This is a genomic window from Streptomyces sp. NPDC059009 (assembly GCF_042740175.1).
Classification (GTDB): domain Bacteria; phylum Actinomycetota; class Actinomycetes; order Streptomycetales; family Streptomycetaceae; genus Streptomyces.
This window is the reverse complement of the sequence record NZ_JBHYJB010000014.1, coordinates 111,718-166,926: the sequence shown is the minus strand read 5'-3', so window position 1 is coordinate 166,926 and position 55,209 is coordinate 111,718. Positions and strand designations below refer to the sequence as shown.

Genomic DNA, 55,209 nt, shown 5'->3' with positions numbered 1-55,209 from the left:
GCGCCGGGCGCCGGTCTTGGTGAGGAGCGGGAGCACGGCTTCGCGCAGGGCCTTCTCGGTGATCTCGCGGCCCGCCTTGCCGTCCTTCTGCACGACCACGCGGTTGCCCTCGACGCCGAGCGTGGCCTCCGTGGCCTTCGTCGTGACGGAGGAGAGCTGGGAGGAGAGGGCGGGGTCCGCCAGGAGGCCCTTCGCGTTCAGCTGGGGCTTGAGGTCGCCGTCGGCGTTCGGCTTCATCTTCAGGTACGTGCCGAGCAGCGCCTGGCTGATCGTGACCTTCTTGCCCTCGACGGTGAGGGTGACCGGGGCGGACACCGCGGGCCGCGCGACGTTCTTGAGCGCGTGCTCGGTGCGGTCCTTGCCGACCTTGGGCTCGGTCTCCTTCACGGGCAGCTGGGCGGGGCGACCGTCGGTCCTCAGGTGGGCCGCGCGCAGCGCGCCCACGGCGGCGTCGACGTCGAGGCGGCGCCCGTTCTGCGGTGCCGTCGCCGTCGCCTTGCCCTGCTTGAAGGAGACGGCGCCGTCCTGCGGCTTCCGTTCGTGCTTCTTGGCCGCGGCGGCCAGCGCCGTCCGGGCCTTCTTCTCGTCGACGCGGACGACCGGGTCCATCTCGTCGCCGTCGGAGAAGAGGCGGTTGAAGACCGCCACCGGGCTGATGCCGGGGCGCGCGGCGCGCTCCGCGGTCGCGGCGCTGTCGAGGGAGAGTCCTGCGGTCCGCGGGTCGACGGTGGCGTCGCCGTCGCCCACCTTGACCTTCAGCGGGTCGTTCGCGCGAGGGCCGAGCTGGGTGTCGAGCCGGTCCGCGGCCGCGCTCTGGCTCAGGCCGCCTATGTTCACGCCCCGTACGGTCGTGCCGTCGGGTATCTCGTTCCCGGCCGACGCGAGGGCCAGGACGTAGGCGCCGCCGACCCCGAGGCCCGCGGCGATGCCGACGCGGGCGGCCATGGGTATTCGGCGGGCGGTGCTGCTGGCGGGGTTGCGACGCATACGGCGAGGACGCCTCCGGCTCGGGAATCAGGCTATTCGCACCATATTGGGCAGTGGGGGATCTTCGATCCAGGGACCAAAGTCCCGGGCTTTCCGCCCGCGGGGCGTCACCGTACGTCCGTCAGCAGCCCGTACAGCACCACGTTGCCCGCGTAGCCGGACCGCTTCGAGAAGGTGCCGCCGCACGTGATCACGCGGAGCTCCGGCAGGCCGGTGTCGCCGTAGACGCGGCGGGCGGGGAAGTTCTGCTTCGGGGCGACCTCGATGCCGTGGATCTCGAAGACGGCGGTACGGCCGTCGGCCCGGTCGACCTCGATGTGCTGGCCCTTCTTCAGGGCGCCCAGGCCGTAGAAGACGGCGCGGCCCGCGGCGTTGTCCACATGGCCGTCGATCACGGCGGTGCCGCGTTCACCGGGCGTGACGGCGCCGCCGAACCAGCCCGCGAGGTTCCGCTCGGTGGGCGGCGGCGCGTCCAGCCAGCCCTCGGCGTCCAGGCCGACGCGGGTCAGCGGGGCGTCGACGCGCAGCTCGGGGATGCGGACCCGGCGTGGCACGGAGCGCGCCAGCGGGTCGGCGGGCGGGGTCGTGGTGCCGAGCCGCGCGGCGCCCGGCTCGGGCTGCGGGGGCCCCTCACCCGCGTGCGAGGCGGCATTGCGTACGAGCAGGATCCCGGCCAGCAGGGCCAGGGCGACCAGCAGCCAGGAGCCGCGCCGCTGGGGTGGGCCGGAGGCGCGGGGCGCCCCGGATATCCCGGGTGTCCCGGATTTCCTGGCCATCTCAGTAGCCGCTGCTGCCGCTGCTGCCGCCGCTGCCCCTGCCCCCACCGCTGCCACCCCGCCGCCGTACCGCGAAGTAGACGCCCGCGCCGAGCGTGCCCACGACGAGCGCGGCGCCCGCGGCCAGCTGTGTCACGTCGCCCGCGCCGAGCCCGGCGCCCGAGCCCGCCTTGACGCCCTTGTGGTCGGCGAGGCCGGGGTGGTGGGAGCTGCCGCCGTCCGCGATGGTGAGCTTCGCGACCCCCTTCTCGCCCTTGCAGTCGAAGGTCACGTCGTACTGCGCGCCGGGCTTGGCGTCGGGGTAGACCGTGGCGGTCGCCGAGTGTCCCTCGTTGAGGGTGACGTTGTCGAAGACCGGGGCCTCGACGCTCACGCTCGGCACCTCGCAGCCGGTGGTGTTGAGGGTGACGGTGCCGCCGGGCCCCACCTTGTCGGGCGTGACGGTGTAGCCGAAGGAGGTGACGCCCGGCACCGAGCCGCCGTCGTTCCCGCCGTCGGCGAAGCCGAAGCCGACCCCGCCGCTGTCGTTGCTCACCGTGCCCTCCTTGCCGTTGTCGGCGAGGGCGGCCGGGGCGGACAGGGCGAGGGCGGCGGTGGCGAGCAGGGCGGCAGAGGCGGTGGAGGCGGTACGGGAGGACAGGGACTGCAGGGAGCGCACAGCGGCTCACCCCTCCGTTCGTTGCTGACGGCGTCGTGCCTTTCATCGACGCTAGGAGCGCGGCCGCGGGGCGGCGACTCGGGGCAGGCCGAACGGGCCGAACGGGACGAACGGGCTGACTGGGACGAACGGGGAACGGGAGAAGGGGAGAACGGCAGCCTCAACCCTGGCTCAGCAGCCGCTTCCTGCACTCCGCCACGTCGAAGTCCGCCTTCGGGTACGCGGGGTCGAGCGCCTCCAGGTGCTCCAACAGGAGCTTGCTGACCGCCCAGTTGCGGTACCACTTGCGGTCGGCCGGGATCAGATACCAGGGGGCCGCCTCCGTGGAGCAGCGCTCCAGGGCGATCTCGTACGCCTCCTGGTAGTCGGGCCACAGCGCGCGCTCGTCGATGTCGCCGGGGTTGAACTTCCAGTGCTTGTCGGGGTTGTCGAGGCGTTCGAGGAGGCGGCGCCGCTGCTGCTCGTACGAGATGTGGAGGAAGCACTTCACGACGGTGACGCCGTCGTCGGCGAGGGACTTCTCGAAGCGGTTGATCTGGCCGTAGCGGCGGCCCAGTTGGCTGCGCGGGGCCAGTTCGCGGACGCGGGCGATGAGGACGTCCTCGTAGTGCGAGCGGTCGAAGATGCCGATCTCGCCGGTCTGCGGGAGGGCCTTCATGATGCGCCACAGGAAGGGGTGGTTCTGCTCCTCCGGCGTGGGCGCCTTGAAGGCGCGGATGCGGCAGCCGCTGGGGTTGAACAGGCCGATGACGTGCTTGACCGTGCCGCCCTTGCCGCTGGTGTCCATGCCCTGGAGGACCAGCAGGAGCCGCCGCCGGTCGCCCGCCGTGCTCGCCGCCCACAGCCGTTCCTGGAGGTCGGCGAGGGATTCACCCATCTGGGCGGTCGCCGCGAGCCCCGCGGCCTTGTCCCGGGGGCCGGCGGGGGTCGCGGCGGCGTCGAACGACGAAAGGTCCACGCGCTCGCCTTCGGGGATGCGCAGCAGGTCACGGAGGGGAGCCGGGCCCTTCCTGGAGCGCTTGGCGGAGTGCTTCCCACCGCTCTCCTCGGCGCGCCGCTCGGTGCTCCGCTTGGCGCTCTTGCCCGGCTTCTTCGTGTCCTTCTTGGCCTTCGCCACCGCGCACCCCTTCCGATCGTGTCCCTCGATCGTGCGACGGGGGACCGGGGGCCGCTACTCGTGCGCGCGCGGCGCTAGCGGTGCCACGGCCCCGTCACCGCGAACGTCGTCCCCGGCGTGTAGCAGTTCACGTACATCGTGTCCTTGCCGGGCGAGAAGGTGACGCCCGCGAACTCGCCCCACTCGGGCTTGTCGGGGGTGCCGATGTTCTGCGCGCCGCGGGCCATCGCGTACACCTCGCCGCGCCGGGTCACGCCGTAGACGTGCTGGGCGCCCTCGCCGTCCTCGCACACCATCAGGCCGCCGCTGGGCGCGAGGGTGATGTTGTCGGGGGATTCGCCGGGCAGCTGCACGTCGGTGTCAGGACCGAAGACGATCACCAGGGTGAGGCGGCGCCGGGCGTGGTCGTACTTCCAGATCTGGCCGAAGTGGTCGGCGGCCGAGCCCTCGGCGCTGTGCGCGAAGGAGGAGACGAAGTAGACCGAGCTGCCGCCCCAGTAGCAGCCCTCCAGCTTCTGGGCATGGGTGATGCCCTTGGGCCCGAAGTCCTGGAGGCGGATGGGGGTCTGGGTGGCGAGCGGGTCGGGGACGTCGACCCATTCGATGCGGTCGAAGGTCGCGCCCGGCTCCTGGATCGAGGAGAGGTCGGGCACGCCCGGCACGCGCATCGCCTGGAGCCTGCCGCCCGCGCGCAGCGAACCGTGGCCGCCCTCCGGCTTCTTGGGCAGGAAGCGGTAGAAGAGGCCGAAGGGCTTGAGGAAGGCGTCCTCGGTCTCGTAGACGATGCCGCGGTGCGGGTCGACGGCGATCGCCTCGTGCTGGAAGCGGCCCATCGCGGTGAGCGGCACGGCGCCGGTGCGGCGCGGGTCCACGGGGTCGACCTCGAAGATGAAGCCGTGGTCCTTGGTGTAGCCGTTCGTGCCGGCCTTGTCCTCGGTCTCCTCGCAGGTGAGCCAGGTGCCCCAAGGCGTGGGCCCGCCCGCGCAGTTGACGGCGGTCCCGGCGATCGCGACGCGCTCGGACAGGACATCGTTGTGGCGGTCGAGTGCGAGCGCCGTACAGCCGCCCTTGCCCATCGGGTCGTAGGTGAGGCCCTCGACGGTCGGCACCGGGACCTTGCCGGTGACGCGGTTCTCGTGGTTGCGCACGAGGTGGACGCGGCCGTGTCTGCCGGCGAAGGCGGCCATCCCGTCGTGGTTGCTGGGCACCTTGCCCTCGCCGGACCTGAGGTCGTCCCCCTCCCGGGAGAGGACCTTGTAGCGGAAGCCCTTGGGGAGGTCGAGCAGGCCGTCCGGGTCGGGCACGAGCGGGCCGTATCCGGCCTTGCCCTGCGCGGCGGCGGTCGCGGTGCCCGCGAAGAGCTCCGAGAGGGCTCCCGTGAAGGCTATTCCGGCCCCCAACGCACCGGTGCGGGCGAGAACTTGACGTCGTGTAGCAGACATACGGCAACTACCTCCTGCTGGCGGACAGGAAATGACCGGATGTGTGTACCACGCGATCGGGGGCGCGGGAACTACGCGCGCAGAGCTTCGTTACCGCGCACCGTCATTTGCGGTGCACAGAATGGTTACACGCGTAACTTCGGGCGCTATGCGCCGACGAGTGACTTGCCGTCGCGTGCGAGCGCCGTGAGCCGGGAGATGGCCCGGAAGTACTTCTTCCGGTAGCCCCCGTTCAGCATCTCCTCGCTGAACAGCTTGTCGAAGGGCACCCCGGACGCGAGCACGGGCACCTCGCGGTCGTAGAGGCGGTCGGCGAGGACCACCAGGCGCAGTGCCGTCGACTGGTCGGGGACCGGGGTGACGTCGGTGAGGCAGACCGCCCGGACGCCGTCGGTGAGTGCTCCGTACCGGCTCGGGTGGACGCGGGCGAGGTGCGCCAGCAGGTGCGGGAAGTCGTCGAGCGAGGCGCCGTCGGTCGCGTACGCGGCGCGGGTGACCTGCTCGTCGGTGTACGGCGCCGGGGCCTCGGGCAGGCCGCGGTGGCGGTAGTCCTCGCCGTCGATGCGCAGCGCGCGGAAGTGGGCGGACAGGCCCTGGATCTCGCGCAGGAAGTCGGCGGCCGCGAACCGGCCCTCGCCGAGCTTGCCCGGCAGCGTGTTGGAGGTCGCCGCGAGCGCCACACCCTGCTCGACCAGCTTGGCGAGCAGCGACGACACCAGGACGGTGTCGCCGGGGTCGTCGAGCTCGAACTCGTCGATGCAGAGCAGCCGGTGGCCGCTGAGGGTGCGCACCGTCTGCTGGAAGCCGAGCGCGCCCACGAGGTTGGTGAGCTCGACGAAGGTGCCGAACGCCTTCTGCTCGGGGGCCGCGGGCGTGGCGTGCCAGAGCGAGGCGAGCAGGTGGGTCTTGCCGACGCCGTAGCCGCCGTCGAGGTAGACGCCGCGCGGGCCCTTCGGGGCGGTCTCCTTCTTCGCGAACCAGCGCCTCTTGCCCGCCTTGCCCGCGCCGCTCGCGTGCGCCCCGCCGAGCCCGGCCGCGAAGCCGGAGAGGACCTGGACGGCCTCGGTCTGGCTCGGCTGGTTCGGGTCCGGGATGTAGGTGTCGAAGCGGACCGAGTCGAAGCGCGGCGGCGGCACCATCTCGGCGACGAGCCGGTCCGCGGGGACGTGGGGTTCGCGGGCGCACAGGGACAGCGGGGCCGCTTCGGCTATGGAACTCGGCCCGGAGGCGGCGGTGGAGGACGACACGGTTCCTAACTCTAAGCGCCGTGCCAGACTGCTGGACATGCGACGCCTGTTCCCTGTGACCGATCAGACAGCCGCCGAGACGGACCGCGAGTGGGAGCTGGAGGAGCTGGCCGACGCGTACGCGTATCCGCAGGACGTCTCCGCGTATCCGCAGGACACGGGCCATGTGAGCACGGGCGACGTGAGTGCGGGGTCGGCCGCGCGCGCGTGGCTGCGGGCCAACATGGTCTCCACGCTCGACGGCGCCGCCCAGCACGACGGCCGCTCGCAGCCCATCTCCACCGCCACGGACATGCGGATCTTCGGGACCCTGCGGGGGCTCGCGGACGTCGTGGTCGTCGGCGCCGAAACGGTACGCCAGGAGGGGTACCGCCCGGCCCGCGCGCGGGACGCGTTCGCGCAGCGCAGGGCGGCGGCCGGGCAGTCGGCGGTGCCCGCGATCGCCGTCGTCAGCGCGAGCCTCGAACTGGACTTCTCCCTTCCGCTCTTCGTCTCGCCCCTGGTGCCCACTCTCGTGGTGACCGGCGCCGCGGCCCCCGCCGACCGGGTCGCCGCCGCGGAGAAGGCGGGCGCCGTCGTGGTCTTCGCCGGGGAGGGCGCGGGCGCGGACCCGGCGCGGGTGGTGGCCGCCCTGGCCGGGCGCGGGCTGACGCGGCTGCTCACCGAGGGCGGGCCCCGGATGCTCGGCCAGTTCGTGGCGGCGGGGGTCCTGGACGAGCTGTGCCTGACCGTCTCGCCGATGCTCGTCGCCGGGGACGCCCAGCGGATCGCGGGCGGGCCGGCGATGGCGGTGCCGGAAAGGTTCGGGCTCGCGGGGGTACTGGAGGAGGCCGGGTTCCTCTACACCCGTTACCGTCGAACCTGACAATCAGCGGAATGTGCCGTTCCGTTTGCCGTCGGTTGGGCACACTAAAACTCGCAGACCCCGTGCGGGCACGGGGCAGGATGGTTTCCGCAGGGGCCAGGGAACGGCCCCCGGACGAGAGGGCGCCTGGCGTGTTCACGAGCGTATTGATGATCGAGAAGGCCCTGACGTCCGCCGACGTGGAGTTCGTCACGACCCTGCACGGCGAGGAGACGGTCGTCTTCCACGTCCTGCTGCAGCCCCGCGGCGACCAGGCGGACCGCCTGCTGCGGGCGATCGACGACGTGGCGCTCGGCGAGCTCGACGAGGCGGTCCGCGAGGGCGAGACCCCCGAGGGGCAGGACGCGACCGGACCCGGCGAGAAGGCCCTCCAGGTCTCCCTCACGGCGCTGCGCGCGGCGGGCTGCGAGGCCCAGGGGCGGCTCATCGAGGACCACCCGCTGGACGCCCTCAAGGAACTGGTCGACGAGGTCAGGGCCGACGAGGTCATCGTGCTCACCGACCCCCACTACGTGGAGGAGTTCTTCCACCGCGACTGGGCCTCGCGCGCCCGGCACAAGGTCGGAGTCCCCGTCCTCAAGCTGTTCTCGCACAGCGAGGCGTAAGGCCGCCCGGGTCCGACCGACTAGGCTGGGCGGCGCTCGTTCGCCGTTACACCAGGGGAGACACACGCATGGCACCCGGCCTGCCCCAGTCCATGGCCTCCATGGACCGACCGCACTTCATCGGCATCGGCGGCGCCGGAATGTCGGGCATCGCGAAGATCCTCGCCCAGCGCGGCGCCAAGGTCGCGGGCAGCGACGCCCGCGACTCCGCCACCGCCGAGGCCCTGCGCGCGCTCGGCGTGACGGTCCACATCGGCCACGACGCGGCGCACCTGGCCGCCGACGCCTCCAGCGTCGTCGTCTCCTCCGCGATCCGCGCCGACAACCCCGAGCTGGCCCGCGCCACCGAGCTCGGCATCCCCGTCGTGCACCGCTCGGACGCCCTCGCCTCCCTGATGGACGGCCTGCGCCCGATCGCCGTGGCGGGCACGCACGGCAAGACGACCACGACCTCGATGCTCGCGGTCGCCCTCTCCACCCTGGGCCTCGACCCGTCGTACGCGATCGGCGGCGACCTGGACGCGCCGGGCTCCAACGCCCTGCACGGCGACGGCGAGATCTTCGTCGCCGAGGCGGACGAGTCGGACCGCAGCTTCCACAAGTACGCGCCCGAGGTCGCGATCATCCTCAACGTGGAGCTCGACCACCACGCCAACTACGCGTCCATGGACGAGATCTACGAGTCCTTCGAGACGTTCGTCGGCAAGGTGAAGCCGGGCGGCACGCTGGTCATCTCGGCGGACCAGCCCGGCGCGATCGAGCTGACCAAGCGCGTGCGGGACCTCGGCCGGCTCAAGGTCGTCACCTACGGCGAGTCCGACACTGCCGACCTGCGCATCCACAAGATCACTGCGCGCGGTCTGACCAGCGAGGTCACCGTCCTGCTCGACGGCAAGCTGCTCACCTTCACTGTCTCGGTGCCCGGCCGTCACTACGCCGGCAACGCGGTCGCGGCTCTCGCGGCGGGCATCGCGCTCGGCATCCCGTCCCGGAACCTGGCCGCCGTCCTGAAGTCGTACACCGGCGTCAAGCGCCGCCTCCAGCTCAAGGGCGAGGCCGCGGGCGTCCAGGTCATCGACTCCTACGCCCACCACCCGACCGAGATGACGGCCGACCTGGAGGCGATGCGCGCCGCGACCGCCCCCGACGCGCGCCTGCTGGTCCTCTTCCAGCCCCACCTCTTCTCGCGCACCCAGGAGCTGGGCAAGGAGATGGGCGACGCCCTCGCCCTGGCCGACTCCTCGGTGGTCCTCGACATCTACCCGGCACGCGAGGACCCGATCCCCGGCATCACCAGCGCCGTGATCATCGACGCCGCGCGCGCCGCGGGCGCCGAGGTGGCCGCCTCGCACGACAAGGCGGAGGCCGTGCGGACGATCGCGGGAATGGCGAAGCCCGGCGATCTCGTTCTCACCATGGGAGCGGGCGACGTCACGGACCTGGGCCCGCAGATCCTGGATCACCTGTCGAACCAGTCGAAGTGAGGGATGGCGCGTCATGTCGTACGAGGTCGAGAAGCCGGACGAGGAATGGCGCGCTCAGCTGACCCCCGCTGAGTACGCGGTGCTGCGCGAGTCCGGCACGGAGCCCGCGTTCCGCGGCGAGTACACCGACACCAAGACCAAGGGCGTCTACGCCTGCCGCGCCTGCGGCGCCGAACTCTTCACGTCCCACGAGAAGTTCGCGTCCCACTGCGGCTGGCCGAGCTTCTGGGATGCACGCAACTCAGATGCCGTGGAACTTGTGTCCGACACGTCGCATGGGATGGTGCGGACCGAGGTGCGGTGTGCGAAATGTGGGTCGCACCTTGGGCACGTCTTCGAGGGCGAGGGCTACGCGACGCCTACTGACCAGCGGTATTGCATCAACTCGATCTCTATGCGGCTGGTGCCGGACGAGGAGTGAGGGGCGGGCGTGGGGTTCGGGCGTCCATGAGGGGCGACACCTGCGATATCGGCTCCAGGTGGTCAGACGCCCACCGCAACTCGTCAGTTAGAAGAGCCTGTTGTGGCTCTGGGACGTTGTCCCGGTTGCCTCGCTCTCAGCGTGCGTCGTGTCCGGACCGACGCCTTCGTGCTGAGCGCGCACGTATCGTCGGGCGCAACGTCCGACTACGGGGGCTTGTCCTGGCTGAGGGCGAGTTCACCAGTTCGGGCCCCGCGGTTTCGTCGCCGGTGGTGGCACTCGTTGGCCAGGTTGGGAACGGTATCCCGAAGCGTTCGGCGGCCTGGTGGGCGTGGGGGTACAGGAGAAGCAGGATTACTGGTGCGAACTCACCGAGTGCTCCGAGCCGGCCGAGGAGGATGGCAAGCCCGGATAACGCGGCTGCTACGAGCAGCGATACGGCGATGTGGGTCGCGCGCTTGTCAGTGGGCTCGGCATCGGCTTCTGGGCCCCCGAACGATCCCAGGAGCTGGGGGTCTACGAAGTTCAGGTTGGCCAGCTCCGCGCGCGGACGGCAGCTGTACTGGAGTGCGCTGGAGGTCAGTCGGGCGAGTTCCCGAATGGTGTCCTGCCTGTCAGTCGCGAAGGCCAGCGCGTGGTTGTGGTGGCGAATGTTGCGCAGCAGGAGCTCTGTGAGCTGCGCCGCGTCGCGCTGCGAGCGGAGTGTGGTCTTCCTGGATTCGTGCCGTGCCTGACCCTTCAATGCGTGGCAGAGGTGGTCGAAGCGTATGCCGGTACTCTCAAGCGCCGATTGCTGAGACGGACGGCCGCGGCCGAGGAGGAGACCTTCGAGGGCCTCGACGGCACGATATGCGGCCGCTCCGGCAGCATCGGAGCGGCGCACTGAGCGCTCGTCGATAGCAAGGATGCACGCAGAGAACACTGTCAGCCCCAGGAAGAGCCCGGCTACGGGAAGGGGAGTCCTGCGGTCGTCGACCACAGACGCACAGAAGAGCGCGGCGACTGGCAGTACGACAGGTGCGCCGAAGAATGCCCGGGACGCGCGTATGCCGAGGGTGAAGCGATGAAGCCGCTCTACCAGCCGGGTTTCGTCGGGGCGGTCGTTCGCGGGTACTCCGGCCTCCTTCAGCGCCTTCAGTAGGGCTCGCCCTCGCTCGGTAGCGGACCGCCGGCCGAGGCGGCGCACGCCGGGAATCCTGCCAAGGAAGGACCCCGGTATCCGTGATCGCGCGACCCAGCCTCCGTACACCGTCATGATCGTTAACGGGCTCCAGAGGAACCAGAGTTCGTAGGCTGTCGAGAGTGTCGTTGTCATGCGGCAGAGCATGACAGGCAGCTATGACAATCGGCCTGATCTGCATCTTTCTCGCGACATCGGCGTCCTCGTCAGCGAGGACGCCGTCGGCTTGGAGACCCACTCGCATCAGGAGTTCGGGGGGCTGGCGCGTCAACCTGTGCCGCGAGCTCTTCAGCACTACCGACCAAGGTCCGGGACACCATTATCTGGCAGACCGCACAGCACTAACTGGAGTTTCAGGATACCCGCGAGGCCCCGGAGTGGAGGGCCAGCAGAGCGGCCGCAGGCTGCTGATCGCGGTAACTGACACTAGGGCATGAGGTGTTGCTGATGTGGCATTAGTGACCAGAGGTGTGAATGGGGTATCGCTGGCCGAGCTTCTGGGATGCACGCAATTCAGACGCGGTGGAACTTGTGCCCGATGGTTCGCACGGGATGGTGCGGACCGAGGTACGGCTCGCATCTTGGGCATGTGTTTGAGGGCGAGGGGTATCCGACGCCGACCGATCAGCGGTACTGCATTAACTCGATCTCCATGCGGCTGGTGCCCGACGAGGGCTGACAAGGCTCAGGGCGCAGATGTGCGCCCACCCGCAGTTGCACAGCGGGTTGGCCTCCACACCGAAGGCGCTGGTGTGGAGGCCAACCCATGCGCGTATACCCGGACTGCCCGTCCCGGGAGTGGCGCTCAGGCCGCAGGCAGCTGTGTGAGCATGGTGTGCTCGTTCGGCGGCGCACCGGCCTGGCAGATCTCCGTGCCGTCGTGGGCAGTGAGTTCCTGCTGCGTCTCATGGATCTCGGAGAGCAGATCTGTCACCAGATCGTCTCGCTGCGGACCGGAGAGGCCCTTGGGCACGGTCACCCATACCGGCCCGGGTTCGCGGGTGTCTCCGACGGCGTGCCCGAGGAAGTGTTGGTCGCTGCCGTCGTGCTCGATGAGCCGGACATCGCAGTACTCCATGAGTTCACGGGCTGTGGGTACGGCGTTCGGCTGCAGGTACTCACGGCCCTGCGCCGTGAGTTCGGCGAGCCGGGAGCGCAGACGTTCTGCCTCCGTGAGGGTCAGGGCGACATACTTGTATGCGCCGCCGCCGCTGAGTGTGAGGTCGAGCTGAGGCTCCTGCGCGTAGGGCGTGTGCACCATGGCGAGTTCGACCGCGTCCGGTTCGGGATCCCGTTTCGTCCTTGCGCTGGGCTGGAGTTGAACCTCCATGGGGTCCTCGCCGGTGCCGTGGAAGTGATCGATCAGCAGGGTGTCCGGTGCATGCTCATCCGTGTTGTCCCGGTACTGGCACCAGGGCGGGCAGGGGGTGACGAGTTCCAGCGGGTGGGTCGGTGACTGATACGCGTCTACGCACTCCGCTGCCCCACCGGCGATGACGGTGCGGTACCGATGGAGCAGACCTCGTAGGCGCAGCGCGAACTCGTCGATGCCGGCGACGAGTTCGGCCAGTGATGAGTCCGTCAGCTCTGCTGTGCTGTCTGTGGTCGACAGCCAGATCCTGGGCTGCTGTTGTCCGGCTTCCTCGTCATGGTCAAGGGCGAGTTGAACGGACAAGAGGGGTACCTCGGTTGTGGGAGTCATGCGGCCGGGTGCGTGCAGGGCGATGGGGGTGCCGATGTGGCTGCCGGTCGCTTCGGCGTGCGTATTGCGGGCGCACCAGGAAGGGCACTCGGGGTGATCCGGGTGCAGCGTCAGGACGGTGGCTGTGCTGGACATGATGCCTCCTAGGTGTTGGAGCGGTTTCCTGTCCAGCAGTCTTCGGCCCTCCGCATGCCTCCCGGTCGTAAACTCGTATTCCGGGCATGAGGCCCTGGTGGTGAGGTCAGGCTGTGAGCCGTCCCTGCCGTGGGGTTCGGCTCGAGCCGATCGGGTGCTTCTGCCGCTTGGACGTCCGTAATACGCGTCATGCACTGACGGGTATGGCGAAGACCCGGATCAGTATCAGTCTCGATGCGGCGCAGGCCGAGCGGATCAAGGAGCATGCCGAGCGGGCGGGCTTGGACGTGTCGGCGTACCTGGTGCATGCGGCCACGCGGCAGATGGCGGAGACGGATGCCATAGAGGAGCAGTTCGCCGGAGTGGACGCGCTGATCGCCCGGGCCGAGGCGGAGGCCGGTGTGCTGCCGGAGGAGCCGGGTGCCTCCGATGGGGAGCTGACGGAGCAGGAGCGGCGTGAGATCGAGGAGGCTCTCGGGCTCGTGCACGGCGAGGACCGGAAGGCGGATCTTCCGGGGCACTCCGCGTGAGCGCACGGGTTCCGGTCTACGACTCCGGCATGCTGATCGCACTCGCCGATCGCAAGGCCAAGGCGGTCGCCCTGCACGAAGGGCTGCGGTCCGCGCCGCATCGAGCGCTGGTGCTCGGCCCGGTCCTGGCCCAGGTCTGGCGCCCCCACCCGGCACTGGTGCACGCGCTGTCCGGCGTACTCAAGGAGTGCACCGTGCCACAGGCCCGCTCCGCCGAGCCCCCGATGCGGGAGACCAAGGCCGGACGACCGGAGTGCCTGGGCTGTGCGATGGGCCCGGACCTGGCCGACTGGCGTCGCATCGCCACCGCGCTCGGACAGGCGGCCCTGCCGGCGAAGAAGCGGCCGGACGCGGTGGGCGCATGGGTGGCACTGGCCGCCGCCCGGCACGGCAGCGCGGTCATCTTCACCAGCGATCCGGACGACATCCGCGCCTACCTGGCGGTGCTGACCCCGTCAGACGTGCATGTGGTCGCGATCTGACGGCGCAACTCGCGGGGCTGAGGATGCTGTTGGGGCAGGTGGTGTGACAGAGGCACGGCTGGCCGAGCTTCTACGACCCCAAGGACACCGACGCGGTCGAGCTGATCCCCGACACGTCGCACGGGATGGTGCGCACGGAGGTGCGGTGTGCCCGGTGCGGGTCGCATCTGGGGCATGTGTTTGAGGGTGAGGGGTATGCGACTCCCACGGATCAGCGGTACTGCATCAACTCGATCTCGCTGACGCTGGTTCCGGACGAGGGCTGACGCCCCGCTCGCTGCCTCGCCCTTCTCGCTCTCCTCACCTCCCTCAAGTCCCTTGGCCGGCCTGCCGATGCAGGCAGTTACCGACGTTCGGTGACTTGAGGGAGTGTGCGTCCATGCGTGGTTCTCGTGTTCTCGGTGTCTGTGCGGGGCTGGTTCTCGCAGTGCTGCCCGTGCACGCCGCACCGGCGGCGGCCGACCCCGATCCGGCCGTCCGGGCCAGGGAGATCATGGGGCTCACCTATCAGCAGTTCGCCACCACCCCGCACGAGCCGCCCTTCGAGTGGAGCGCGGACGGCTGCAGTGCGCCCATCTACGACCCGGACATGATTCCGGCGTGCAACCTGCACGACTTCGGCTACCGAAACTTCGGCAACCACTACGCCCTCAAGCTCAGCCCGACCCGCGAGACCAAGAACTGGATCGACGCGCGCTTCGGCGAGGAGATGGACCGGATCTGCAAGGACAAGTACGAGGGGCTGCCCGATGTGTGGGAGGAGTGCCACAACCACTCCACGATCATGCTGACGGCGGTGCAGCAGTTCGGGGACAGTTCTTTCTTCTGATCCCCCTGGGCCCCTACACCCCCAGCGCCGCCCTGATCCCGCGCTGGATCGCCCCCTGGTGGTCGTTGAGGAAGAAGTGGCCGCCGGTGAAGACCTTGAAGTTGAAGGCGCCCGACGTGTGGTCCGACCAGGCACGGACCGCGTCCAGGGTCATGCCAGAGTCGTTGTCGCCGGTCAGGGCGGTGATGGGGGAGGTCAGCCTCGCGCCGGGGCGGTACTCGTAGGTCTCCGCCGCCTTGTAGTCCGAGCGGATCGCGGGCAGGACCAGGGAGCGCAGGTCGGGGTCGTCCAGGACGTCGTCGTCCGAGCCGTTCAGCTGGCGGATCTCGGCCACGAACTGGAGGTCGTCCAGGAGGTGCGCGTAGGTGACCTCGTGCCGGTGCGGGGCCTGGCGGCCCGAGACGAAGAGATGGGCCGCCGGGGTCCCGGCCTGCTGGAGCAGCCGGGCCACCTCGAAGCCCACGCCCGCGCCCATGCTGTGGCCGAACAGGGCGAGCGGCTTCTGTGCCGCCAGCGGCTGCACGAACTGGGCTATGAGCGCCGCGAGATCGTGGATGTTGTCGACGCAGTCCTCCAGGAGGCGGTCCTGCCTGCCCGGGTACTGGATCGCGAGCACCTCGATGTGCGGGGCGAGGGCCTTCGCGGTCGGCAGGTAGTAGCTGGCGGAGCCGCCCGCGTGCGGCAGACACACCAGCCGGGGCGCGTTGACGGAAGCGACGGCGTAGTGGCGGATCCACTGGGACTTGTCCGTGACTGCGGCGATGCTCATGTGACTGCGTCCTCCAGTTACGTGCTGGTCAAACGACGCTACGGCAACTCCGTAGAATTAGGGGAGGCGTTCAACTGCTTTGTGGGTTCGAGGGTGAGGGTGCTGTGAGGGTTCAGGGCAAGATCATCAGGTTCGACACCGTGCGCGGCTTCGGGTTCGTCGCCGCGGAGACCGGCGGCGAGGACGTCTTCGTGCACGCGAACGACCTCGAGGTGGACAAGAGTCTGCTCACCCCGGGGGCCATCGTGGAGTTCCGGGTGGAGGAGGGCGACCGCGGTCTGAAGGCGTCCGAGGTGCGGTTGGTGAGTGACCCCGGTATCCCGGTGCGGTCCGGCGGCGGCCATTCCGCGCGCGTCGACTACGACGACAACGTCCTGTGTGACTCGCTCTCCGCCAAGGAGTACCGCGACGAGGTCACCGAAGTGCTCCTCGCCGCGGTCCCCACCATGACCTCCGCCCAGATCCTCCAGGCCCGCGACCGCCTCCTCCGGCACGCCGAGAACCATGGCTGGATCGAGGACTAGGGTCTGGTCCGCACGCCCTGGACGCCCTGGATGACTTGGCGCCCTGGATGACCCGTCGCTTACGACGTGCCGTCCGGTGACGGCTCCTCGCTCTCCTCCTCGGTCCGCGCCCCGCGCAGCAGCACGATCAGCGCGGGGATCGCCACCGCCCCCGCCAGGACGAGCAGCGCCACCTTGTCCGGGACCGCCGCGCCGATCTCGCGGAACCGCTCCTCCAGGGTGTACTCGGTGTCCACGCTCAGCAGCGACGGCAGCGCGGACGTCCCGTCGAAGAGCAGGAACGCGGCGCCGAGCGCGATGAACAGGACGCCGCCGACGAGCGACGTCGTGTGCAGCCGCAGCCGGCCGAGGTTCAGCGTCCGGCCGCGCAGCCAGCGCTTGTGGCCGAGGTCGAAGCGGTCCCAGAGCAGCGCGAGCACGAACATCGGCAGTGCCATGCCGAGCGCGTACACTGCGAGCAGCAGGCCGCCGTGCACCGGCTCGCCGTCGAGCGCGGCCACCATCAGGATGCTGCCGAGGATCGGGCCCGCGCAGAACCCGGCCAGGCCGTAGACCGCGCCGAGCGCCACCACCGAGACGGCAGAGCCCGATCGGCGCGCGCCCGCCGCCTGTTGGAGCCGCCGTGAGCCGAAGCCGAGGCCGAGGATCTGCGCGACGCCGAGCGCGATCACCGTCCAGCCGCCGATGGTGATGAGCAGGTCCCGGTTGCCGTAGAAGAGCTTGCTCGCGAACGAACCGGCCGCGCCGAGCGGTACGAGGGTCGTGCACAGGCCGGCGTAGAAGAGGGCGGTGCGGCCGAGGAGCCGGCCGCCGTTGAACGAGTAGGCGAAGAACGCGGGCAGGAGCAGTGCGCTGCACGGGCTGAGCAGGGCGAGCAGCCCGCCGAGGAACGCCATGAGCAGGCTTGCGTCGCTCATCGGCCGTCGCCCGCCTTGTTGTCGTCCGTCTTCTTGTCGGTCTTTTCGTCGTCCGTCTTCTTCTTGTGGTCCTTCTCGGCCGCCGCGCGCTCCGCCGCCTCGATGGTCCGCGTGAACATGTCCGTGGGCTGCGCCCCGAGCACCGGCCTGCCGTTGATCAGGAACGCCGGGGTGCTGGAGACGCCGAGGCCGTAGCCCTCCTTGCGGTCCTTGTCCACCGCCGCGTCGGCCTTGTCGGACGCGAGGTCGTCACGGAACCGGTCGAGGTCGGGGACGCCCGCCTTCTTCGCCATCGCCACCAGGTTGTCCTTGCTGAACTCGCCGGAGTTGCGCTTGCGCTGCTTCTCGTACGCGACGTCGTGGAACTCCCAGAACTTCTTCTGCTGCCCCGCCGCCCAGGACGCCTTCGCCGCCTGCTCCGACTCGTCGCCGAAGATCGGGAAGTTGCGCCACTCGATGCGCAGGACGCCCTTGTCGACGTACTTGCGGATCAGCTCCTTCTCGGTCTCGCGCGCGAAGCGGCCGCAGTAGGGGCACTGGAAGTCGGAGTACTCGATCATCACGACCGGGGCGTCGGCGGGGCCGGTGGCGAGCGCGTCGCCCTTGTCGCGGCGGGCCAGGCCCACCAGCTCCGGGACGGCCTCGGGCACCCCCGGGCCCTCCTCGGTGACGGCCGGGTCCTCGCTCTTCGCGCCGGGCGAGTCCGAGCCCGAGTCGAGGGTGAAGGCGAAGACGGCGGTGGCCGCGGCGGCGACGAGGACCACCGAGGCGATGACCTTGGTGCGGGTACGGGAACGGGACGTCGATGTGCGGGTGGTGGATGTGCGAGTGGTGGACGTGCGGGTGGTGGACGTGCGGGTGGTGCCGGGCTTCGGCATGGCAGAGCTCTCCTGCGTGCGGTGGTGCATGCGGGCACGCGTGCGTGCTGGGCGCGTGGGCGCCTGGGTGCGGGCATGCGAGGGGTGGACCAGGACGTGACCGGGGCGTGGTCGGCGTCCTAGATCCGCAGGATGGAGAGCAGTTCGCGTGGGGGCGGGGCGAGGGGCCCGGAGGAGACGGACGGTATGCCGGGCGGGGCGCGGGTGGTGAGGGGCGTGGTCGCCGGGTCTGTCGCGGGGGACAGGGCGGGGCCCGACTGCGTCGGGTGGCCGTCGCCGCGGAGGGCGCCGCCGCCGTTCGACTCGGAGACGATCTTCGTCTTGCAGGGGGCGGGGTGGCGGTCGTCCTCGGTGGCGATCGCCGTGTGCCCGGATACGGACGTGGATACGGAGGTGGAGGTGGACGTGGACGTGGATACGGAGGTGGAGGCGGTGGCGATCGCGGTGTCGGCCGGCGCGTGCTGCGGCGCCGTCGACGCGGCGGCGACCGTCCGCCGCGGTGCCTCCGCGGTGGAACGGCTGCCCACCTGCCCGTACACGCAGAGCAGCGTGACCACGGCGACGAGCAGGGCGAGCGCGGCGCGCAGGGCGACGGTGGCGCCCGCGTGCGCGCTGCGTCCCGGCGTCGGACCTGGTGTCGGTCCCGGCGTCGGTACCGGTGTCATCGCCCCTCCCCTCTGCTCACCTTCGCGTACGTCGTTTTGGGTACGTCAACGATACGGGAGGCCGGGCGGCGGCCCGGACAGGTGGACCGGGAGCGACTTCAGGCCGTTGATGAAGTGCGAGACGAGCCGCCGGGGCGGGGCCGCGAGACGGAGCCGGGGCGGCAGGGCGCGCAGGGCCTCCTCGTACAGGACGCGCAGTTGGAGGCGGGCGAAGTGGGCGCCGAGGCAGACGTGCGGGCCGTCGCCGAACGAGACGTGCGGGTTCGGGTCGCGGGACAGGTCGAGGCGGTGGGGGTCGGCGAAGACGCGCTCGTCGTGGTTGGCGGAGGCGTGGAAGACGACGACCTTGTCCCCGGCGCTGATACGGGTACCGGCGAGGACCGTGTCCCGGGCCGCGGTGCGCCGGAAGCTGAGCACCGGGGGGTGGGCGCGCAGCAACTCCTCGACGGCCGGGGCGAGGTCGGCCGCGCCGGTGTACAGGCGGTCGTACTCGTCGGGGGCCTCGGCCAGGGCGAGCAGGCCCCCGGGGGCCGCGCTGCGGACCGTGTCGTTGCCCGCGACCGTGAGCAGGAAGAAGAACATCTCCAGCTCCGGGCAGGAGAGTTCGGCGGCGGTCGCGAGGGAGGTCATCACGTCGTCCGCGGGGTGGCGCCGCTTGTAGGCGGCGAGCGACTGGGCGTACGCGAACATGTCCGCAAGCAGCGCGGGGGAGCGCGGATTGACCGGCTTGCCGCCGGCGTCGTGCACGACGGCGCCCGCCTCGTCCGGGTCCTGGTATCCGATGACGCGCCGGGTCCAGTGCAGGAGGAGGCCGCGGTCGCTGTCCGGTACGCCGAGGAGGTCGGCGAGGTTGAGCAGGGCGTAGTCGTCGGTGACGGCGGGGACGAGGTCGCAGGTCCCGTCGCCGTCGCGGGCCGAGGCGACCGCTGCGCCGAGGAGGTCGCGGGCCCGGCGCCGCGCCACCGCCTCGAAACGGTCGACGCGCCGGGGCGTGAAGGCCCGGCTGACGAGGGTGCGCAGGCGCTGGTGTCCCGGAGGATCCTGGTTGAGCATCATGCGGCGGATGAAGGGCAGGTCGGCGGGGTCGGGGTCGCGGATCTGGGTGGCGCCGAGGTGGGAGGAGTAGGTCGCGGAGTCCTTCAGGACGCGGACGACGTCGGCGTGGCGCGTGACCGCCCAGAAGCCGGGCCCGGCGGGCCACCCCATGATCTCCGGTTCCTCCTGCCAGGCCACGGGGTGGTGGTCGCGGAGGGTGCGGTAGCTGTCGTACGGGACGCCGTGCGCGTACGGGCGGGGGTCGAAGACGTCGGGGATCGAGCGGGCGTCGGGGGCGTCGCGGGTGTCCGGGGGCTGAGGGGGGTCCGGGACCCCCGGGGCCTTGGAGGCGTGTGCCTTCATCCGTCGTCGCCCCCCTCGGCCGTGCGGCTGCCCTCCTCGTCGGCTTGGTCGGCTTCGTTGTCGCCGTCGGCGCGCAGGAAGTCCTCCACCGTGCGGATCAGGGCGAGCGGTGTCTCGTCCATCGCGTAGTGGCCCGCGGAGGGCAGCTCGACCAGCTCGGCGCGGGCGTACCAGCGCAGCCACGTCGCGCGCATCAGCTCGGCGGAGAGCGCCGGGTCGAGCGCGCCCACCACCGCGAGGGCGGGCACCGTCGAGCCCTCGATGTCGGCGTGGAAGTCCTCGGTCGCCCAGGAGTCCAGCCACGCGCGGAACGCCTTCGCGTCGCTGTGGCTCAGCGAGCGGTCCACCATGCGGTCGAGCCAGGCCGCGGGGCGGTGGCCGCCGGTGGTGATGTCCAGGATGGTGCGGCGGTTGCGCGGCAGGTGCCCGGCGCCGGAGAACAACTCCCATTGATCGGGCGGGAGTCGGAGCCCGGAGGCGGGGACCGGTGAGACGCCGACCAGGCGGCGGACCCGGTGCGGGGCGAGCGCCAGGACGCGCTGGGCCACGCCGGCGCCCATGGAGTGGCCGATCAGCGAGAACCGCTCCCAGCCGAGCCGGTCCGCGAGGTCCACGACGTCGGCCGCCCCCTCGGCCGTGGTGAAGGTGCCCACCGCGTCTTTGGCCGCGCCGTACCCGCGCAGGTCCACGACGGCGTACTGGAAGGACTCGCCGTCGAGGTCGGGCAGCACGGGGGCGAAGGCGGTGCGGTCGGCGAACCAGCCGTGCACGGCGATCACCTGGTGCGGGCCGTGCCCGTGCAGTTCGTGGGGGAGGTGGAAGGAGGCCACGGTGACTCCTGTCGAATCGGTCCGGCGCGGGGTGGTACTCGGGCCGCGACCACAGTTGCCGCAACTCCCTTGTGCCGCAAGGGTGCAGGCGGTCAGTCCGGCCGAAGCGGGCGGGGCCCCGCGGGCTCCGGTGAGGTCAGCGGCGTCCCGGTGATCGACTCCTTGAACTTCCGTGCCGCCTCCGACAGATAGCCGTCCGCGCGCCATACGAGGGTCAGCGTCCGCTCGCAGCCGGGTGCGTCGAGGCTCGCCCAGGCGCCCGTGGTCCGCAGGGTGGAGGCGCGGGACATGGCCGGAACCAGGCCCACGCCGAGGCCCGCGCCGATCAGGTCCCCGGTGGCGCTCGGCTCGTCACTCTCGCACGTGATGTGCGGGGTGAGACCGGCCGCGGTGAACAGCCGGTCGAGCAGGGAGCGCGGCCACAGCCCGGGGCGGGTCGTGATGAACGGCTCGTCGGCCACGTCGGCGACGGTCACACGGTCGCGTCCGGCCAGGCGGTGGCCGTGCGGCAGCGCGAGCAGGACCTCCTCGCGCAGCAGCTCCAGCGTCCGCAGGGAGGGCCCCGTCAGGGGCTGCGAGGCGACACAGAAGTCGACCTCGCGGGCGCGCAGTTGGCGGCTCATCTCCTCGGCGCCCGCCTGGGAGAGGCGGACCTCGACGTCCGGGTGCGCGGTGCGGAAGCGGGCCAGCGCGTAGGTGAGCGTCACCAGCGCCTCGGAGGCGACGGTCACGCTGCCCGCGTCCGCCTCGGCCGCGTCCCGCACCGCGCGGCGGGCGTCGTCGAGCTCGCCGAGGGCCCGCTCGACGTGGCGCAGGAAGAGCCTCCCGTAGCGGTTGAGATGGACGCGGCGGCCGCGCCGGTCGAAGAGCGGGACGCCGAGCTCGGCCTCCAGGCGGGCGATGGTGCGGCTCACCGAGGGCTGGGCGACACGGAGTTCGTCGGCGGCGCGGCTGATGTGCTCGTGGCGCGCGACGGTGCGGAAGTAGCGCAGGGACAGCAGGTCCATGGGCGTCTCCTCTCGGTGCTCGGGAAGTGAGGGCTCGGGGCTTCTCGTCGGTCGGGTGGTGTGGGCGGTCCGCGCTGCGCTGTCAGCGCGCGGCGCCCGCCTTCTGCTCCAGCTCCGCCTTCCGTTCCAGCTCCGTCAGGCGCTCCAGGTTCGCCCGCGCGGCTGCCGCGTTGTGCTCCGCGTCCTGGAGCGTGAGGTGCAGGCGCTGCGCCCGTATCGCCTGGGTGTAGTCGCCCAGGGCCGTCAACTCCTCCATGAGCTCGCGGAGTCGGGGGCTGCTGGGGGACGTCCCGGTGCGGCCGCTCGCGATGCGGTACGCGCGGCGGTCCTGCACGTCCAGCTCGCGGATCAGATGGACCCGGGCCACCTCGGGGCGGCCCTGCTCGCGCGCCAGCTCCAGCCAGGTGCCCTCGCCCTCGTCCGCCGGGTCTGTGCCGTGGTTGGACGCGTCGGACTCCTGCGCCCAGGTGCGGACCTGGTCGGCCCGGTCGGGCAGGCCCGCGAGGCCGCACCAGGTGTCGTACGTCGTCTCGTGGACCTCTTTGAGGAGGGGCAGGTCCTCCTTGCGGCCGTGCAGGCCCACCAGGACGACGGCGAGGCGGAGATCGTCGGACATCGCGCAGGTGCGTGCCTGGTGGCGCAACAGGTGGCGCAGGAGCGGGAGATCGGTGTCCCGGCGGTCGTACTGCGCGGCCCGCAGCGTCGTCAGGAGCCGCACCGGGTCCGCCACCACCGCGTCCCACGCGGCGCGGCCGGACCGCATCGCGGCGAGGTCGGCGTGGCCCGGGGCGAGGACCTGCTCCCACAGGGCGGGGCGCGGATAGGGGTCGAGGCGCTCGTAGGCCACGCCCTCCTCCGCGTTGAGCAGGAGGTGGTCGGGCTCCGTGGTCAGCAGCGCGGTGTGGAGGCGGCGCACCAGCTCGGTCACCGGGCGGTCCGGGAAGCCGAGCGCCGCCCGCAACTCGGCCCGCTGCGCGTCCAGTTCGGGTGCGTACATCTCGCGTATGTCCGCGTCCGTCTCGGCGATGCCGGCGAGCAGGTCGGCCTCCTCGTCCGCGCTCGCGCCGGGCGGGAATCCGGCCCAGTCCTCCCAGCCGAGCGTGCCGATCGTCAGCTCGATCGCCTCGTCCACGCTCAGGCCGACGACGCCCGCCGAGCCCTCCGAGTCCGCGTACAGCACGGCGCCGTCCGCGCACACGAAGTACGTGCCGCCCGTGTCGTCCCCCGCTATCGGCTCCAGCGGGCCGCCCGAGGCCAGCCGGACCGGCTCGACGTGGTCCGCCCGGTCCAGGTCGAAGTTGAAGGGGAACGCGGCCAGTTCGGCCAGGTGTCGGTCCTGCCTCAGCCGCCGCAGGGCGTGATCGTTCATGCCCGAGAACGTAACAGCGCCCACTGACAACCGGATCTCCGCGCCGGACCGGCCCAAGTGGGGCGTTCCGGGGTGTGTCCGATTTTCGACGCTTCCCACCCGGAAGGTGACATTCAGGGAACCTCGGTGGTGCGGGGCGGGTCTTTTGGTGTGTAGGGCGCGGCCGTTGAGGTGCCGCGCGAAGGGGGACCGCCCGACTGGGCTGAACACGGGGGTGTTCACACGTGACCGACATCATCGGACGTATCGCCGACGGACTCGCGGACTTGGTGACGGACGCACGGGCTTCGGGGGAGCTCGCTCCGTACGTCGCGCCGCTGACCGTGCCGCCGGTGCTGCGCCCAGGTTCCGACGACGTACGACAGGAGACCGAGATCGCGCTGCGGCCGACGTGGGTGCGGCTGCACCCGCAGCTGCCGCCCACCCTGATGTGGGGGTACGACGGCTCGGTGCCGGGCCCCACGATCGAGGTGCGGCGCGGTGAGCGCATCCGCATCGCGTGGACCAACCGCATCCCGAAGGAGAGCGAGTTCCCGGTCACCTCGGTCGAGGTGCCGAACGGCACGCCCCGGCCGAGCACCCAGCCGGGCCGCGACGGGGTGGAGCCGAACAAGGACGTGGCCGCGCTGCCCGCGTGGACGGTGACGCACCTGCACGGCGCGCAGACCGGCGGCGGCAACGACGGCTGGGCGGACAACGCGGTGGGCTTCGGGGACGCGCAGCTCTCCGAGTATCCGAACGACCACCAGGCGGTGCAGTGGTGGTACCACGACCACGCCATGAACATCACGCGGTGGAACGTCCACACGGGCCTGTACGGCACCTACCTGGTGCGCGACGACGAGGAGGACGCCCTCCATCTCCCCTCCGGGGAGCGGGAGATCCCGCTGCTGCTCGCCGACCGCAACCTGGACACGGACGAGGACGGGCGGCTGAACGGCCGGCTGCTGCACAAGACCGTCATCGTCGACCCGAAGAACGCCGAGACGGGCAAGCCCGTCTCACTGCCCTTCACGGGCCCGTACACCACCGTGAACGGGCGCGTCTGGCCGTACGCGGACGTCGATGACGCCTGGTACCGCTTCCGCCTCGTCAACGCGTCCAACGCCCGCATCTACAACCTCGTCCTGATCGACGAGGACGACAACCCGGTGCCGGGCGCCATCAAGCAGATCGGCAGCGACGGCGGGCTGCTGCCCCGCCCCGTGCCGGTCGACTTCGACGAGGCGCTGCCCACCCTCACGATCGCGCCCGCCGAGCGCATGGATCTGCTCATCGACTTCCGTGCCTTCGCGGGCCGCCGTCTGCGGCTCGTCAACAAGGGCGCGGGCGAGGCGCCGGGCGTCCCGGACGTGGCGAACGACGTGCGGTATCCGCAGGTCATGGAGTTCCGGGTGGGAGAGAGCGGGGAGTGCGAGGACTCCTTCGAGCTCCCGGAGATCCTGTCCGGCTCCTTCCGGCCGATCACCCACGACATCCCGCACGGCCACCGCCTGATCGTGCTCACGCCGCCCGCCACGAAGGGCGGCGGCGGCCACCCGGAGATCTGGGAGATGGCCGAGGTCGAGAACCCGGGCGACGTCCAGGTCCCGACCGACGGCGTCATCCAACTGCGCGGCGCGGACGGCAAGGTGAAGACCTACCGCCGCATCTCGCGCACCTTCAACGACGGCCTGGGCTTCACCATCGCCGAGGGCAGCTACGAGCAGTGGAGCTTCCTCAACCTCGCGGTGCAGCCCGAGGTGACCCACCCCATGCACATCCACCTCGCCGACTTCCAGCTCATGGGACGTGACGCGTACGACGCGTCGGGCTTCGACACGGCGGTCGGCGGCACCCGCGCCCCGATCGAGTTCGACCCGGACCGGCGCATCCCGCTCGCACCGAACGAGCGCGGCCTGAAGGACGTCTTCCGCGTCCCCGGCGGCCAACTGCTGCGCGTGATGGGCCGGTTCGACGGGGCGTACGGCCGCTTCATGTACCACTGCCACCTCCTTGAGCACGAGGACATGGGCATGATGCGGCCCTTCGTGGTGATGCCCGCGGAGGCCATGAAGTTCGACCACGGGGCGGGCCACGGCGGGCACGACGGCGGCCACGGGGGTGGTCGCGCGGGCTGACCCGCCGGGGGCGGTCGCTGCTGGGCTCAGGCGGTGGTGGGCACGCGCGCGTGGTCCACCGCCGCACGGGCCAGGGCGCGCACGACCGGGTGCGGGCGCGTGCCGTCGCCGTACAGCTCCGGCTGGAAGAGCGTGGCCAGGAAGAAGGGGTGGCCGGGGAGTTCCGCGACGCGGATCAGGCCCTCCTCGTCGTGCCCCGTGAAGCGCAGTCCGTGGGCGCTCAGCGTCTCGGTGTGGGCGCTCGGGCCGTACGAGCAGTGGTAGCGCTCAAGGGACTTGTCGGCCCCGATGACGGACTCGGCGAGCGAGCCGGGGGTGAGCGTCACCGTGCCCTCGTGGCCCACGAGGGAGCAGGACAGGGGTGCGATGAGGAGGTCGTCCGCGTCGGGGTCGTTCTCGGCGTGGGCGACCTGCGTGAGGCCGCAGACGTCGCGGGCGTACTCCAGGAGCGCGTGCTGGAAGCCGCCGCAGGTGCCGAGGAAGGGGACGCCGTCCTCGCGCGCGGTGCGGATCGCGGCGAGCGCCCCGGCCTCGCTCCGGTAGGGGCTGCCGGGCAGCACCCACACGGCGTCGAAGCCGCGCACGGCGCCCTCCTGCTCGGCGTCCTCGGTCGGTATCCAGTAGGCGTCGAGGACCAGCCCCTCCTGGGCGGCGAGCGCCTCCAGGAGGAGCGGGATGCGGGTGTGCGAGACGACGTTCGGGGAGCGGTCGCCGACGAGGGCGATGCGGGCCACGGGGCTGCCGTGCTGTCGGCCGGAGCCGGTGTGCTGTCCCACGGAGTGGGTGTTCTGTGCGGCGGTCTGTGTCATGCCGACCATCCTGGGTGGGCATCCCGGTTCACGTCCAACGATGAAAACTGCACTGCCCATAAGCAGCTCTGATGGGCCGCGCGGCCCATGGGGGCGATCATGGAGGCATGGATCCGCACCTGCTCCGCACGTACGTCACGGTGGCCCGCCTCGCCTCCTTCTCGGAGGCCGCGCGGGAGCTCGGCTACACCCAGTCCGCCGTCTCCCAGCACATCGCGGCGCTGGAACAGGACCTGGGAGCGACCCTGCTCACCCGCCGCCCGGTCGCGCCGACCCCGGCCGGGGAGCGGCTCCTGGAGCACGCGGGTCCGCTGCTGCTGCGCCTGGAGGCGGCGCGGGCGGAGGTCGCGCGGTCGGCGGGTGAGCCCGCGCCGGGCCTGACCCTCGCGACGACCGCGACGGCGCTGCGGCGCCGTACGGCCGACGCCCTGCCCGCCACCGGCGTGACCCTGTGCGTCCTCCCGCGCGCGGAGATACCCGCGGCGGTCGCAACGGGCGCCGCCGACCTGGGACTTGTGGACGGCCTCGCCGCGCCGACCGACCCGCTGCGCCTGCCCGACGTCGCACCGCTCACCGTGCGCGGTGTCGCCGAGGAGCCCGTCTCCGTGCTGCTTCCCGCCGCGCACCCCCTGGCCCGGCGCGCGGGCCTGCGCCTCGGCGACCTCGTGGACGCCCGCTGGCTGGACGCGCCCGACGCGGGGGTCTCCCTGGAGCAGCTGCGCGCCGCGCACGGCTCTGCGGGGGCTGTGGGCTTCCGTCCGGCCCTGCGCTACGAGGGCGGCGATCTGCGCACGCTGGTGACGCTCGTGGGGGCCGGGCACGGGCTGGCCCTGCTGCCGTCGTCGCTGGCCGCGGAGAGCGCCGTCGGGGGCGTTGCCGGGGGTGGGGCCGGGGCGACGGTCGCGGTGCCGCTGACGGCGCCCCGGGTCGTGCACCGCACCGAACTCCTGCACTCCGGAGTGGTGCGCGGGCCCGCCGCGGCCCTGGCCGAACTGATGGCCGGGGAGCGCGGGGACGTCACTCGTTCGTGAATCGTCGCGCGGGGTCACGCCGGGTAGAGCTGTGGCCGGAGGCGAGCCATGGAACAGACCGCGTTGCGTCCCAAGCCGATGCCGGGCCGAGAGCCCCGCAACGGCAAGAAGTTCAGCAGGTTCGGCAAGGCCAACTCAGCGAGAACGTCCGGCACTTCCCCCACGAACACTTCCCCCACGAACACGAACCCCCGGCCCCCGTCCGGGCGCCGCCCGCACGCCGCCCGGCGCCGCGGCAGACGGCTGCTCACGCTGGGCTTCGGCCTGCTCTTCGCGACGGTCCTGGTGCTCTCCGGGGTCGGCCTCGGCACCGTGGGAGCCACCGTCATCGGGATGAGCAAGCTCGCCGACATGCAGAAGCAGCAGGGGGCGCAGCAGCCGGGCGGGGCGGGGAAGCCGCCCGGAGCGCCACAAGGGTCGCCGTCCGGGGCGAGCCAGTCTCCGGGGAGCAGCAAGTCGCCCTCCGAAGGCGCCACTTCGGGCCATGCTCCGCCGGGTGGCGGCGCCCCGGAACAGCCCGCCCGCAAGAGCGCCCGGCTCACCCTCGGCGTGGAGGCCGTCGACGCCCCCACGCGCGCGGGCGCCCTGCTCGTCGGCGTGCACGACCCCGGACCCGGCTACACCGCGGGCCTGGTCCGCGGCGACGTCCTGGTGGCGTTCGGCAGGACCCCGGTCCGCTCGGCCGGGGACCTGGCGCAGGCCGTCGCCGCGGCGCGACCCGGCCGCGACGTCACGCTGACCGTCCGCCACAGGAGCGGTGACCACCAGGCTCTTTCGGTGACTCCCGGGGTGGTGACCTGACGCCGCCTCGCGCGAGGGGCTCTCACGCCACCCTGAAGCGGGGCTCTCACGCCACCTGGAAGCGGAGCCCTCACGACACCTGGAAGCGGAGCTCTCACACCACCCTGAAGTGCGTCGTCAACCGCCGCTCGTCGTCGAGCACATGGAAGGCGAGCCCCACCGGGGCGTCCCGGTCCGCCGCGGCCTCGCCCTCCCAGGGCAGCCGCAGCGTCCAGGTCACGCCGGGCCCGACAAGGAGGGGGCGGCCGGCGAAGGTGGTGGCCCCGGGGGAGTGGGCGTGCCCGGTGAGCACGGCGACGATCTCGGGGTGGCGCTCCAACAGGGCGGCGAGCGCTTGGGGTTCGCCCAGCTGGTAGGAGTCCGGCAAGGGGTGGTGGAGGGCGACGGGCGGGTGGTGGAAGGCGAGCAGGACCGGCGTCTCGCCGTCCAGCTCGTCGAGCGTGGCCTCCAGCCAGGCGTGCGTCTCCGCGTCCAGGAGGCCCTCGTCGTGGCCCGGGACGGTGGAGTCGAGCATCAGGATCACGCAACCGCCCACGTGGTGGGCGCTGTTGACGGGGCCGTCCGCCGCGGGCTCGCCGAGCAGCGCGGTGCGGTAGGGCCCGCGGCGGTCGTGGTTGCCGGGGCAGGTCAGGACGGGGAAGGGGGCCTTGAGCAGGGCGGCCGCCTCGGCGTACTCGGACTCGGCGCCGTGGTCCGCGATGTCGCCGGTGACCAGGAGGGCGTCCAGGGGGCCCGGGAGCGCCCGCAGATGGTCCATGACGCGCTCCGCGCGCTCCGTGGCCCGCGGAGTGCCGTCGAGGTGGAGATCGCTGATCTGGGCCAGCACGAGCATCGTCGTGGCCGCCTTCCGTCCGCTCGCTGATGGATTGACGTTCACTAATGGATTGATCTCATCTAACCATTAAGGCGGTCCGGAAGTCACCGGTCGGGGCGGCCCACCGGAAACCACTGGCCGGGACCGGCCGCCGTCGCGCACCATCAGCCCATGCTGAGCACCCTTCTCGCCTTCCTCGGCGCCTGCACCCTGATCGCGGCCTCACCGGGGCCGAGCACCGTCCTGATCATCAAGCGGTCGCTGCACAGCAGGCGTTCGGGCTTTCTGACCGTGCTCGGCAACGAGACCGGGGTCTTCATCTGGGGCCTGTGCGCCGTCTTCGCGCTCTCCTTCCTGCCGCAGTTCGTGCCCTCCGGGGCGCCGCACCTGCCCGCGATGGTCGGCCTCGCCGCGCTCTGGGCCGTCTACGAAGTGGGCTACTACGGCCTGTACGTGTGGTTCGTCGCGCGCATGAAGGGCGTGCTCTCGCGGGCCGGGGTGCGGCGCAGGCTGGAGCAGGTCTCCGGAGGGGTGCTGCTGCTCCTCGGTGCGCGGCTCGCGCTGGAGAGCTGAGCCGGGTTCAGGGAGGATCGGCTCATGGACAACACGCCCCGCAATCCGGACACGTCTGCCCCTGCCCCCTTCACCGCCGCCGACTATCGCGCGCGCATGGACCGCGCGGCCCGGGCCGCGGCCGACGAGGGCCTCGCCGGAGTGCTCGTCGCCCCCGGCCCCGACATGGTGTGGCTCACCGGCTACAAGCCGACCGCCGACACCGAGCGCCTCACCCTCCTTGTGCTCGCCGCCGGACAGGACCCCGTCCTCGTGGTGCCCACCCTGGAGGCCCCCGACGCCGAGAAGGCCGCGGGCGCGCCCGCCCTGACGCTGCGCGACTGGACCGACGGCAAGGACCCGTACGCGGTGACGGCGCCCCTCCTGGATGCGGCGGGCCGCTTCGGAGTGAGCGACAACGCCTGGGCGATGCACCTGCTCGGCCTCCAGAAGACGCTGCCCACCACGTCGTACGTGGCGCTCACGGAGGCCCTGCCGATGCTGCGCGCCGTCAAGGACGCCGCCGAGCTGGAGCGGCTCGCGGCGGCGGGGGCGGCCGCCGACGCCACGTACGAGGAGATCAAGAAGGTCTCCTTCGCGGGCCGCAGGGAGACCGACGTCGCGGGCGATCTCGCCGATCTGCTGCGGCAGTTCGGGCACTCCCAGGTGGACTTCACGGTGGTCGGCTCCGGGCCGAACGGCGCCAATCCGCACCACGAGGCGGGCGACCGCGTCATCGAGCACGGCGACATGGTCGTCCTCGACTTCGGTGGCCTGAAGCACGGCTACGGCTCGGACACCTCCCGCACCGTGCACGTCGGCGAGCCGACCGCCGAGGAGCAGCGCGTCCACGACGTGGTGCGCGAGGCGCAGGCCGCGGGCTGCGCGGCGGTCCGGCCCGGCGCGGCCTGCCAGGACGTCGACCGCGCCGCCCGCGCCGTGATCACCGAGTTCGGCTACGGCGAGTACTTCATCCACCGCACGGGCCACGGCATCGGCGTCACCACGCATGAACCGCCGTACATGATCGAGGGCGAGGAGCGGCCGCTCGTCCCGGGCATGTGCTTCTCCGTGGAGCCGGGCGTCTATCTGCCGGGCCGCTTCGGAGTGCGCATCGAGGACATCGTGACCGTCACGGAGGACGGCGGCCGCCGTCTGAACGCCACCGCGCGCGAGCTGGCCGTCGTCGACTGACCGACGGCGCCCGCCAGTCGGCGGCCGCTCTCAGGACGTCGCGAGCACGGCGCACGACTCCGGAGGCAGCCGCAGCACGCCGTCCGCGCCGGGCGGCTCGACCTCCTCCCAGGAGGCGAGCACGCGCGCGCGGCGGCCGCCGACGGGGATCGCGGCCTCCTCCTTGCCGAGGTTCACCGCGATCCGCAGGTCCCCGCGCCGCAGCGCGAGCCAGCGGGCCCGCTCGTCGAACGCGACGCGCACCGCCGCGAGATCGGGGTCCAGGAGGTCGGGCCGCTCGTGGCGCAGCGCGATGAGCTTCCGGTACCAGGCGAGCACGCGCGCGTGGGGCTCTTGTTCCGGCTCGGACCAGTCGAGCACGGAGCGGTCCCGGGTGGCCGGGTCCTGCGGGTCGGGGATGTCGCCCTCCGCCCACCCGTGCGCCGTGAACTCCCGCCGCCTGCCCCGGCGTACGGCCTCGGCGAGCTCCGGGTCGGTGTGGTCGGTGAAGAACTGCCAGGGGGTGCCCGCGCCCCACTCCTCGCCCATGAACAGCATCGGCGTGAAGGGCGCGGTGAGCGTCAGGGCGGCGGCGCAGCCGAGCAGGCCGGGGGAGAGCGCGGCGGAGAGCCGGTCTCCCTGGGCGCGGTTGCCGACCTGGTCGTGGGTCTGGGAGTAGCCGAGAAGGCGATGGGCGGGGGTACGGGCGCGGTCCACGGGGCGGCCGTGGTGGCGGCCGCGGAAGCTGGAGTACGTGCCGTCGTGGAAGAAGCCGTGCGTCAGCGACTTGGTGAGCGCGGCGAGCGGTGCCGCGGCGAAGTCCGCGTAGTAGCCCTGCGCCTCACCGGTCAGGGCGGTGTGCAGGCCGTGGTGAAAGTCGTCGTTCCACTGCGCGTGCAGACCGTGACCGCCGCCCGCGCGCGGGGTGATGAGCCGAGGGTCGTTCAGGTCCGACTCGGCGATCAGCGCCAGCGGCCTGCCCAGCTCCTCGGCGAGCGCGTCCACGGCGGTGCTGAGCTCCTCCAGGAAGTGGCACGCGCGCGTGTCGCGCAGCGCGTGCACCGCGTCGAGCCGCAGTCCGTCGATCCGGTAGTCGCGCAGCCAGGCCAGGGCGCTGCCGAGCAGATACGCGCGCACCTCGTCCGAGCCCGCCGCGTCCAGGTTCACCGCCGAGCCCCACGGCGTCTGGTGCGTGTCGGTGAAGTACGGGCCGAAGGCGGGGAGGTGATTGCCGGACGGGCCCAGGTGGTTGTGCACCACGTCGAGCAGCACACCGAGGCCGTGTGCGTGCGCCGCGTCGACAAATCGTTTCAGCGCCTCGGGGCCGCCGTACGGCTCGTGCACGGCCCACAGGGACACCCCCTCGTACCCCCAGCCGTGCCGCCCCGGGAACGGGCACAGCGGCATCAACTCGACGTGCGTGACGCCCAGTTCCGCGAGGTGCCCGAGCCGCTGCGCCGCCGCGTCCAGCGTGCCCTCCGGGGTGTACGTCCCCACGTGCAGCTCGTACAGGACCGCGTCCCGCAGGCCGCGCCCCGCCCACTCGGTCCGCCACGCGTACCGCTCGTGGTCGACCACGGCGCTGAGCCCGTCGGGCCCGTCCGGCTGCCGTCGCGAGCGGGGATCGGGGAGTTCGGGCCCGCCGTCGAGCGCGAAGCCGTACCGCGCCCCGTCCGCCGCCTCCGCCTCGCCCGTCCACCAGCCGTCCCGCCCCGGATCGCGCTCCAACGCGCGCGTGGTGCCCTCGCACACCAGCGTCACGTGTCCCGCGTCCGGCGCCCACACCTCGAACTCCACTGAGGTTCCCCCTCGAAGATCCGCTCGTCGATCCGGTCGTCGATCCGCTCGTTGCCCCCAACGCCCGTCCATGGTGCGACAGATGTGATCGCCACGTGGTCGGAAGAAGGTTTCTGGACACCCCGGACCCCCCTGCCCGACAATCGGCAGGTGACGTCCTCCTACGAGTTCCACACCTATCCCGGGCGCGTGTCGGATGCCGAGCGCGACCGGGCCCTGGAGGTGCTCAGGGAGGGCGCGGCCCTCGGCAAGCTGTCGCACGACACGTTCGTGCGCCGCATGGAGCTCGCGCTCGCCGCCCGCAGATCCGAGGAACTGGCCGTCCTGACCGCCGATCTGACCGTCGAGGGCCGCTGGTCGCGGCGGTTCTTCGGGGCCGTCGAGGCGGTCTCCGGGTTCACCGTCCGGCTGCGCCGGGCCTGGCAGGCCGAGCGCCTGCCGAAGCTGCTCCTGCCGACGCCGAGCCCCTACCCGCTGCGGATCGGCCGCGACCCCGCCAACGGCCTGCGCCTGAGCCACGACACCGTCTCCCGCGTGCACGCCGAGCTGAGCCGCCAGGGCGGCATGTGGGTGCTGCGCGACCTCGGCTCGACCAACGGCACGTCCGTGAACGGCCGCCGGGTCGTCGGCGCCGCCGTCGTGCGCGAGGGCGACCAGGTGAGCTTCGGCCGGATGGCGTTCCGCCTCGCCGTCACATGATCCCGTTCGAGTGAGTCCGGGGGCACCCCGGGTGCGCTCGGGGCCCCGCTGTGCCGATGGATGCAGCGGTGCGGACGTACGTCCGCGCACACCCCGAACGCAAGGAACGGTGAACGGACATGGCGAAGGCGCTACGGAACGCTCTGCTGGCGGCCGCGGCAGCGGGCACCCTGCTCGCGACGGGCGCGGGCCCGGCCCAGGCGGACACCCAGGAGCCGCCCGCCGGGCAGTCGCTGCCGGGCAACTGGATGTACCTCGCGGTCATGCAGGGCGAGAGCGTCATGGGCGACCTCGACGGCCACCTCCTGCGCTGCCCGCCGAGGGGCGACCACGCCGCCGGGGACGAGGCGGCCTGCGCGGCGCTGAAGAAGGCCAAGGGCGACATCGGCAAGGCCGCGCCGCTCAACATCGCCTGCCCCATGATCTACAAGCCGGTGACGGCGGTCGCGTACGGCGTCTGGAACGGGCGCCGGCAGGTCTTCGCGCAGAACTTCCCCAACTCCTGCGTGATGAAGGACCGCACCGGCGGGATCTTCGGGACGCACGACAAGTAGGCGCCCAAGAAGGGGATCTCCGTCCCTCACGCGCGCGTGCGGCCCTTCACGTCCGCACGCGCGCGTGCCGCGCCGCCGCCACCGTGGTCCGCGACTGGTGCTCGACCTGGTGCTCCAACGGCACCCAGCGGGCCCTGAACCGTTCGGCGAACCCCTCGCTCCAGTGCGCCACCAGCCTCTCCAGGCGGGGCGCGGCCCGGTCGTCCGCCTCCTCGAGCACCCGCATCAGCATCGCCGCCGCACGCAGCGGAAGGCGCCGCCCGAAGGCGTCGACGCTGCCGATGTACGCCCGCGTCGTGTCCGCGGGCGGCAGCCGCGCCCAGTCGTGCACGAGCCCGGGGACCAGGTCGAGCGCCCACCGTGCGGCGCGCAGCAGCGGCCCTTCGGTGTCCGGCAGGCGCGGCAGCGCCTCGGCGAACACCCCCTCGACGACACGGGCGTCCCGGCGCAGCCGCCACGCGACGGCCCGCAGCGCCGTGTCGGGCGCCGGGTGCGCGGTCCGGTCGTCCACGAGATCGCTGGCCCACATGGGCACTTCGACGATCGCGGTGAGCCCCCCGTAGCGGTGGGCGTGATGCCAGGTGGTGTGCCGGGCGTCCTCCGGGAGGCTCGGGTAGGCCGCGCCGGAGCCGGGCCCCGGCAGGACGTGCACCCCGGGCCCCGAGACCGGCCAGCCCGCCGCGTCCGACGCCCCCGTCTCCACCGGAATGTGCAGCTCCGCCGCCGACTTGGCGAACGGCTCCGCGAGCCCCGGGATGTCCCTGGTCAGCTGCACCCAGCTGCCCCCGAGGTCGGTCCCGTGCAGGGACACCTGCAAGTAGGGCCGCACTTCGTCGATGACGCGGGTCAGCGCGCGGGTCTCCGGCGGCAGCCGGTCGGGCGGCAGCACCGAGGGCGACCACTCCGGCTGCTCGGGGCCCGCCGGCCGGAAGAAGTGGCGGTGGTAGTCGAACAGGGTGCGCGGCGCCGGGGTGCGGTGCAGGCTCGCGCCGTCCGGGTCGGCGCACAACAAGAAGTGCCACGACGTGCCGTCGAGCAACTCCCGGTCGTTCAGGACCCGTTCGGCCAGATGCAGGAGTGTCGAGCCGCCGGTGGGCTCGTTGGCGTGCGCGCCCGCGACCACGAGCACCGCGCGCGGAGCATGGCCGATGGACAGCAGATGCAGCGGCCGCCCCGCCCGGGAGGCGCCGATCTGTCGCAGGGTGGTCAGTTCCGGCCGGTGTGCCGCTAACGCGCGGGCGGACAGCAAGAGTTCGGCCACATTGAGATAGCGCTGAGTCGTCAGTTGACTCACCCCCGTCTGGTCCGCCCACTGACGCAATCCGCAGTACGCCACGCGTCGGGGCGAGTGTCAAGCGGCTGCCGCAGGGTGTCCCGGACGTCCGGCACCCCCGGCCGCCCGGTGGGATCCGAGACGTCACAGCCACCCCGCACCTCACCCGTTCGGGCGTACGTGAGCTGCTGCGGGAGCCCCGGAATGGTCCGCTGGGGGCACACCGGCGCGGGCATCCGGCGCGCTGACGCACAGGCGGGAGCCCGGCGGTGCTGTGCCTTCCTGGTGGTCTCGGAGTTCTTGGAGTTTCCCGCGCCCCCTCGGGCGTGAGAGCGCCGGAGCCGCCCCCTGTACGCAGGGTGGAACCGCCCCCCGTACGAAGGGCCGTCCCGAGCCTCCTCGCCCCCGCCGTCGAGCGCGACCCCCACCCGCTCTACCGCACGCTCCGCGAGGAGCACCCCCTGCTCCACGACGAGCCCTTCGGGGCATGGCTGGTCAGCCGGTACGAGGACGTGCGCGCCGCCCTCGCGGAGCCCCGGCTGCTCGCGCCGCCCCCGGGGCGCACCCTCGTGCACCAGGAGGGCGCCACACACGACGCCCACCGCGCCCTCCTCGAACCGGCCCTGCGGGGGCGCGCCCTGGCCGCCCTGGCACCCGGCTTGGAACGCACCGCCTATGTGCTGGCCCGCCGCATCGCGGCCCGCCAAGAGGCCGACCTCGTCGCGGAGTTCTGCCAGTGGCTGCCCGCCGCCGCGGTCGTCGCCGCCCTGGGGCTGCCCTACGAAGAGACCGCACGCCTCCAGGACTGGTGCCGCACCGGCCTCACCCACGCGGCGGGCCGCCACCCTGGACTCGACGCCTGTCTGCGCCCCCACATCGTGCGCCGCCGCGCCCACCCCGGGGCCGACCTGCTGTCCGTCCTGTGCACGGCGGAGCCCGGCGGGCGGCCGCTGTCCGACGAGGCCGTGACGGGGCTCGTCGGGGAGGTCCTCGGCGCGGGCGGCGAGGCGGCCGCTCTGGGGCTCGCCTCGTTCCTCGCCAACCTCCTCGACCATCCAGGGCAGTTGGAGCTGGTGCGGGAGCGGCCCGAGCTGATACCGGCGGCCTGGGCGGAGTCGCTGCGCCGCGACCCGCCCCGGCCCGTCGTGCTGCGCCGCGCCGTCGCCCCCGTGACCGTGGCCGGGACGCCGCTGCCGCCGGGGGCGCGCGTCGCCTGCCTGATCGGCGCGGCGGGCCGCGACCCCGCGCGGTTCGCCGACCCGGACCGCTACGACGTCTTCCGGGCCGACGCGAGCCGGCTCGCGGGTGGCGCGGGCCGGCACGCCTGCCTCGGCGCCGACCTGGCCGCGCTCGCGGCGGAGCGGGGGCTGCGCGCCCTCCTGGAGGTCCTGCCGGGGCTGCGCTGGACGCCGGGGTTCAGGCCGGTCCCGCGCGGGCTCCTGGCGCGGGCTCCGCGCCTGCTGTCGATACGTCCCCGCTGACGTCCCCGCTGACGCCTCGGCCGCCTCCGGGCAGGCCGTCGCGCCCGGGCGTCTCACGCCTGCTCCAGGAGCGTCACCGGCAGCTCCGCGAACAGCTCCGCCACGCGCGCGTGCCCCGTGAACTCCCGTCCGGGGCACAGCAGATCCGCCCACCGGCCCTCCGGAAGCGGCAGCAGCGTGTCCCGCCAGCCGCCCGCCTCGGCGAGCCGCAGCGAGAGCCGGGTGACCGCCGTGAGCACCGCCCCGGAGCGCGTGAAGGCGAGACAGTGCGGCGCGCCCGGACCGTCCGGGGCCAGCGGCTCGTACGTCCCCGTGCCGCCGAACACCTCCGGCCGCCGCGCCCGCAGCCGCAGCGCCGCCACCGTCACGGCCGCCTTGCGCGCGGAGTCGCCCCCGGCCTCCCGGGCGTCGGCGGGGACCGGCCCGCCGAAGGTGACGGGGGCGCGGTTGTCGGGGTCCACCAGGGCCCGGTACGTGCGCTCCGTGCCCTGGTAGACGTCGGGGACGCCCGGCATCGTCAGGTGCAGCAGGACCGCCCCGAGGACGTTGGCCCGCACATGGGGGTCCAGGCGCCGCGCCCACTCCGTCACGGTGCGTCCGGGCGGGCCACCGGGTCCCGCCGCGACGAAGTCCCGTACGGCGTGCTCGTACGCCTCGTCCGGCTCGGTCCAGCTGGTGTGCAGGCCCGCCTCGCGCGCGTGCTTCAACAGGGCCTCGCGCAGGCGCTCTTCGTAGGGCTGCGGCGGGCGGTACGCGTCCTCGGCCGGGGAGTCGGGGCCGAGGCCGACCACCGTCTGCCAGGCCGCCCAGGCCAGTTGGAGGTCGGGCGCGGCCGTGCCACCGTCGCGCGCGGTGCGCTCGGTGACGTCGGCCAGGAGCCGGGCCCACTCCTCGGGGCACTGGGTGAGGACGGCGATGCCCGCCCGTACGTCGGCGCTGCGCTTGGTGTCGTGCGTGGTCAGGACGGTGCCGGAGTACGGCCAGTCGCGCTGCACGCGCGCGCAGTAGGCGTGGAACTCCTCCACGGGCAGCGCGGGCCGCTCCGGGGCGCCGCCCACCTCCGTGGCCGACAGGAGCGGCGTGTGCCGGTAGAAGGCGGTGTCCTCCACCGACTTGGCGCGCAGCGCGGACGCGGTCTGCGCGAACCGGGCCCGGAACATCCCGTGCCCGGCCCCCGTGCCGAGTCTGCCGAGCGCCAGGTCCCGTACGACGTCGACCGCTTCGGCCTCCTCGCGGACCGCGAACACCGCCTTGGCCTCGTCGGCGTCGCGCAGGGTGAGGACCGCCGCCGGGTCGTCGCCCCCGCGCGCGTAGGGCCGGTAGACGGGCAGGCGGACCAGGAGCTCGCACAGGGCCGTGCGCAGCGCCCACGGGGCGTGGTCGCGCAGCGCCGGGTCCGCCGCGCAGAACGAGGCCGCCGCGCGCGTGAGGGCGGCCACCTCGGTGGCCAGCTCGTGGGTGAGGACCTTGTAGGCGGCCCGGCGCACCGTGGCCCGCCAGTCGCCGCCGCGGTCGTCGGGCGGGGCGGCGAACCGCCGGTAGTGGTCGAGGAGTTCGGCGGCGCCCGCCGGGTCGGTGAGGACGCCGTCGACGTGGCGCAGCGCGTCGTAGCCGGTGGTGCCCGCGACGGGCCAGGCGGCGGGCAGCCGCTCCCCGTCGGCGAGGATCTTCTCGACGGTCGTCCAGCGCCCGTCGGTGGCGTCGTGCAGCCGCTGGAGGTACGCGCCGGGGTCGGCGAGCCCGTCGGGGTGGTCGACGCGCAGCCCGTCCAGGACGCCCTCGCGCAGCAGCCGCAGCATGGTGGCGTGGGTCGCGTCGAAGACCTCCGGGTCCTCGACGCGCACTCCTATGAGGTCCGAAATGGTGAAGAAGCGCCGGTAGTTGAGCTCGGTGCGGGCCAGCCGCCACCAGCACAGGCGGTACCACTGCGCGGACAGCAGCTGTGGCAGCGGCAGCTTCTCGGTGCCCGTGCGCAGCGGAAACGTGTGCTCCTTGTAGTGCAGTACGTCGCCGTCGACCCTGAAGTGCTCCAGTTCGTCGGTGATCCGGTGGGCGAGGAACGGCAGCAGCACCCGGCCGCGGCCCGCCCCCCAGCGGATGTCGAACCAGCGCGCGTACGGAGAGCGCGGCCCTTCCCGCAGCACCTCCCACAGGGCGTGGTTGTGGCGCGGGACGGCCGCCATGTGGTTCGGCACAATGTCCGCGACCAGCCCGAGGCCGTGCTCGCGCGCGGTGCGGGCCAGCGCGCGCAGGCCGTCCTCGCCGCCCAACTCGGCCCGCACGCGCGCGTGGTCGACCACGTCGTAGCCGTGCGTCGAGCCGGGCACCGCCTCCAGGACCGGCGACAGGTGCAGATGGGAGACGCCGAGGCCGGCCAGGTACGGGACGGCCTCGGCGGCGGCCCGGAACGGGAAGCCGGGCTGGAGCTGCAAGCGGTAGGTGGCCGTCGGGGGCGCGGGCACCGGGAACACCGGGGACTCAGGGCGCGTGGACGTCATGCGAACGTACGTACCCGGATGCGCGGCTTTCGTGCCACCCGGGTCACCTTCGTGCCACCCGGGTCCCCGGGCCCGGGACTCCTACGCCGGACGCTGCAGCACCGTGAGACTCCGGTCGGGCAGCGTCAGCCGCTCACCGGCCCGCGTCTTCTGCCCCGCCTCCGGCGGCACCACGTCGGCGTGGGCGGTGTCGGCCGTGTCGACGATGATCTGCCACTGCCGCCCGTGGTTGACCGGAACCGTGAACTCCATGGGCTGGTCCGAGGCGTTGAACATCAGCAGGAACGAGTCGTCGGTGATGCGCTCGCCGCGCGGGCCCGGCTCCGAGATCGCGTTGCCGTTCAGGAACACCGTGAGGGCCCGCGCCTGCGTGGCGTCCCAGTCCTCCTGTGTCATCTCCTCGCCCTCCGGCGTGAACCACGCGATGTCGGACAGCTCGTCGTGGGTGCCCTCGACCGGGCGGCCGTGGAAGAAGCGGCGCCTTCGGAAGACGGGGTGGTCGCGTCGGAGCCACGCCATCGCGCGCGTGAAGGCCAGTTGGGAGCTCGCGCGCCCGGCCTCGGCGTCCGTGCCGTCGCCGTCGGCTGCCTCCGGCCACCGCACCCAGGAGATCTCGCTGTCCTGGCAGTAGGCGTTGTTGTTGCCTCCTTGGGTGCGGGCGAACTCGTCCCCGTGGCTGAGCATCGGCACGCCCTGGGAGAGCATCAGCGTGGCGGTGAAGTTCCTCATCTGCCGCTCGCGCAGGGCGAGTACGTCCGGGTCGTCCGTCTCGCCCTCGGCGCCGCAGTTCCAGGAGCGGTTGTGGCTCTCGCCGTCCTGGTTGTCCTCTCCGTTGGCCTCGTTGTGCTTGTCGTTGTAGGCGACCAGGTCGTGCAGCGTGAAGCCGTCGTGGCAGGTGGTGAAGTTGATCGACGCCAAGGGGCGCCGCCCGTCGTCCTGGTAGAGGTCCGAAGAGCCGGTGAGCCGGGACGCGAACTCGGCGAGCGTGCGTGGCTCGCCCCGCCACAAGTCCCGTACGGTGTCGCGGTACTTGCCGTTCCACTCCGTCCACATCGGCGGAAAATTGCCCACCTGATAGCCGCCCTCGCCGACGTCCCAGGGCTCGGCGATCAGCTTCACCTGGCTCACCACCGGGTCCTGCTGCACCAGGTCGAAGAACGACGAGAGCCGGTCCACCTCGTGGAACTGGCGGGCGAGGGTGGCCGCGAGATCGAAGCGGAAGCCGTCCACGTGCATCTCGGTCACCCAGTGCCGCAGCGAATCCATGATCAGCTGCAGCACGTGCGGCGAGCGCATGAGGAGCGAATTGCCCGTCCCCGTGGTGTCCATGTAGTAGCGGGGATCGTCCGTGAGGCGGTAGTACGAGGCGTTGTCGAGGCCCTTGAAGGAGAGCGTGGGGCCCAGGTGGTTGCCCTCGGCCGTGTGGTTGTAGACGACGTCCAGGATCACCTCGATGCCCGCCTCGTGCAGCGCCTTCACGGCCTGCTTGAACTCCAGGACCTGCTCGCCGCGGTCGCCCCAGGAGGCGTATGCGTTGTGCGGCGCGAAGAAGCCGATGGTGTTGTAGCCCCAGTAGTTCGACAGGCCCGCGTCGGCGAGCCGGTGGTCGTTCACGAACTGGTGGACCGGCATCAACTCCAGGGCGGTGACGCCCAGTTCCGTGAGGTGTTCGAGGATCGCGGGGTGCGCGAGCGCCGCGTATGAGCCACGTGCCTCCTCCGGGAGCTCCGGATGCAGCATCGTCAGGCCCTTCACATGGGCCTCGTAGATCACGGTCTCGTGGTACGGGGTGCGCGGCGGCCGGTCGTCGCCCCAGTCGAAGTACGGGTTGACCACCACCGACGTCATCATGTGCGGCGCCGAGTCCAGGTCGTTGCGCTTGTCCGGGGCGCCGAAGGGGTAGCCGTACACCTCCTCGCCCCAGGCGACGGCGCCGCTGACCGCGCGCGCGTACGGGTCGAGCAGCAGCTTCGCGGAGTTGCAGCGGTGCCCGCGCGCGGGTTTGTACGGCCCGTGCACACGGAAGCCGTAGCGCTGGCCGGGCATGACGCCGGGCAGATAGGCGTGGCGCACGAACGCGTCCGACTCGCGCAGCTCCACCGCCGTCTCCGAGCCGTCGTCGTGCAGCAGCACGAGCTCCACGCGCTCGGCGACCTCGGAGAAGACCGCGAAATTCGTGCCGGCGCCGTCGTACGCGGCACCCAGGGGGTACGGCTGTCCTGGCCAGACCTGCATGGATTCGACTCTTCCACTAACGCCCCCTCGGCTTGGGGCCACTTTGGCCAGAGTCTCCCCGAAAGTGGGGCAACCACCCACGAGTTCCGTCCGTCTAACCGTCCGACCACATACTCGTTATGCCCATTCAATGGGGTAACAGGGGAAGTAGGGGGAGGATGTGCGCGAGACAGTCAGACGCCACCTCGGGAAGCTGATCACAGGCACGGCGGTGGCGGTCGCGGCCGCCGCGGTGACGGTGGGCCTGGTCCTGCCGGGTTCGGGCGGGTCGGGGGACCGCACGACCGGCGCCGGATCGGCCGAACAGAACGCGATTCCCAAGGACGGTGTCTACGAGGACGCGCCCGCGGAGGGCGCCAAGGGCGTCGGCAGCGACCCGCTGACGCCCGACGAGGTGAAGCGCGCGAAGAGCATCGCCACGGCGGGCAACGTCCGCCTGTCGGCCCGGGACGTGGAGGGGGACCGCGGCCCGCAGCTGCTCTCCACGAACCTCGCCGGGGACGCGGAACCGGCCGATGCAGCGGGGAGTGCCGCAGCGCGTCGCGCCGACATCGTCTACTACGACTACAAGGACGACGTCCTGGTCACCAAGACGGTCAACCTCTCCACCGGCAAGGTCGAGAACACGGACACGTCGCACGGCGTGCAGCCACCCGCCGCCAAGGACGAACTGACCGAGGCGGCACAGCTGTTGATCGCCGACCCGCTCGGCGCGGACCTCAAGAAGGACTACAAGCACGCCATGGGCAAGGAGCTCGCCTCGCCCGACCAGCTGAGCCTGAGCGCCTTCGTCTTCAAGAAGCAGAACGTGGAGCAGCTGCCGGCCGCCCTCTCCAAGTGCGGCGACCACCGGTGCATCAGCCTCGTCACCAAGGTCGTCAACGGCCCCTGGATCGACACGAGGAAGCTGATCGTCGACCTCAGCGCCCGCTCGGTCACCCGGCTGCCCTGACCGCCGCCGACCGCCAACAGACCACCACTCGCACGAGTTTTCCCGTACAAGGGAGTCATCTCGCATGCACGTCAGAAGAGTTGTGCGCGCCCGCAGGCGCGCCGCCACCGCCCTTGCGGTCACCGCGCTGCTCGGAGCCGCCGTCGTCGCGGCGGGCCCGGCGGGAGCCGCGCCCAACAAGGCCGCGAAGAAGGCCCCCGCGGCCGCCCCGTCCTGCAGCGCCGCCTACCGCATCGAGCAGACCGTCGACGGCGGCACCACGTGGCGCATGTGCTGGCGCTACGACAGCACCATGGGCCTCATCCTGGACAACATCTCGTACCAGCCGAAGAACGAGCCGAAGCCGATAGCCGTGCTCACCGACGCGCGCCTCGCGCAGGTCCACGTGCCGTACGACGACGGCGAGAACGAGTACCAGGACATGACCGAGGCCAGCATGATGTCCAATCTGCTGCCCCTGAAGCCCGGTGACTGCCCCGGCGGCACCCTGAAGACCGTCGGCGTCGACGGGCAGAACGTGAAGGGCGGGCTGTGCACCACCACGCGCGCGCGTGGCCACGCCTACCACCTCTACAACGACGAGAGCACGGGCGGCAACGGAAAGACCTACAGCGCCCAGGCAAAGGACCTGCTCGTCTACACGGTCAACAAGGCGTCCTGGTACGAGTACATCACCGAGTGGCGCTTCTCCTCGGACGGCACGATCACGTCGAACGTGGGCGCCACCGGCAGCCTCTCCCCATACGACTACAACGGCACGGACGGCAAGGGCTGGCCGATCGGCAAGGGAGCCCGCGACTACGCGGAGAGCCACAGCCACAACGTCTTCTGGAGGCTCAACTTCGGCCTGGACGGCTCTTCGAAGTCGAAGGTCGAGCAGTACGACTCCAAGGTGACCGCGCCCAGCGGGCGGGGCAACCCGAAGACGAAGACGACCCGGACGCCCGTCACCAAGGAGCTGGCCGGCGACGCCAAGGGCGCGCGCTGGTGGCGCGTGGTGAGCACGGCCGGCAAGAACAAGGACGGCCACCCGCGCAGCTACGAGATCGTGCCGGGCCACACCGTCAAGTTCCCCGGGCGCAGCTACACCAGCCACGACGTGTACTTCACGCAGTACAAGAAGTGCGAGGAGTACGCCAGCGACAATCTGACCGAGAACTGCGGCCCCAAGAGCGTCGACAAGTGGGTGAACGGGCAGACGCTGACGCACCCGATCACCTGGGTCAACATCGGCTTCCACCACATCGCGCGGGACGAGGACCAGCAGCCGATGCCGGTCCACTGGCAGGGCTTCTCGCTCGCTCCGCGGGACGTGACCGCTATGAATCCGCTCACTCCGGCCGACCTCGCGAACCAGAACGGCAATACCCAGGGCGGAAGTTGAGAAATGCTCATCCCCATCCGGCTGCACCGGCCGCCGCTCCCGGAGTACCCTTCCTTGATCGTTGAACGGGGGTACGGGGTATTCGGCGTATACCGGGGAACCGGAAGGGGTAGCGCGAGTGAGCTCGGGTGGACGGGAGCTGCCCCCTGGTGACGAGGGTCACGAGGGGAGCTCCGCGGACGGACCGCCCGGAGCGGTGTCGCTGGCACGGCCGATGGAGATCGGCGCCCAGATCGGCCCCGAGCTGGACTGGGGCGCCGACGCCTGGCGCGAGGTGCGCACCCGCGCGCAGCGCGCCGGGCGGGCCTACATCTGGCTGAACCTGGTGGAACAGCGGCTGCGCGCCGTCGTGGCCGCTGTTCTGCGCCCCATCTATGAACCGGTGCACGCCGACGACTGGGTGGTCGCCGCCGCCGGGCCCGCGGGCCAGGAGTGGGTCCAGCGCGCCGTCGCCGTACGGGAAGTCAGCCGCCGCAAGGGCTATTTGCTCGACCCGGCCGACGACAACGTCCTGAGCTTTCTGACGCTGCCGCAGCTGCGCGAGCTGATGGTGCAGCACTGGCCGTGCTTCGAGCCCTACTTCGACGACCGGCGCGACGTCGAACTCGCCCTGGACGAGCTGGAGGTGACGCGCAACGTCGTCTCCCGCAACCGCGCCCTGTCCACGGCCGTGCTCGCCCAGGCGGAGCGCGCCTCGGCCCGGCTCCTGGACATACTCGGCGCAGGCTCCGACACGCCCTCCGCGCGCCGGCTGCCCGTCGACGCCGTGGAGGACCTGGTCGGGGACCGTTACGGGGACGTGGTGGGGGTGCACGCGGACCGGGTGCGCCTCCTTCGTCAGTTTCCGGCCGAGGATCTCTTCGGCGGGGCGCGGCGCCTGGACGCGATCGGGATAGGTCTCAATCTCCTGGTGCAGAACTTCTCCGGGCGCCGCCTCGTCCGCCTCGCGGAGTCCGGCTGCCGGGTGCGGCTGCTCTTCCTCAACCCGGCGAGCAGCGCGGTCAAGCGCCGGGAGCGGGAACTAGGGCTGAAGCGCGGTGAGTTGAGCCGCAGCGTCGAGATGAACATCCTGCACATGCGGCGGGTACGGGCCCGGCTGCGCGACCCCGGCGCGTTCGAGATCCAGGTCTTCGACGAGACGCCCCGGTTCACGGCGTATCTGGTCGACGGGGACGGCGCGGACGGGATCGCCGTCGTCCAGTCGTATCTGCGCCGGACGCGCGGCATGGAGGCGCCGGTGCTCGTGCTGCGCGGCGGTGGCCGGGTGGTGCGGGCGGGGAAGCCCGGGGAGGGCGGGTGGGAGCAGCAGGGTGAGAGCGGACTCTTCGAGACGTACCGGGAGGAGTTCGAGCTGGCGTGGGCGGACTCGCGGCCGGTGTCCTGAGCCCGCTGCCCCGGGGCACGGCGCCCTTGGCGAGCGGGAAGCGGAAGGGGCCCCTCGCATTGTCAGTGGCGCATGGGATCGTGGTGGTCATTGGGGGAACGCACCACCGAAGAAGGGGGCGGCCATGGGCTGGCACCGGGAGCTGCTGATCGGGTTCGACCTGGAGACGACGGGGACGGATCCGGCACAGGCACGCATCGTGACGGGCGCGGTGATCGAGGTCAGAGCGCGGCAGGTGCTCGGCCGCCGCGAGTGGCTGGCCGACCCCGGCGTCCCGATCCCCGGCGACGCGGTGGCGGTGCACGGCATCACGGACGAGCGGGCGGCGGCGGAGGGCCGCCCCGCAGCCGAGGTCGCCGACGCGATCGCGGGCGTCCTCACCTCGTACTGGCAGTCGGGCGTCCCGGTCGTGGCGTACAACGCGACATTCGACCTCAGCCTCCTCACCGCCGAGCTGCACCGGCACGGCCTGCCGTCGCTGCGCGACCGCCTCGGCACCGAGCCCGCCCCGGTCATCGACCCGTACACGATCGACCGCTCCGTGGAGCGCTACCGCAAGGGCAAGCGGAATCTGGAGGCGGTCTGCAGGGAGTACGGGGTGGTGCTGTCCGCAGCGCACGACGCGGCGGCGGACGCGCAGGCCGCGGCCGAGCTCGCCTGTGCGATAGCCGACCGCCACCCGAAGGTCGCGGCCCTCGGCCCGGCGGAGCTGCACCGCCGCCAGATCGAGTGGTACGCGCAGTGGGCGGCGGACTTCCAGAAGTTCCTGCGCGGCAAGGGCGACCCGGCCGCGGTGGTCGACGGGACGTGGCCGCTGCGCGGGGAGTTCAGCGCCACGGGGGTGTGAGCACCGGCCTCCTGAGAGGCGTGCGGGTCAGAAGGGGTACCAGCGCACCGTCGCGTCCCCGTCCCGCAGCGACGCCACGCGCCTGCGGAACTCGGCGAGCGCCTTCGGGTTGCCCGGCGCGTGCTGTGCCACCCACGCACAGCTCGCCGTCTCCCGGGCGCCGCGCAGGACCGCGCAGCCGTCCCACTCGCGCACGTCCCAGCCGTACGCGCGCGTGAACGCGTCGTAGGTGTCGGGGTCCAGGCCGTACCGGTCGCGGGAGAGGGCGAGGACCACCAGGTCGTGCTCGCGCAGGTCGGCGGAGAAGGTCTCCAGGTCGACGAGGACGGGACCGTCCGGGCCGACGTGCACATTGCGGGGCAGTGCGTCGCCGTGGATCGGGCCGGGCGGCAGGTGCGGGGTGAGGGCGGCCGCCGCCGCGGCGAAGCCGTCGCGGCGCTCGCGCAGATAGTCGGCGTCCTCCGGGTCGACCGCGTCGCCCGCGAGCCGCAGCCAGCGCTCGACGCCGCCGAGCAGTTCGCGCCGGGGCAGGTCGAAGGAGGGGGAGTCAAGGGTGTGCACGCGTCGCAGCAGCGGGGCCAGGTCGGCGGGTTCGGCGGGGCGCACGGCGTCGGGGAGGCGGTGCCAGAGCGTCACCGGATGGCCGTCCACCAGACGGGCCTTGGGCTCGGCGGCGCGCACGGCGGGGACGCCGCTCTCCTCCAGCCAGTGCGCGATCCGCAGCTCCCGCCGGGCCCGCTCCAGGAGCTCGGGCGCGGCCCGGCCGACCTTGACCACCAGCTCGGCGTCGGCGAACACCGCGTTCTCGCCGAGCGCCAGCAGGGGGGCGTCGGCCGGCAGGGCCGCCGCGGCCAGTACCTCGCGCGCCCGCGCCTCGTCCATCTGTCGCCTCCCGCACCACCGCGTGCCGCACGGCTCTCGCACGGCACCCACGCGTCCGCCGCCAGGCTCGCGCACGGCCACAAGTCTCGCATTCCCACAGGCCACCGGGCCTGCGCGGACGCTTGACGTATCAAGATCACGTCAGCACGATCACGTCAGCATCATGACGGGGCCGCCGGGGCGGCCGTTGCCGACGAACCGCCCGAAGGAGCCGATCCCGTGACATTGGCGGCCGCGACGAAGCGGCCCACATCCGGCGCGCCCGCGCGCAGACCCACCGACCACGGGGCCTGGTTCCTGGTCCTGCCCGCGCTGATCCCGATCCTCGTCCTCAGCGTCGGGCCGCTCCTGTACGGCATCGCGCTCTCCTTCACCGACTCCCAGTCGGGCCGCACGGAGCCGACGCAGTGGATCGGCCTCCTCAACTTCCAGGACCTGCTGCACGACACGCTGTTCTGGGACTCGTTCCGCATCGGCCTGCTGTGGGCGGTCGGCGTCACCGTGCCGCAGTTCCTGCTCGCGCTCGGGCTCGCGCTGCTGCTCAACCAGAATCTGCGCCTGCGCTGGCTGGCCCGGTCGCTCGCGATCATCCCGTGGGCGATGCCCGAGGTCGTCGTCGGCATCATGTGGCGGCTCGTCTACAACCCGGACGCGGGGGTCCTCAACGAGACGCTGCGCGATCTGCACCTGGGCGACGGCAGGGACTGGCTGACCGGGCTCGGCACGGCGCTGCCCGCGGTGATCGTCGTCGGTGTCTGGGCGGGCATGCCGCAGACCACGGTGGCGCTCCTCGCCGGACTCCAGAACACGCCGCGCGAGCTGCACGAGGCGGCCGAGATGGACGGCGCGGGCGCCTGGCGCCGCTTCCTCACCGTCACCTGGCCCGCCCTGAAGCCGATCGCCCTGGCCATCACGGCGCTCAACTTCATCTGGAACTTCAACTCCTTCGCCCTGGTCTACGTCCTGACCAGCGGCGGTCCCGGCGGCCGCACCCGGCTGCCGATGCTCTTCGCCTACGAAGAGGCGTTCCGCTACGGCCAGTTCGGCTACGCGGCGGCGATGGGCTGCGTGATGGTGGCCGTGATCTCCGTGTGCCTCGCCGTCTACCTGGTGGGCCGGCTGCGGGGAGGCGAGGACCGATGAGCACCGGCACCCGCAGGGCGAGCAGGCCCGCGCGCGTGGGCCAGTACCTCGCGCTGCTCGGCTATCTCGTCTTCCTGGCCTTCCCGTTCCTGTGGCTGATCTCCACGGCGTTCAAGCCGCCGCGCGAGCTCGGCAGCCTGCACCCCACCTGGATCCCCGAGGACCCGACGCTCGACAACTTCCGGCAGGCGTTCGACGAGCAGCCGCTGCTGCACGCCGCCGCCAACTCCCTGATCGCGGCGGTCGGCGCGGCCGTCATCGCCGTCGTCATCGCGACGCCCATGGCCTATGTGATGGCGCGGCACCGCACGCTCCTCGCGCGGGCGGCGACCGGCTGGGTGGTGGTCAGCCAGGCGTTCCCGTTCGTGCTCATCATCATCCCGCTGTTCCTCGTCCTGAAGAACCTCCACATGATCAACTCCCTTGCGGGCCTGATCATGGTGTACGTGGTGTGGTCGCTGCCGTTCGCGCTGTGGATGCTGGTCGGGTATGTGCGCGCCGTACCGACGGAGCTGGAGGAGGCGGCGGCGGTCGACGGCGCAGGCAAGCTGCGCACGCTCGTCTCGATCACGGCGCCGCTGCTCGCCCCCGGCATCGTGGCCACGGCGCTGTTCGCCTTCATCACCGCGTGGAACGAGTTCTTCTTCGCCCTCGTCCTGCTCAAGACCCCGGAGAAGCAGACCTTGCCGGTCGTCCTCACGCACTTCATCGGCGCGGAGGGCGCCGCCGACCTCGGCCCGCTCGCGGCCGCGGCGTTCCTCGCGACCCTCCCGTCCCTCGTCGTCTTCGCCCTCATCCAGAAGCGGATCACGGGCGGCATGCTGGCCGGGGCGGTGAAGAGCTGATGCGACGACGGCACACGGCACGCCTGCTGACGACCGCGGTGGCGGCTCTCTCACTGCTGCTTGCGGGGTGCAGCTCCGGCTCCGGGAGCGACGACGGCAGGGTGACCCTCCGCTTCCAGTCCCTGGCCTGGCAGAAGGAGTCCGTCGACGCCAACAAGGAGCTCGTCAAGGAGTGGAACGCGAGCCATCCGGACGTCAAGGTCGAGTACGTCCAGGGCGACTGGAACAGCGTCCACGACCAGCTGCTCACCTCCTTCGAGGGCGGCGAGGCGCCGGACATCATCCACGACGCCTCGGACGACCTCGCGGACTTCGCCTACGGCGGCTACCTCGCGGATCTGCGCACGCTGCTCCCCGAGCGCCTCAAGTCCGACATCCCCGGGCGGAGTTGGGACACCACGACGTTCCCCAGGAAGGACGGCGGTGACGGCGTGTACGGCGTCCCGTTCCTCCAGGAGCCGCGCGTCCTCATCGCCAACGCGAAGTGGCTCAAGGAGTCCGGGGTGCGCATCCCGACGCCGGAGAAGCCGTGGTCCTGGGACGAGTTCCGTGAGATCAGCAAGCAACTGAGCGGCGGCAAGGGGAAGTACGGGGTGGCCTGGCCGCTCAAGGAGCCGGTCTCCGCGACGCTCAACCTGAGCCTCTCCACGGGCGGCCAGATGTTCCACCGGGGCGCGGACGGCAAGGTGGAGATCCGCTTCGACGCGCAGGACGAGGCGGTGCCGCGCACCATCCACGACCAGGTCAACACCGACAAGAGCGCGTCGAGCACGACGCTCGGCATGGGCGGCTCGGACACCCTGCCGGGCTTCTTCGGCGGCAAGTACGCGATGGTGCCGCTCGGCTTCTCCTACCGCCAGCAGATCGTCCAGCAGGCCCCCAAGGGCTTCGACTGGCAGGTGCTGCCCGCCCCGGCGGGATCGGAGGGGCTCGCCCAGGGCGTCAGCCCGCAGACGCTCTCGGTCGCCGAGGACAGCGACCACAAGAAGGAGGCGGCCGAGTTCATCGACTTCTTCCTCCAGCCGAAGAACATGGTCCGCCTCGCCCGCGGCGACTGGATGCTCCCGACGGGCAAGGAGGCCCTGAAGGACCCGGCCCTGCACACCGCCAAGGACGACTGGGCGACGGGCACGGCCCTCGCGGCCGACCTTCGCCCGGCCCCCGCGCAGTCGGTGCGCGGCTACGCGGAGTGGAAGGACAAGATCGCGACGCCCGCGCTCCAGGAGTACTACAGCGGCGCGATCGGCCTGGACGAGCTGCGCACCCGCCTGGTGAAGGACGGCAACTTGGTGCTCGCGCGCTATCAGAGATGACGGGACGGCGGTACGGAGCCGGGGCCCCGCACCACCGTGGTGCGGGGCCCCGTCTCCGTACGAGAAGGAGCGGCCGACGTCACACGGCGACCGACTCCTCCATCTCCTCCTCGACTTCCGCCTCGGCCCCCGAAGCCGCCTCCACGGGCAGCCGCTTGTGGCTGTGGGCCGGAGTGGTGGCCGCGCTCTCCGTGACCCGGCCCCGGCGCTCCACCAGCCCCGCCACCGTCGTCAGCAGGGCGCCGACGGCCAGCCACGCGACCAGCGTCCACACATGCGGGGCGAGGCCGTGGCCGCCGAAGTACACGTGGGTGCGCATGCCCTCGACGAAGCCCGCGCCGTTCCAGAAGGCGTGCAGGGAGCCGAAGAAGCCGTTCTGGAGCTCGGGGCGGAACAGGCCGCCGGACGACGTGAAGTTGAGCATCACGAAGAGCACCATCATGGCGAGCGTGGTCCAGCGCTTCAGGAACGGGTGCAGGCCGACGCCGATCAGCAGGATGCCCGCCGAGTAGAGCCAGGCCATGCCCCACACGCCCCACAGGCCCTGGTGCACCAGGTGGAAGACGGGCCCGGCGAGCGCGGCGCCGATGAGGCTGACCACGAAGGAGACCCCGACGGCCAGGCCCGCGCGGGCCCGCATCCGCAGCGCGCCGCCCGCCGCGCCGAGGACCGCGACCGAGGCGTACGAGCCGATGCTCACCGCGACCAGGAGGAAGAACAGGCCCTGGCCGGTGGGGTCGTCGTCGACCGGGGGCGCCACGTTGGTGATCTTCAGCGGCACGCCCTGCTCGGCGGCGACCGGCGTGAAGAGCTTCTCGACGGCGAGCGCGCTCATGTCGGAGCCCGCGGACGCCACGATCAGCTCGGGCGCCTTCTTGCCGGGCAGATAGGCGCCGGATATCGACTGGGACTTGAGGGCGTCGACGGCGGCGGCGCGCGAGCCCACCGTGCGCACGTCGAGGGCGTCGCCCGCCTGGTCCTTGACGGTCTGCGCGAGCACCTGGGTCTGCTGGCCCGAGCCGACGACGGCGATCGGCAGCTCATGGGGCTCCGGCGTCACGAACGCCCCCATGTAGGCCAGGCCCATGCCGAGGCACATCAGCAGCGGCGTGACCAGATGGAGGAGCACGTGGCGCAGGGGACCGCGCAGCGCGTGGGCGGGTGCGGTAGGGGCAGGGGCAGGCCGCTCGGACATGGCGGGGATCACTTCCAGATGGTTGGCTTATACAACTCTACGGCGATGTTGTACTGTACAACCATTGGCCGGAAGGGAGAAATCGTGGCCGAACGCGACGAGTCCATCGAGATCATTCAGCGGGAGATGACGGCGTTCGCCCGGCGGGCCCGCGCCACCGCCGCGCGGATGCACCCCGAGCTCTCGCTCGTGTCCTTCACGCTGCTCAGCCACCTCGAGTACCAGGGCGGCTGCCGGGCCACGGATCTCGCCGCGCACTACACCCTCGACAAGTCGACGATCAGCAGACAGGTCGGCGCCCTGGAGAAGGCCGGCCTGGTGGAGCGGCGGCTCGACCCGACCGACCACCGGGTGCACGTGCTGCACCTCACCGGGCGCGGCATCGAGGTCCTGGGCCAGGTCACCGCCGCGCGCCGGGTCGCCTTCCGGGAGCGGCTCGCCGACTGGGGCGGGCCGGACCTGGAGCGGTTCGCCGAGTATCTGCTCCGCTACAACCAGGCGGCGGGGGAGTCGGCGGACGAGATCGAGTAGGGGGACGGGCGGGGGCGCGCAGCCGGAAGACTGGTTGCACGAGACGTATCGTCTCGCTTAGGGTGGCGGCATGACCAGTCGCCCGCGTGCCCATGTCGCCATGTTCTCCATCGCCGCCCACGGCCATGTGAACCCCAGCCTCGAAGTGATCCGTGAGCTCGTCGCGCGCGGCCACCGCGTCACGTACGCGATCCCGCACCTCTTCGAGGAGAAGGTCGCCGAGACCGGGGCCGAGCCCGTCCTCTACACCACCACCCTGCCGGGCCCGGACGACGACCCCGAGGCGTGGGGCACCGAACTGATCGACAACATCGAGCCGTTCCTCGCCGACGCCGTCCACGCCCTGCCCCAGCTGGCGAAGGCGTACGAGGGCGACGAGCCCGACCTCGTCCTGCACGACATCACCTCCTATCCGGCCCGGGTGCTCGCCCGCCGCTGGGGCGTCCGCGAGATCTCACTCTCGCCCAACCTCGTGGCCTGGGAGGGGTACGAGGAGGAGGTCGCCGAGCCGATGTACGCGGAGCTCAAGGAGAGCGAGCGCGGCAAGGCGTACTACGAGCGCTTCACCGGCTGGCTGACGGAGAACGGGGTCGACCAGCACCCCGACCCCTTCGTGGGGCGGCCGCCGCGCTCCCTCGTGCTGATCCCCAAGGCCCTCCAGCCGCAGGCCGACCGGGTCGACGAGAGCGTGCACACCTTCGTCGGCGCCTGCCAGGGCGACCGGGCGGCGCAGGGCGACTGGGAGCGGCCCGCCGGAGCGGAGAAGGTGCTGCTGGTCTCGCTCGGCTCGTCCTTCACCAAGCAGCCCGACTTCTACCGGGCGTGCATCCGGGCGTTCGGGGAGCTGCCCGGGTGGCACGTGGTGCTCCAGGTCGGCAAGCACGTCGCGGCGGACGACCTCGGGGAGATCCCCGCGAACGTCGAAGTGCGCCAGTGGGTACCGCAGTTGGCGGTCCTGAAGAAGGCCGACGCCTTCATCACGCACGCCGGGGCGGGCGGCAGCCAGGAAGGGCTCGCCACCGCGACGCCGATGGTGGCGGTGCCGCAGGCCGTGGACCAGTTCGGCAACGCCGACATGCTGCAGGGCCTCGGCGTCGCCCGCCATCTGCCGATGGAGGAGGCCACGGCGGAGGCGCTGCGGGAGGCGGTGCTCGCGCTCGTCGACGACCCGGAGGTCGCCCGGAGGCTCGCGGAGATCCAGCGGGACATGGCGGCGGAGGGCGGCACGCGGCGGGCCGCCGATCTGATCGAGGCGGAGCTCGCGGCGCATCAGCGAGTGTGAGACGGGGGGCGTGTCCTCCGGGGGCGGGACGGTTGTGGTGCTCCCGGAGGGGATTGCGTGGTGATTGGATAACGGCCCGGTCGCTCCATAACGCTCAGGTAACGCGGGCTCATCCTGGAATCGCCATTGACTCATCTGCCCCGTTGGACCCTTACCCCTGCTCAAAGGTTGCACGGTCGGCTTCTTGTTCCTTGCACGAATCACTTCTTAGCGTGAGGTGAACTTCAGTCGAACGCCAGGAAGTTGACCCATGCGTGCAGCCATGCGACAGGACATACCGCCCCTCGATGAGGTGCGCCGCATCACCCAGAAGAAGCGGGACGCGTGGTGGACCGTGCTGCTCGTCGACCCGGTCGCCACGCCGCTCGTGCGGCTGACCGCGATGCGGACGAGGATCACTCCGAACCAGATCACCTGGGGTGCGTTCCTGCTCGGGCTCGGCTCCGCGGCCTGCTTCGCGTTCGGCGACTGGAAGTGGCTGGTCCTCGGCGCCGTCATCTACCACCTGAGCTTCATCCTCGACTGCATGGACGGCAAGGTCGCCCGGCTCACCGGCACCGGCTCGGTGTTCGGCGCCTGGCTGGACTTCGTCTTCGACCGGATCCGCGTGATGGTGTGCGGGGTCGCGCTGATGGGCGGCCAGTACGAGCGCACCGGCGACACCCTCTACATCTGGCTCGCGCTCGCCGTCGTCGGGCTCGACACGCTGCGCTACATCAACTCGCTGGAGATCTTCAAGATCCGGCACTCCATGCGGAAGCAGATCAAGGCCCGCATGAGGGCGGCCCGCCGCGCCCAGAACGAGGCGGAGCTCGCCTTCATGGAGGACCTGCTGCGGGACAACCCCGAGGCCGATGTGGAGCAGGACCTCCAGAAGGCGCAGGACCAGGCCCAGGCGCAGGCCCAGGCCCAGGCGACGGCCGACGCCGCGGCCGACAGCGCGGAGGGGACCGGGAGCGCCGTGCCCGACGCGGCCCCCCAGGGTGCGAGCGGCAAGCCCAAGGCCCAGGTCATCGACCTGCACCAGGAGTTCCGGCGCAAGTTCCCCGCGTACCTGCGGGCCCGCTCCTTCCTGCTGCGCCACCGCATCCGCGCGCACCTGGTGAGCGGCATCGAGTTCCAGATGGGCGTCTTCATCATCGGCCCGCTCTTCGACGCGGTGCTGCCCGCGACGATCGTGTCCGGCGCGCTGCTCCTCGTCTTCGAACTCGCCATCGTCTACAAGCTGTTGCTGTCGACGCGGGACTTCACGCGGACCATCGACTCCTTCGAGAAGGAGCAGCAGGAGCGGGAGGAGCAGGTCGTCACCGCTGCCTAGGCGGGCGGGGCGGCGAGGCCAGGTCGTACGGCCGCGGGTACGGGCCCGGACGGAAGGGCTCGTAGCGCGCGGCCGTCGTCGGGTCCGCGCGCCGCGCCTCCGCGTCGAGGGCCGCCGGGGACGTGTCTCCCCAGCGGCCCGTCGCGATCCGCCGCTCGGTGACATGGACGGCGGCGAGCTCCTCGGCGGGGCTGAAGGTGCAGTGGCCCGCGTTCCCCACGTACGCCTGGCGGAACAGGGCGCCGCGTCCGGCCCTGGTGACCGTGGACCGGTAGGCGCTCTCGGCGCGGACCGGGACGAGGGCGTCGCCCGTGGTGTGGATGTTCAGTTGGGGCTTGGTGAGGCGGCCGGTGAAGGCGATGTTGCGCTTCATGTAGGCGAGGGCGCCCCGGTCGGCCTTGAGGCGCGGTGCCGCGGCGAGGGTGTCCAGGTCGGCCTCCAGGGAGTGGCCCGCCGCCTTGTAGAGGGCCTTGACCTCCTCGTACTGGGAGGAGCGGGCGAGGATCGCCGAGTAGTCCACGCCGGTGTTCCAGGACATGGAGCCGCCGGCCCGCGCCTCGGCCTCCTGGCGCCAGGAGAACGCGGGTGCCTGCACCAGGCCGGTCAACGCCGCGTACTGGTTGGCCTGTTGGGCCGCGTGGTCGCCGGGGGCCGGGCGCGGCTGCTTCGGGTCGTTCCAGCCGGGGACGGCGTGCAGGGCCGCGGCGAGGGCGATGCGGGCGCGGCCCGTGGGGGTCGACTGGGCCCCGGTGAGCGCCGCGCTCAGCTTCCGTGCGTTCGCCGCGGCCTCCGACTGGCCCCGGAATCCGGTGAGCCGGATGCCGGAGTGCGGTGCCAGGAGCGTGCGCAGGGCGAAGACCGGGTCGAGCGTGGAGTTCCAGTTGGCGACGCCGCCGTGGACCAGGCCGCACATCGAGAGCGAGCCGTCGATGCGGTCCGCGTGCCGCTCGGCGAGCGCCGTGGTGACCAGGCCGCCGTACGACTGGCCCCAGGCGAGGGTGCGCCGGGCCGCGCCCACCCTGGCGGTGAACGCGTCCAGGGCGCCGAGCTGATCGGGCACCGCCTGCTCGACGGCCCAGCCGGTGGTGGCGTACGAGGAGCCGACCAGCGCGTACCCCTCCTTCAGGAGCAGCTTCCTGGCGGCGTCGTCGGGGGCGGTCTGCGCCGGGTTCGGGGAGCCCGCGGGCCGGTAGCCGTGGCTGAACAGGAGCACCGTGCCGTTCCAGTGCTCCGGGGCGTCGACGGCGTACGCGGCGCCGGAGGGCAGGGTGCCCTCGAAGTGGCCAACAGCGGTGTCCGCACGGGCAGTTGGGGCTGCCCCGGCGGCCATCGACACGAGGGCGGCGAGGGCCGCTGCGGTGCCTCTGGCGCGCCGTACGCGGGGGGATGCTGCCAGGGATGTCGTACGCATCAGGGGTGTGCTCCTTCCGTGGGGCGGACGTCGACGGGGGCGTCGCCGAGCGTGGCGCCGCTCGTCTC

The 55,209-nt window shown here is 72.0% G+C and carries 52 protein-coding genes and 2 pseudogenes (2 of these 54 cut by a window edge); 28 read left to right on the top strand and 26 right to left on the bottom strand.

Translation table 11 applies throughout. The annotated features are described in order from the left end of the window. The 6 genes from ACFWYM_RS16830 to zapE all read right to left on the bottom strand — a co-directional run. A protein-coding gene (locus ACFWYM_RS16830) for a VanW family protein (RefSeq protein ID WP_384836656.1) crosses the window boundary here: on the bottom strand, positions 1-987 show its 5' portion. Its footprint begins 729 nt before the window's first position; 987 of the gene's 1,716 nt are visible here — the first part of the coding sequence; it begins with the start codon at positions 985-987; its stop codon lies beyond the left edge, outside the window. Between the two features lie 107 nt (positions 988-1,094). Further along, positions 1,095-1,763: a class F sortase gene (locus ACFWYM_RS16825; RefSeq protein ID WP_384836654.1), complete on the bottom strand. Its 669-nt coding sequence runs from the start codon at positions 1,761-1,763 to the stop codon at positions 1,095-1,097. Position 1,764: 1 nt separating this feature from the next. After that, positions 1,765-2,421, bottom strand: a complete 657-nt coding sequence (locus ACFWYM_RS16820) for a hypothetical protein (protein ID WP_384836651.1) — start codon at positions 2,419-2,421, stop codon at positions 1,765-1,767. Positions 2,422-2,581: 160 nt separating this feature from the next. Further along, the gene (locus tag ACFWYM_RS16815; protein ID WP_384836736.1) at positions 2,582-3,406 is read right to left on the bottom strand and encodes a PPK2 family polyphosphate kinase; all 825 of its coding nucleotides are present in this window, start codon (positions 3,404-3,406) and stop codon (positions 2,582-2,584) included. A gap of 206 nt (positions 3,407-3,612) precedes the next feature. Beyond that, complete coding sequence (locus tag ACFWYM_RS16810; RefSeq protein ID WP_384836648.1) at positions 3,613-4,980, bottom strand: PhoX family protein; 1,368 nt, start codon at positions 4,978-4,980, stop codon at positions 3,613-3,615. A 146-nt stretch (positions 4,981-5,126) separates the two neighbouring features. Further along, the gene (gene zapE, locus ACFWYM_RS16805) at positions 5,127-6,227 is read right to left on the bottom strand and encodes a cell division protein ZapE (RefSeq protein ID WP_384836645.1); all 1,101 of its coding nucleotides are present in this window, start codon (positions 6,225-6,227) and stop codon (positions 5,127-5,129) included. Positions 6,228-6,264: 37 nt separating this feature from the next. Here zapE and ACFWYM_RS16800 point away from each other — a divergent pair, with 37 nt between their 5' ends. The 4 genes from ACFWYM_RS16800 to msrB all read left to right on the top strand — a co-directional run bounded on the left by ACFWYM_RS16800 (position 6,265) and on the right by msrB (position 9,602). Further along, positions 6,265-7,092: a pyrimidine reductase family protein gene (locus ACFWYM_RS16800; RefSeq protein ID WP_384836642.1), complete on the top strand. Its 828-nt coding sequence runs from the start codon at positions 6,265-6,267 to the stop codon at positions 7,090-7,092. A gap of 131 nt (positions 7,093-7,223) precedes the next feature. Continuing rightward, the gene (locus ACFWYM_RS16795; RefSeq protein ID WP_384836639.1) at positions 7,224-7,697 is read left to right on the top strand and encodes an indole-3-glycerol phosphate synthase; all 474 of its coding nucleotides are present in this window, start codon (positions 7,224-7,226) and stop codon (positions 7,695-7,697) included. A gap of 68 nt (positions 7,698-7,765) precedes the next feature. Beyond that, the gene (murC, locus tag ACFWYM_RS16790) at positions 7,766-9,181 is read left to right on the top strand and encodes a UDP-N-acetylmuramate--L-alanine ligase (protein WP_384836636.1); all 1,416 of its coding nucleotides are present in this window, start codon (positions 7,766-7,768) and stop codon (positions 9,179-9,181) included. Positions 9,182-9,194: 13 nt separating this feature from the next. Next, positions 9,195-9,602 carry a peptide-methionine (R)-S-oxide reductase MsrB gene (msrB, locus tag ACFWYM_RS16785; protein WP_384836634.1) on the top strand — a complete coding sequence of 136 codons (408 nt, stop codon included), beginning with the start codon at positions 9,195-9,197 and terminating at the stop codon, positions 9,600-9,602. 136 nt (positions 9,603-9,738) lie between these two features. On the opposite strand, the gene ACFWYM_RS16780 is transcribed toward msrB, so the two are convergent. After that, entirely contained in the window at positions 9,739-10,917 is a 1,179-nt protein-coding gene (locus ACFWYM_RS16780) for a hypothetical protein (RefSeq protein WP_384836631.1), read from the bottom strand. Positions 10,918-11,268: 351 nt separating this feature from the next. Between ACFWYM_RS16780 and ACFWYM_RS16775 the strand changes: the two are divergent. Beyond that, a pseudogene (locus ACFWYM_RS16775) lies at positions 11,269-11,461 on the top strand (peptide-methionine (R)-S-oxide reductase); the annotation flags it as partial. A gap of 126 nt (positions 11,462-11,587) precedes the next feature. On the opposite strand, the gene ACFWYM_RS16770 reads toward ACFWYM_RS16775, so the two are convergent. Beyond that, positions 11,588-12,619, bottom strand: coding sequence for a DUF6907 domain-containing protein (locus ACFWYM_RS16770; RefSeq protein ID WP_384836628.1), 1,032 nt, complete (start codon positions 12,617-12,619; stop codon positions 11,588-11,590). 203 nt (positions 12,620-12,822) lie between these two features. On the opposite strand from ACFWYM_RS16770, the gene ACFWYM_RS16765 reads away from it, so the two are divergent. From ACFWYM_RS16765 to ACFWYM_RS16750, 4 genes and pseudogenes are all read left to right on the top strand, one after another. After that, positions 12,823-13,149: a plasmid mobilization protein gene (locus tag ACFWYM_RS16765; protein WP_384836625.1), complete on the top strand. Its 327-nt coding sequence runs from the start codon at positions 12,823-12,825 to the stop codon at positions 13,147-13,149. Continuing rightward, positions 13,146-13,631 carry a hypothetical protein gene (locus ACFWYM_RS16760; protein WP_384836622.1) on the top strand — a complete coding sequence of 162 codons (486 nt, stop codon included), beginning with the start codon at positions 13,146-13,148 and terminating at the stop codon, positions 13,629-13,631. The genes ACFWYM_RS16765 and ACFWYM_RS16760 overlap by 4 nt, the downstream gene beginning before the upstream one ends. A gap of 56 nt (positions 13,632-13,687) precedes the next feature. Further along, a pseudogene (locus tag ACFWYM_RS16755) lies at positions 13,688-13,897 on the top strand (peptide-methionine (R)-S-oxide reductase); the annotation flags it as partial. A 113-nt stretch (positions 13,898-14,010) separates the two neighbouring features. After that, positions 14,011-14,460 carry a phospholipase A2 gene (locus ACFWYM_RS16750; protein WP_384836619.1) on the top strand — a complete coding sequence of 150 codons (450 nt, stop codon included), beginning with the start codon at positions 14,011-14,013 and terminating at the stop codon, positions 14,458-14,460. A 13-nt stretch (positions 14,461-14,473) separates the two neighbouring features. Here the strand turns inward: ACFWYM_RS16750 and ACFWYM_RS16745 are convergent, their stop codons facing one another. Continuing rightward, positions 14,474-15,229 carry a thioesterase II family protein gene (locus ACFWYM_RS16745; RefSeq protein WP_384836616.1) on the bottom strand — a complete coding sequence of 252 codons (756 nt, stop codon included), beginning with the start codon at positions 15,227-15,229 and terminating at the stop codon, positions 14,474-14,476. A gap of 104 nt (positions 15,230-15,333) precedes the next feature. Between ACFWYM_RS16745 and ACFWYM_RS16740 the strand changes: the two genes are divergently transcribed. After that, positions 15,334-15,753, top strand: coding sequence for a cold-shock protein (locus tag ACFWYM_RS16740; RefSeq protein WP_384836614.1), 420 nt, complete (start codon positions 15,334-15,336; stop codon positions 15,751-15,753). Between the two features lie 59 nt (positions 15,754-15,812). Here ACFWYM_RS16740 and ACFWYM_RS16735 read toward each other — a convergent pair whose 3' ends face one another. The 7 genes from ACFWYM_RS16735 to ACFWYM_RS16705 all read right to left on the bottom strand — a co-directional run bounded on the left by ACFWYM_RS16735 (position 15,813) and on the right by ACFWYM_RS16705 (position 22,817). Beyond that, positions 15,813-16,670, bottom strand: coding sequence for a cytochrome c biogenesis CcdA family protein (locus tag ACFWYM_RS16735; protein ID WP_384836611.1), 858 nt, complete (start codon positions 16,668-16,670; stop codon positions 15,813-15,815). Next, a complete protein-coding gene (locus ACFWYM_RS16730) occupies positions 16,667-17,548 on the bottom strand; it encodes a DsbA family protein (RefSeq protein ID WP_384836609.1) in 882 nt (293 codons plus the stop codon). The genes ACFWYM_RS16735 and ACFWYM_RS16730 overlap by 4 nt, the downstream gene beginning before the upstream one ends. A 119-nt stretch (positions 17,549-17,667) precedes the next feature. Continuing rightward, complete coding sequence (locus tag ACFWYM_RS16725) at positions 17,668-18,213, bottom strand: hypothetical protein (protein ID WP_384836606.1); 546 nt, start codon at positions 18,211-18,213, stop codon at positions 17,668-17,670. A gap of 45 nt (positions 18,214-18,258) precedes the next feature. Beyond that, positions 18,259-19,611, bottom strand: coding sequence for a cytochrome P450 (locus tag ACFWYM_RS16720; RefSeq protein ID WP_384836603.1), 1,353 nt, complete (start codon positions 19,609-19,611; stop codon positions 18,259-18,261). Beyond that, entirely contained in the window at positions 19,608-20,441 is an 834-nt protein-coding gene (locus ACFWYM_RS16715) for an alpha/beta fold hydrolase (protein WP_384836600.1), read from the bottom strand. Before ACFWYM_RS16715 ends, ACFWYM_RS16720 begins: the two co-directional genes overlap by 4 nt. A gap of 92 nt (positions 20,442-20,533) precedes the next feature. Beyond that, positions 20,534-21,448, bottom strand: coding sequence for a LysR family transcriptional regulator (locus tag ACFWYM_RS16710; RefSeq protein ID WP_384836598.1), 915 nt, complete (start codon positions 21,446-21,448; stop codon positions 20,534-20,536). Positions 21,449-21,530: 82 nt separating this feature from the next. Next, the gene (locus ACFWYM_RS16705) at positions 21,531-22,817 is read right to left on the bottom strand and encodes a hypothetical protein (protein ID WP_384836595.1); all 1,287 of its coding nucleotides are present in this window, start codon (positions 22,815-22,817) and stop codon (positions 21,531-21,533) included. A 224-nt stretch (positions 22,818-23,041) separates the two neighbouring features. Here ACFWYM_RS16705 and phsA point away from each other — a divergent pair, with 224 nt between their 5' ends. Next, a complete protein-coding gene (phsA, locus tag ACFWYM_RS16700; RefSeq protein WP_384836592.1) occupies positions 23,042-24,937 on the top strand; it encodes an O-aminophenol oxidase PhsA in 1,896 nt (631 codons plus the stop codon). Between the two features lie 26 nt (positions 24,938-24,963). On the opposite strand, the gene ACFWYM_RS16695 is transcribed toward phsA, so the two are convergent. Then, a complete protein-coding gene (locus ACFWYM_RS16695; protein WP_384836589.1) occupies positions 24,964-25,746 on the bottom strand; it encodes a hypothetical protein in 783 nt (260 codons plus the stop codon). A gap of 107 nt (positions 25,747-25,853) precedes the next feature. Between ACFWYM_RS16695 and ACFWYM_RS16690 the strand changes: the two genes are divergently transcribed. Beyond that, positions 25,854-26,777 (top strand): LysR family transcriptional regulator, encoded by a 924-nt coding sequence (locus ACFWYM_RS16690; protein ID WP_384836586.1) that lies wholly within the window; start codon positions 25,854-25,856, stop codon positions 26,775-26,777. Between the two features lie 48 nt (positions 26,778-26,825). Further along, a complete protein-coding gene (locus ACFWYM_RS16685) occupies positions 26,826-27,578 on the top strand; it encodes a PDZ domain-containing protein (protein WP_384836583.1) in 753 nt (250 codons plus the stop codon). Between the two features lie 94 nt (positions 27,579-27,672). Here ACFWYM_RS16685 and ACFWYM_RS16680 read toward each other — a convergent pair whose 3' ends face one another. Continuing rightward, positions 27,673-28,410 carry a metallophosphoesterase gene (locus tag ACFWYM_RS16680; protein ID WP_384836581.1) on the bottom strand — a complete coding sequence of 246 codons (738 nt, stop codon included), beginning with the start codon at positions 28,408-28,410 and terminating at the stop codon, positions 27,673-27,675. Between the two features lie 153 nt (positions 28,411-28,563). Between ACFWYM_RS16680 and ACFWYM_RS16675 the strand changes: the two genes are divergently transcribed. Continuing rightward, positions 28,564-28,965, top strand: coding sequence for a LysE family translocator (locus ACFWYM_RS16675; RefSeq protein ID WP_384836578.1), 402 nt, complete (start codon positions 28,564-28,566; stop codon positions 28,963-28,965). 24 nt (positions 28,966-28,989) lie between these two features. Beyond that, on the top strand, positions 28,990-30,138 hold the full coding sequence (locus tag ACFWYM_RS16670) for an aminopeptidase P family protein (RefSeq protein ID WP_384836575.1): 1,149 nt from the start codon (positions 28,990-28,992) through the stop codon (positions 30,136-30,138). Positions 30,139-30,168: 30 nt separating this feature from the next. Here the strand turns inward: ACFWYM_RS16670 and treZ are convergent, their stop codons facing one another. Beyond that, positions 30,169-31,914, bottom strand: a complete 1,746-nt coding sequence (treZ, locus tag ACFWYM_RS16665; RefSeq protein ID WP_384836572.1) for a malto-oligosyltrehalose trehalohydrolase — start codon at positions 31,912-31,914, stop codon at positions 30,169-30,171. A gap of 150 nt (positions 31,915-32,064) precedes the next feature. Here treZ and ACFWYM_RS16660 point away from each other — a divergent pair, with 150 nt between their 5' ends. Continuing rightward, a complete protein-coding gene (locus ACFWYM_RS16660) occupies positions 32,065-32,613 on the top strand; it encodes an FHA domain-containing protein (RefSeq protein ID WP_384836568.1) in 549 nt (182 codons plus the stop codon). Positions 32,614-32,732: 119 nt separating this feature from the next. Then, positions 32,733-33,167 (top strand): SSI family serine proteinase inhibitor, encoded by a 435-nt coding sequence (locus ACFWYM_RS16655; RefSeq protein ID WP_384836566.1) that lies wholly within the window; start codon positions 32,733-32,735, stop codon positions 33,165-33,167. 46 nt (positions 33,168-33,213) lie between these two features. Here the strand turns inward: ACFWYM_RS16655 and ACFWYM_RS16650 are convergent, their stop codons facing one another. Continuing rightward, positions 33,214-34,461 (bottom strand): M14 family zinc carboxypeptidase, encoded by a 1,248-nt coding sequence (locus ACFWYM_RS16650; protein WP_384836563.1) that lies wholly within the window; start codon positions 34,459-34,461, stop codon positions 33,214-33,216. A gap of 338 nt (positions 34,462-34,799) precedes the next feature. Between ACFWYM_RS16650 and ACFWYM_RS16645 the strand changes: the two genes are divergently transcribed. Beyond that, entirely contained in the window at positions 34,800-35,921 is a 1,122-nt protein-coding gene (locus ACFWYM_RS16645; RefSeq protein WP_384836560.1) for a cytochrome P450, read from the top strand. A 53-nt stretch (positions 35,922-35,974) separates the two neighbouring features. Here the strand turns inward: ACFWYM_RS16645 and treY are convergent, their stop codons facing one another. Then, positions 35,975-38,419, bottom strand: coding sequence for a malto-oligosyltrehalose synthase (gene treY, locus ACFWYM_RS16640; RefSeq protein WP_384836557.1), 2,445 nt, complete (start codon positions 38,417-38,419; stop codon positions 35,975-35,977). Between the two features lie 81 nt (positions 38,420-38,500). Next, on the bottom strand, positions 38,501-40,654 hold the full coding sequence (gene glgX, locus ACFWYM_RS16635) for a glycogen debranching protein GlgX (RefSeq protein WP_384836555.1): 2,154 nt from the start codon (positions 40,652-40,654) through the stop codon (positions 38,501-38,503). Positions 40,655-40,814: 160 nt separating this feature from the next. On the opposite strand from glgX, the gene ACFWYM_RS16630 reads away from it, so the two are divergent. The 4 genes from ACFWYM_RS16630 (at position 40,815) to ACFWYM_RS16615 (ending at position 45,221) form a co-directional block, all read left to right on the top strand. Next, positions 40,815-41,606: a Tat pathway signal sequence domain protein gene (locus tag ACFWYM_RS16630; protein WP_384836552.1), complete on the top strand. Its 792-nt coding sequence runs from the start codon at positions 40,815-40,817 to the stop codon at positions 41,604-41,606. Between the two features lie 64 nt (positions 41,607-41,670). Further along, positions 41,671-42,990, top strand: a complete 1,320-nt coding sequence (locus ACFWYM_RS16625; RefSeq protein WP_384836550.1) for a copper amine oxidase — start codon at positions 41,671-41,673, stop codon at positions 42,988-42,990. Between the two features lie 118 nt (positions 42,991-43,108). Then, entirely contained in the window at positions 43,109-44,374 is a 1,266-nt protein-coding gene (locus tag ACFWYM_RS16620; RefSeq protein WP_384836547.1) for an SAV2148 family HEPN domain-containing protein, read from the top strand. A gap of 124 nt (positions 44,375-44,498) precedes the next feature. Then, complete coding sequence (locus ACFWYM_RS16615) at positions 44,499-45,221, top strand: 3'-5' exonuclease (RefSeq protein WP_384836545.1); 723 nt, start codon at positions 44,499-44,501, stop codon at positions 45,219-45,221. Positions 45,222-45,248: 27 nt separating this feature from the next. Here ACFWYM_RS16615 and ACFWYM_RS16610 read toward each other — a convergent pair whose 3' ends face one another. Beyond that, a complete protein-coding gene (locus tag ACFWYM_RS16610) occupies positions 45,249-46,103 on the bottom strand; it encodes a phosphotransferase enzyme family protein (RefSeq protein ID WP_384836542.1) in 855 nt (284 codons plus the stop codon). 219 nt (positions 46,104-46,322) lie between these two features. On the opposite strand from ACFWYM_RS16610, the gene ACFWYM_RS16605 reads away from it, so the two are divergent. Genes ACFWYM_RS16605 through ACFWYM_RS16595 form a run of 3 tightly spaced genes read left to right on the top strand, consistent with a single transcriptional unit; the run spans position 46,323 to position 49,404 of the window. Then, complete coding sequence (locus tag ACFWYM_RS16605) at positions 46,323-47,246, top strand: carbohydrate ABC transporter permease (RefSeq protein ID WP_384836539.1); 924 nt, start codon at positions 46,323-46,325, stop codon at positions 47,244-47,246. Beyond that, positions 47,243-48,091 carry a carbohydrate ABC transporter permease gene (locus tag ACFWYM_RS16600; protein WP_384836536.1) on the top strand — a complete coding sequence of 283 codons (849 nt, stop codon included), beginning with the start codon at positions 47,243-47,245 and terminating at the stop codon, positions 48,089-48,091. Before ACFWYM_RS16605 ends, ACFWYM_RS16600 begins: the two co-directional genes overlap by 4 nt. Then, a complete protein-coding gene (locus ACFWYM_RS16595; RefSeq protein WP_384836533.1) occupies positions 48,091-49,404 on the top strand; it encodes an ABC transporter substrate-binding protein in 1,314 nt (437 codons plus the stop codon). Before ACFWYM_RS16600 ends, ACFWYM_RS16595 begins: the two co-directional genes overlap by 1 nt. Positions 49,405-49,483: 79 nt before the next feature. Here the strand turns inward: ACFWYM_RS16595 and ACFWYM_RS16590 are convergent, their stop codons facing one another. Beyond that, positions 49,484-50,599 carry a hypothetical protein gene (locus tag ACFWYM_RS16590; RefSeq protein ID WP_384836531.1) on the bottom strand — a complete coding sequence of 372 codons (1,116 nt, stop codon included), beginning with the start codon at positions 50,597-50,599 and terminating at the stop codon, positions 49,484-49,486. Between the two features lie 84 nt (positions 50,600-50,683). Here ACFWYM_RS16590 and ACFWYM_RS16585 point away from each other — a divergent pair, with 84 nt between their 5' ends. From ACFWYM_RS16585 to ACFWYM_RS16575, 3 genes are all read left to right on the top strand, one after another. Further along, positions 50,684-51,130, top strand: a complete 447-nt coding sequence (locus tag ACFWYM_RS16585) for a MarR family winged helix-turn-helix transcriptional regulator (protein ID WP_384836528.1) — start codon at positions 50,684-50,686, stop codon at positions 51,128-51,130. A 70-nt stretch (positions 51,131-51,200) separates the two neighbouring features. Then, positions 51,201-52,412, top strand: a complete 1,212-nt coding sequence (mgt, locus tag ACFWYM_RS16580) for a macrolide-inactivating glycosyltransferase (RefSeq protein ID WP_384836524.1) — start codon at positions 51,201-51,203, stop codon at positions 52,410-52,412. Positions 52,413-52,674: 262 nt separating this feature from the next. Continuing rightward, entirely contained in the window at positions 52,675-53,730 is a 1,056-nt protein-coding gene (locus tag ACFWYM_RS16575) for a CDP-alcohol phosphatidyltransferase family protein (protein ID WP_384836734.1), read from the top strand. Here the strand turns inward: ACFWYM_RS16575 and ACFWYM_RS16570 are convergent. Both ACFWYM_RS16570 and ACFWYM_RS16565 read right to left on the bottom strand, forming a co-directional pair. Then, a complete protein-coding gene (locus ACFWYM_RS16570; RefSeq protein ID WP_384836521.1) occupies positions 53,717-55,141 on the bottom strand; it encodes an alpha/beta hydrolase family protein in 1,425 nt (474 codons plus the stop codon). The genes ACFWYM_RS16575 and ACFWYM_RS16570 overlap by 14 nt on opposite strands. Next, on the bottom strand, positions 55,141-55,209 hold the end of the coding sequence (locus tag ACFWYM_RS16565) for an MFS transporter (RefSeq protein ID WP_384836518.1). It continues 1,263 nt past the right edge of the window; 69 of the gene's 1,332 nt are visible here — the last part of the coding sequence; its start codon lies beyond the right edge, outside the window; it ends in the stop codon at positions 55,141-55,143. The genes ACFWYM_RS16570 and ACFWYM_RS16565 overlap by 1 nt, the downstream gene beginning before the upstream one ends.

Coding starts and splice junctions, on each gene's coding strand:
- ACFWYM_RS16825 (WP_384836654.1), bottom strand. CDS start 1,763: ATGGCCAGGAAATCCGGGACACCCGGGATATCCGGGGCGCCCCGCGCC.
- ACFWYM_RS16810 (WP_384836648.1), bottom strand. CDS start 4,980: ATGTCTGCTACACGACGTCAAGTTCTCGCCCGCACCGGTGCGTTGGGG.
- ACFWYM_RS16800 (WP_384836642.1), top strand. CDS start 6,265: ATGCGACGCCTGTTCCCTGTGACCGATCAGACAGCCGCCGAGACGGAC.
- murC (WP_384836636.1), top strand. CDS start 7,766: ATGGCACCCGGCCTGCCCCAGTCCATGGCCTCCATGGACCGACCGCAC.
- msrB (WP_384836634.1), top strand. CDS start 9,195: ATGTCGTACGAGGTCGAGAAGCCGGACGAGGAATGGCGCGCTCAGCTG.
- ACFWYM_RS16780 (WP_384836631.1), bottom strand. CDS start 10,917: ATGACAACGACACTCTCGACAGCCTACGAACTCTGGTTCCTCTGGAGC.
- ACFWYM_RS16770 (WP_384836628.1), bottom strand. CDS start 12,619: ATGTCCAGCACAGCCACCGTCCTGACGCTGCACCCGGATCACCCCGAG.
- ACFWYM_RS16765 (WP_384836625.1), top strand. CDS start 12,823: ATGGCGAAGACCCGGATCAGTATCAGTCTCGATGCGGCGCAGGCCGAG.
- ACFWYM_RS16750 (WP_384836619.1), top strand. CDS start 14,011: ATGCGTGGTTCTCGTGTTCTCGGTGTCTGTGCGGGGCTGGTTCTCGCA.
- ACFWYM_RS16745 (WP_384836616.1), bottom strand. CDS start 15,229: ATGAGCATCGCCGCAGTCACGGACAAGTCCCAGTGGATCCGCCACTAC.
- ACFWYM_RS16735 (WP_384836611.1), bottom strand. CDS start 16,670: ATGAGCGACGCAAGCCTGCTCATGGCGTTCCTCGGCGGGCTGCTCGCC.
- ACFWYM_RS16730 (WP_384836609.1), bottom strand. CDS start 17,548: ATGCCGAAGCCCGGCACCACCCGCACGTCCACCACCCGCACGTCCACC.
- ACFWYM_RS16725 (WP_384836606.1), bottom strand. CDS start 18,213: ATGACACCGGTACCGACGCCGGGACCGACACCAGGTCCGACGCCGGGA.
- ACFWYM_RS16720 (WP_384836603.1), bottom strand. CDS start 19,611: ATGAAGGCACACGCCTCCAAGGCCCCGGGGGTCCCGGACCCCCCTCAG.
- ACFWYM_RS16710 (WP_384836598.1), bottom strand. CDS start 21,448: ATGGACCTGCTGTCCCTGCGCTACTTCCGCACCGTCGCGCGCCACGAG.
- ACFWYM_RS16705 (WP_384836595.1), bottom strand. CDS start 22,817: ATGAACGATCACGCCCTGCGGCGGCTGAGGCAGGACCGACACCTGGCC.
- ACFWYM_RS16695 (WP_384836589.1), bottom strand. CDS start 25,746: ATGACACAGACCGCCGCACAGAACACCCACTCCGTGGGACAGCACACC.
- ACFWYM_RS16690 (WP_384836586.1), top strand. CDS start 25,854: ATGGATCCGCACCTGCTCCGCACGTACGTCACGGTGGCCCGCCTCGCC.
- ACFWYM_RS16685 (WP_384836583.1), top strand. CDS start 26,826: ATGGAACAGACCGCGTTGCGTCCCAAGCCGATGCCGGGCCGAGAGCCC.
- ACFWYM_RS16680 (WP_384836581.1), bottom strand. CDS start 28,410: ATGCTCGTGCTGGCCCAGATCAGCGATCTCCACCTCGACGGCACTCCG.
- ACFWYM_RS16675 (WP_384836578.1), top strand. CDS start 28,564: ATGCTGAGCACCCTTCTCGCCTTCCTCGGCGCCTGCACCCTGATCGCG.
- ACFWYM_RS16670 (WP_384836575.1), top strand. CDS start 28,990: ATGGACAACACGCCCCGCAATCCGGACACGTCTGCCCCTGCCCCCTTC.
- ACFWYM_RS16655 (WP_384836566.1), top strand. CDS start 32,733: ATGGCGAAGGCGCTACGGAACGCTCTGCTGGCGGCCGCGGCAGCGGGC.
- treY (WP_384836557.1), bottom strand. CDS start 38,419: ATGACGTCCACGCGCCCTGAGTCCCCGGTGTTCCCGGTGCCCGCGCCC.
- glgX (WP_384836555.1), bottom strand. CDS start 40,654: ATGCAGGTCTGGCCAGGACAGCCGTACCCCCTGGGTGCCGCGTACGAC.
- ACFWYM_RS16625 (WP_384836550.1), top strand. CDS start 41,671: ATGCACGTCAGAAGAGTTGTGCGCGCCCGCAGGCGCGCCGCCACCGCC.
- ACFWYM_RS16615 (WP_384836545.1), top strand. CDS start 44,499: ATGGGCTGGCACCGGGAGCTGCTGATCGGGTTCGACCTGGAGACGACG.
- ACFWYM_RS16610 (WP_384836542.1), bottom strand. CDS start 46,103: ATGGACGAGGCGCGGGCGCGCGAGGTACTGGCCGCGGCGGCCCTGCCG.
- ACFWYM_RS16600 (WP_384836536.1), top strand. CDS start 47,243: ATGAGCACCGGCACCCGCAGGGCGAGCAGGCCCGCGCGCGTGGGCCAG.
- ACFWYM_RS16595 (WP_384836533.1), top strand. CDS start 48,091: ATGCGACGACGGCACACGGCACGCCTGCTGACGACCGCGGTGGCGGCT.
- ACFWYM_RS16590 (WP_384836531.1), bottom strand. CDS start 50,599: ATGTCCGAGCGGCCTGCCCCTGCCCCTACCGCACCCGCCCACGCGCTG.
- mgt (WP_384836524.1), top strand. CDS start 51,201: ATGACCAGTCGCCCGCGTGCCCATGTCGCCATGTTCTCCATCGCCGCC.
- ACFWYM_RS16575 (WP_384836734.1), top strand. CDS start 52,675: ATGCGACAGGACATACCGCCCCTCGATGAGGTGCGCCGCATCACCCAG.
- ACFWYM_RS16570 (WP_384836521.1), bottom strand. CDS start 55,141: ATGCGTACGACATCCCTGGCAGCATCCCCCCGCGTACGGCGCGCCAGA.